This is a genomic window from Streptomyces mangrovisoli (assembly GCF_000974985.2).
In the GTDB taxonomy this organism is placed as follows: domain Bacteria; phylum Actinomycetota; class Actinomycetes; order Streptomycetales; family Streptomycetaceae; genus Streptomyces; species Streptomyces mangrovisoli.
Genome location: NZ_LAVA02000004.1, coordinates 1 through 57,671, shown reverse-complemented (window position 1 = coordinate 57,671; position 57,671 = coordinate 1). Strand labels below are relative to the sequence as shown.

Genomic DNA, 57,671 nt, shown 5'->3' with positions numbered 1-57,671 from the left:
CGGCCGCCTGTCTGCTCGGCGCGCCCCTCGCGGTCGCCGCGGGCTGCCGGCAGGGCGGCCGGGAACGCCGTCGCGGCACCGGGGAGCTGCTGCGCACCGCGGTCCGCCCGCCGCTCGCGCGGTTCCTGGTGTCGGGCCTGCCGGTCGCGCTGTGGGCGGTCGCCGGATACCTGGTGGCGGCGGTGGCGGCGCTGCTGGCGACCTGGCCGTACGCCCAGGGCGACCGTCCGTATCCCGCCTCGCTGCCCGCCGACGCGGTGCTGATCGCGGCCGCGGCGCTGACCGGCCAGGTGCTGGGCCGGCGGGTGGCGTGGTGGCCGGTGGCGCCGCTGGCGGGACTGGCCGCCTACGCCGCGTCGGCCGCCGTCGCCTATCAGGACCCGGGCGCCCTGGGCCGGCTGGCGCCGTCCGCGGACGGGGCGTACGGGACGGTGCCGCTGTGGTGGCAGCCGGTGGCGATGTCGGTGTGGACGGGCTCTCTCGCGCTGACCGCGGTGCTGGCCTGCACGGTCCGCCGCCGCGTCCTGGCCTTCGCGCCGCTCGCCGCGGCGGCGGTCGCGGGGGTGCTGCTGGTGCAGGCCGGGGACAGGCTGTGGCACGAGCGGCCGCTCGCCCACCGGCAGGTGTGCGACACCTCTACCACTCCGCGGATCTGCGTCGACGCCCGGTACGCGGGGCTGCTGCCGCAGGTCGTGCGGGCGCTGTCGGGGGTGACGGACCGGCTGGCGGGCGTACGCGGGCTGCCGGTGCGGTTCGAGGACCGGCCGGGCCGGCCCCGGCGGGACGAGGTCGAGCTGCCGATGCTCACGCCGGTCGGCCGTACGGTCGTGCGCGGCCGGCTGACCGATCCGCGGCAGTACGCCTTCGAGGCCGGGGCGGCGCTGACCGGCCGCCAGGACTGCGCGCGGACGGATCCGCGGGTGAGCGCGGTCGACGACGCCGTACAGCACTATCTGGCGCCGAATCCGGCGGAGGCGTCCTTCGACCGGGCGGCGGCGCGCGGGGACGCCGACGACCGGGCCGCGCTGGCCTCGCGGCGGGCGGCGCGGGCGCGCCTCGCCGCGATGGGCGCGACGGAGCGGCGGCAGTGGCTGTCGGCGTACTTCGCCACGGCCCGCGGCTGCGACCCGGGGGAGGTGCCGTCGCTGTGACCGCCGTCCTGCCGGGGCCGACTTCCTCCGGCGCGCTGTTGTACGCCCGGTCGCGCGCGCTGCCCCACGCGCTGGCCGCGGCGGGCGTGACCGCGGTGCTCGCCGCGGGGGCGGCGCGGCTGCCCGGGGTCCGCGCCGAACCGGACCGCGTGCTGTTCGTCGTGGTGCTGTGGGCGCTGGGCGCCGCGTCGGTGATCGGCGCGAGCCTGCACGCGGAGTGTGCCGAACTGGACGGCACCGCGGCACGGCGGTGGTGGCGGTGGCGGCTGGCGCATCTGCTGGGCCTGACCGGGTCGGCGGCGTGCGCGGCGGCCGTCGCGCTGCCCACGCCCGCCCTCGCGGTGGTGCTCGCGCTGGCCTGTACGGGTGTCACGGCGGCCGCGGCCGCCTTGCTGGGGGCGCGGGTCTGCTGGCTGCCCGCGGTGGTCGTGGCCGGTGTGGCGGGGGTGGCCTCGGGCGGGGACGCGGGCGCGCTGCGGGCCTGGCCGGCCGGTCCCGGCGGCTGGTCGGTCGCGCTCGCCCTGTTCGCGGCCGGCGGCGCGCTCCACGTCGTCCGCGGAGCGCGCCCCGAAGGGCCCCGCGGCGGTTAGCCGCAGGGTGTGCGAAGGCCCGGACCGTCAGGCGGAGATGCCGTCGATCCGGGCCAGGGCGTCGTCCGCGCCGTACGGCTGCAAGTACGGCAGCCAGCGCGGATCCCTATGGCCGGTGCCGATGATGCGCCAGGCCAGACCGGTGGGCGGAGCGGGTTTGTGGCGCAGCCGCCAGCCGATCTCGAAGAGGTGTCGGTCGGCCTTCACGTGGTTGCAGCGGCGGCAGGACGCCACCACGTTGTCCCAGACGTGCTTGCCCCCGCGGCTGCGCGGGATGACGTGGTCGACGCTGGTTGCGACGCCACCGCAGTACATGCACCGGCCCCCGTCGCGGGCGAACAGCGCCCGCCGGGTGAGAGGAACGGGCCCACGGTAGGGAACCCGGACGAATCGCTTGAGCCGGACCACGCTGGGTGCGGGGACTGTGACGGTTGCGCTGTGCATGAAGGCGCCGGATTCCTCCAAGGCGACTGCCTTGTTCTCCAGGACGAGGACGAGCGCGCGGCGGAGCGGTACGACGCCGAGTGGCTCGTACGACGCATTGAGGACCAGGACATGCGGCACGGATGCCTCCTTGTACGCCGGCGGCGCGTGGCTCGCGCCGGGACGATGTGCAGTCAGTCTCCCCTCATGCCTGGTGGAAGCGCCACCATGTCCCGGTAACGGGCTGAGAGTGTTTTCGACCACATCTGATTCATCCCCCGGAGCACGCCCTGTTCAAGCGCTCGTGAGCCCCGTCTCTCCTGCGCCGGGCGGTCGGGGGCACGGGCGCTGCCCCGTTAGTGTGGTGAATCCGCCCGTCCGGTGATCCTTTCGTGACCTGGGCCACCTTGTCCTCTTCACCGGGTGTGGATCCGTCGTACACGGGTCCGTTGCACATGGAGGTACCTGCCGTGTCCTTGTCCGCCGTCCTGTCGGCCGCCGGATCGTCGCCGTCGCCGTCGCCCTCGGGTACGACGACGACCGTGCCCTCGCTCCAGGACGCCCAGGAGAGCGCGACCAACGCCGCGAGCTGGGTGGAGCAGAACTGGTCCACCTGGCTGGCGATCGGCCTTCGCATCCTGCTGATCGTGGTGATCGCGGTGGTGCTGAGAGAGGCCGTACGGCGGGCGATCACCAAGCTGATCGACCGGATGAACCGGACCGTCGAGACGATGGACGGCACGGCGCTCGGCGGTCTGCTGGTCAACGCCGAGCGGCGGCGGCAGCGGGCCGCGGCGATCGGCTCGGTGCTGCGGTCGGTGGCGAGCTTCGTGATCCTCGGCACGGCCGGTCTGATGGTGCTGTCCACCTTCCAGATCGACCTGGCGCCGCTGCTCGCGTCCGCGGGTGTCGCGGGTGTCGCGATCGGTTTCGGCGCCCGCAACCTGGTCACGGACTTCCTCTCCGGTGTCTTCATGATCCTGGAGGACCAGTACGGCGTCGGCGATCAGATCGACGCGGGCGTGGCGACCGGCGAGGTGATCGAGGTCGGCCTGCGCGTCACGAAGCTGCGCGGCGCCAACGGTGAGATCTGGTACGTCCGCAACGGCGAGGTCAAGCGGATCGGGAACCTCTCCCAGGGCTGGGCGACGGCCGGTGTCGACGTGACCGTGAAGGCGTCCGAGGACCTGGACAAGGTCAAGCGGACGCTGAGCGAGGTCGCCGAGCACATGAGCAAGGAGGACCCCTGGAACGAGCTCCTGTGGAGCCCGATCGAGGTGCTCGGCCTGGACAGCGTGCTGCTGGACTCGATGGTCGTGCACGTGTCCGCCCGGACCATGCCGGGCAAGGCGGTCGCCGTGGAGCGCGAGCTGCGCTGGCGGATCAAGCGGGCGTTCACGGTCGCGGACATCCCGATCGTGGGCGGCGCGACGGCGCCCGTGGAGGAGGAGACCGTGGACCCGGCGGCGTCGGTCGCGGCCCCGTCGGCCTTCGCCAACGCCGACTCCCCGCAGTCGGCGGCCACGACCCCGATCGCACCGCAGCGGACGACTCCGCCGGCCAGGTAAGGGCTCGGACCCTGCGAACCAGGTATTGACGCGGGACCGGCGAACGGTTTCAGCACGCTCGTTCGAGTGAACACCAGGGCACCCGGCGCCACACAGGCACCGGGTGCCCCATCGTTCTGCCGGGGCACCCCACTCGGGCTTAGCCTGGCGTCAGACGTGGCAAGGAGAAGCGATGAGCGCCGAACCGATCATGGAGCCGGCCGTGGAACCGAAGCAGGACCCCATCGATCTGCTGATCGCGATCGAGGAGGCGTCGCTGGCGCCGACCCGACCCGAGTACGTCGAGGGGATGGCCATCGTGCCGCCGCAGCCGAACGACAACCACAACGACGGCGCCGGGGAGCTGTACTACCAGTTCCGGGCCGCCGGAATCCGCCTTGCCGGCTTCAACAACGGCTACCGCGCCGCCGACCGGGACGGCAACACCGTCGCCCTGGTCGTACCCGACTTCTACGTGCGCCTCCGCAAGCCCTCCGAACTCGACGAGGCATACCGAAACGCCCACAAGGGCTGGTACCCCATCGGCATGCTCGCCCTCGTCGGTGAGGTCACTTCCACCAACCACGAGACCGACACAGGCCCCAAGCTGCGCGTCTACGCCGCTGCGGGAATCCCTGTCTACGTCCTCATCGACCGCCACTCCAAGACCGCCCACTGCTTCACGGATCCGGTCCTGCCGGGCGCAGAGCCCACCGAGGCGTACTACGCCAACGACGTCAAAGTCGGCCTCGGATCTCCCCTGCCCCTCCCCACGCCGTACCCGGTGCTCGACACCGGCCCGTTCCTCGCGGAGTAGCGCCGCCAGCCTCCCGCCTCACCCGGGATCCCCGACGCGTGAGCCGCCGTACCTGCGACTCCGTCCCCTCTGACCTGCACTGATCAGAGCCGCGGCGGCCATGTGGCCGCCATGGGCCCCACCAGGGACCCCGCACCGGCCCCGCCAGGGACCCCGCACCCGCCACCCCAGCTCTATTGACGCCCCCTCCGTCCTGGGCATACGTTCCTTCCCACCCAATAGGAAAGTTTCCTAACAGTGATCAGCAGTCACCGTCCCCCAGGGCCTCCCGGGTGGACAGTCGTCCCAGGTCACTGGGAAGCTGAGCCGCTGGAAAGGCAGGTGTCGACCTCCATGGCAGGATCCGCCGGTACGCCGGGCACCCCGCGCGTCCTGCGCGCCATGAACGACCGCGCCGCCCTGGACCTCCTCCTGGAGCACGGGCCGCTGTCGCGCACCCGGATCGGCAAGCTCACCGGCCTGTCCAAGCCGACCGCCTCCCAGCTGCTCGCCCGCCTGGAAGCCGCGGGGCTGGTGCTCGCCACGGGCACGAGCGAGGGCCGCCCCGGCCCGAGCGCGCAGCTGTACTCCGTCAACCCTGCCGCCGCGTACGCCGCCGGCATCGACGTCACCCCGGTCCGTATCCGGGCCGCCGTGGCCGACGTCACCGGCCGTACGGTCGGCGAGTTCGAGCTGGCGACCCCCGGCCGGCGCCCCGCCCGCCCCGTGGTCCGCCAGGTCACGGACGCCCTCGACGGCGCCGTGAAGGCGGCCGGGCTGGCCCGGGACGACGTGCGCCGGCTCGTCGTCGCCACCCCCGGCGCCTTCGACCCCACCACCGGCCGCCTGCGCTACGCCTCCCACCTGCCGGGCTGGCACTCCCCCGCCCTGCTCGACGAACTGGCCGCGGCCCTGCCCATGCCGGTCGAGTACGAGAACGACGTCAACCTCGTCGCGATCGCCGAGCAACGCCTCGGCGCCGCCCGCGGCCACGGCGACTTCGTGCTGCTGTGGAACCAGGAGGGCCTCGGCGCCGCCCTGGTGCTCGGCGGCCGGCTGCACCGCGGCTGGACCGGCGGCGCCGGCGAGGTCGGCTTCCTGCCGGTGCCGGGCGCCCCGCTGGTGCGCCAGGTGACCCGCGCCAACAGCGGCGGCTACCAGGAACTCGCCGGTTCCCAGGCGCTGCCCGCGCTCGCCCGCGAACTCGGCGTCGGCGAGGTGCCCGCCGGGCCCTACCCCGAGGTCGCCGCGGATCTCGTGGCCACGGCGGCCGACCATGTGAGCGGCCCCTGGCGGGAGTTGCTCCAGACCTACGCGACCCGGCTGGCCACCGGTCTGGCCTCGCTGGTCTCCGTCCTCGACCCCGAACTCGTCGTCCTCAGCGGCGCCGCCCTCGCCTCCGGCGGCGAGGTGCTGCGCGCCCTGGTCCAGGCCGAGCTGGAGGAGCTGGCCGCGTCCAGGCCCCGGCTCGTCCTCGGCGACGTGACCGAACACCCCGTTCTGCGCGGCGCGTTGGAGAGCGCGCTCGCGACCACCCGCGACGAGGTCTTCGACACCTCACGCTGACCGCTCCCCCCGCCCGCCCGGCCGTCACCCCGGGCACCACGTTCCGCACGGCCCGAACCGGATGTTCTGTACCGGTTTATGTCTTTTTGCTCTCCCCTTCATCGTCTCGCCCCGTCCCAGGGAGATCCAGTCATGCCCCAGCCCACATCCCGTACGGCCCGCAGGGCGGCCCTCGTCCTCGCCGCCTCCGTGGCCCTGCTGACCACCGCCTGCACCGGTCAGTCCGGCTCCGGCGCGAACGACGACGCCTCGAAGGACACGACCATCAACTTCTGGCACGCCTGGAGCGCGCCGAGCGAGGTCGCGGCCGTCAAGGCGCTGGTCGCCTCCTTCGAGAAGGCGCACCCCAACATCCACGTCAACGTGGTCGGCAACATGACCGACGACAAGATCAACCAGGCGCTGCGCACCGGCGGCGACAAGGCCCCCGACGTCATCTCGTCGTTCACCACCAACAACGTCGGCAAGTTCTGTTCGTCGGGCGCGCTGATCGACCTCAACCCCTTCTTCAAGAAGTCGGGCATCGACCCGGAGACGACGTTCCCGAAGGCCATGAACGAGTACACCCAGTACGACGGCGACCGCTGCACGGCGCCGCTGCTGGGCGACGCGTACGGCCTCTACTACAACAAGACGGCGTTCGCGAAGGCCGGCATCAAGAGCCCGCCGAAGACCTGGTCGGAGTTCGAGGCCGACGCCAAGAAACTGACGATCACCAAGGGCGACTCCTACCAGCAGCTCGGCTTCATGCCGGACTACCACGGCTGGGAGACCACCACCGAGCACTACTTCGCGCAGTTCTCCCCGACGTACTTCGACTCCAGCGGGAAGTCCGAGGTCGCCAAGGACCCCGCCTTCAAGGCCGGGTTCACGCTCCAGAAGAAGCTCGTCGACGACCTCGGCGGCTTCGCGAAGCTGGAGAAGTACCGGGCCACCCTCGGCGACGAGTGGGGCGCCAAGCACCCCTTCCACACCGGCCAGGTGGCGATGCAGCTGGACGGCGAGTGGCGGCTCGGCATGGCCCTGGACGCCAAGCCGAAGTTCGACATCGGCGTGGCCCCGCTGCCCGTCCCCGACGACCAGGCCGACCAGTACGGCAAGGGCTACATCACCGGCACCATCACCGGGATCGCCGCCACCAGCCACAAGCAGAACGCCGCCTGGGAGTTCGTCAAGTACATCACCACCGACACCGACGCGGTGGTGAACTTCTCCAACGGCATCCACAACGTGCCCTCCACGCTCGCCGCCCTGAAGTCGCCGAAGCTGAAGTACGACCCGCGCTTCAAGACGTTCCTGGACATCGCCGCGAACCCGGAGTCGACCACCACGCCCGCCTCCATCAACGGCGGCCAGTACCTGGTCACCCTCCAGCAGTTCGGGTACGACTACGAGAGCGGCAAGGCCAAGGACCTCCAGTCGGGCCTCGCGAGCACGGCGAAGCAGATCGACACGGACATCGCGCAGGCCAAGTAGCGATGAGCACGGTCACCTACGCGTCGAAGCGCCGCAGGGCGGCGCTTCGCACCCTCGCGTTCATGTCGCCCTGGCTGATCGGCTTCGCGGTCTTCTTCGCGTACCCGCTGATCTCGACGGTCTACTTCTCGTTCATGCACTACGACGGCTTCAAGGCGCCGACGTGGAGCGGCACGCAGAACTGGGCCTACGTCTTCGAGCACTACCCGCTGTTCTGGCCCGCGCTGCGCAACACCCTGTGGCTGGTCGTGGTGACGGTCTCGCTCAGGGTCGTCTTCGGGCTCGGCGTGGGCCTGCTGATCACCAAGATCAAGACCGGTACGGGCGTCTTCCGCACCCTGTTCTACCTGCCCTACCTGGCGCCCCCGGTGGCCGCGACGATGGCCTTCGCCTTCCTGCTCAACCCCGGTACGGGGCCGGTCAACTCGCTCCTGGAGAAGATCGGGATCGACGCGCCGGGCTGGTTCAACGACCCGTCCTGGTCCAAGCCGGCCCTGACCCTGCTCGCGCTGTGGGGCGTCGGCGACCTGATGGTCATCTTCATGGCCGCGCTGCTGGACGTGCCGAGGGAGCAGTACGAGGCGGCCGAGCTGGACGGCGCGTCGGCCTGGCAGCGGTTCCGCTTCGTCACCCTGCCGAACATCTCCCCCATCGTGATGTTCTCGGTGGTCACCGGCGTGATCCAGGCCATGCAGTACTACACCCAGCCGCTGATCGCGGGGAAGGTCGCCTCGGGCGTCATCCAGGGCGCGGGCACCCAGTTCGAGCCCGGCTACCCGGACAAGTCCACGCTCACCCTGCCCCAGCTCGTCTACAACCTCGGCTTCCAGCGCTTCGACTACGGCTCCGCCTGCGTGGTGGCACTCGTCCTGTTCGCCCTGTCCATGGTGTTCACCGCGTTCCTGATGCGGCGCCGGGGCGGCCTCAACCTGGCAGGTGACTGACCGATGACCCAAGTACTGGACCAGCCCGTCCAGCTCCGCGCCCCGGTCTCCCAGGCCCGGCGCACCGCCCGCCGCAGGGCCGCGCTGGAGTGGATCGCCGTGCACTCGCTCGGCGTCGCGGCCGCCCTGTTCTTCACGCTCCCGTTCGTGTTCGTAGTGCTGACCTCGCTGATGAGCGACAGCCAGGCACTCAGCCGGGACCTGATCCCGCACACGTGGGAGTGGGGCAACTACCGCAAGGTCTTCGACACCCCGGGCTTCCTCACCTGGTGGAAGAACACGCTGCTGTACGCCGGCGCCGGCACCGTCCTCACCGTCGTGTCGTCGATCCCGGTCGCCTACGCCCTCGCCAAGTTCCGCTTCCGGGGCCGGAATCTGTCGCTGATGCTGGTCATCTCGATGATGATGCTGCCGCCGCAGGTGGTCATCATCCCGATGTACCTGTTCTGGGCGAAGCAGCTGGACCTGTCGGGCACGCTGTGGCCGCTGATCATCCCGATGGCGTTCGGCGACGCCTTCTCCATCTTCCTGCTGCGGCAGTTCCTGCTCACGATCCCCAACGAGTACGTCGACGCGGCCAAGGTGGACGGCTGCGGCGAACTGCGCACCCTGCTGCGGGTGGTGCTGCCGATGGCCCGGCCCGGCATCGCCGCCGTGGCCCTGTTCCAGTTCTTCTACGCCTGGAACGACTACTTCGGCCCGCAGATCTATGCCTCGGAGAACCCCGGTGCGTGGACACTGAGTTACGGCCTGGAGTCCTTCAAGGGCGCCCACCACACCGACTGGAACCTCACCATGGCCGCCACCGTGCTGGTCATGGCCCCCGTGATCCTCGTGTTCTTCTTCGCCCAGCGGGCGTTCGTCGAGGGCGTCACGCTCACCGGCGTGAAGGGCTGAACCGCGTGTCCACGAAAGGACTCCGATGAAACTCACCGTGGTCGGCGGAGGGTCGACCTACACCCCCGAACTCGTCGACGGCTTCGCCCGGTTGAGGGACACCCTCGCCATCGAAGAGCTGGTCCTGGTCGACCCGGCGGCCGACCGTCTCGAACTGGTCGGGGGCCTGGCCCGGCGCATCTTCGCCCGGCAGGGCCACGGCGGCCGGATCGTGACGACGTCCGACCTGGACGCGGGCGTCGAGGGCGCCGACGCGGTCCTGCTCCAGCTGCGCGTCGGCGGCCAGGCGGCCCGGCAGCAGGACGAGACCTGGCCGCTGGAGTGCGGCTGCGTCGGCCAGGAGACCACCGGCGCCGGCGGTCTCGCCAAGGCGCTGCGCACGGTCCCGGTCGTCCTCGACATCGCCGAACGCGTCCGCCGCGCCAACCCGGACGCCTGGATCATCGACTTCACCAACCCGGTCGGCATCGTCACCCGCGCCCTGCTCCAGGCGGGACACAAGGCGGTCGGCCTGTGCAACGTGGCGATCGGCTTCCAGCGCCGGTTCGCCGCGCTGCTCGGCGTCGCCCCCGCCGACATCCACCTCGACCACGTCGGGCTCAACCACCTCACCTGGGAGACGGGCGTGCGGCTCGGCGGCCCGGAGGGCGAGGACGTCCTGCCCAAACTGCTGGCGGCGCACGGCGATTCGATCGCCGGCGACCTGCGGCTGCCGCGCCCGCTGCTCGACCGGCTCGGCGTCGTCCCGTCGTACTACCTGCGCTACTACTACGCCCACGACGAGGTCGTCGAGGAGCTGCGTGGCAAGCCCTCCCGGGCCGCCGAAGTGGCGGAGATGGAACGCGAACTGCTCCGGATGTACGCCGACCCGGCGCTCGACGAGAAGCCGGAGCTGCTGGCCCGGCGCGGCGGCGCCTTCTACTCGGAGGCCGCGGTCGACCTCGCCGCGTCCCTGCTCGGCGGGGGCGGCAGCACCTACCAGGTGGTCAACACGCTCAACCGGGGCACCCTGCCGTTCCTGCCCGCCGACGCGGTGATCGAGGTGCAGGCGGCGGTCGGCGCCAAGGGCCCCGCCCCGCTGTCCGTGCCCGCCGTCGACCCGCTGTACGCGGGCCTGATGGCCAACGTGACCGCCTACGAGGACCTGGCGCTCGACGCGGCGCTGCGCGGCGGCCGGGAGCGGGTGTTCCGGGCGCTGCTCGCCCATCCCCTCGTCGGCCAGTACGCGTACGCCGAGACCCTCACCGACCAGCTGATCGCGCACAACCGGGAGCACCTCGCGTGGGCCTGACCGCAAGCGTCCTCGCCGTCGACGCGGGCAACAGCAAGACCGACGTGGCGGTCGTGGCCGCCGACGGCCGGATCCTCGCCACCGCCCGCGGCGGCGGGTTCCGCCCGCCCGCCGTGGGCGTGACCGCCGCCGTCGACACCCTCGCCGAGGCGGTGGCCCGCGCCTTCGACGGCGCGGGCGTGAGCGGCGTCGAGCATGTCTCGGCGTGCCTGGCCAACGCCGACCTGCCGGTGGAGGAGGAACAGCTCGCGGCCGCGCTGCACGCGCGCGGATGGGCCGCGAGCGTGGACGTCCGCAACGACACCTTCGCGATCCTGCGCGCGGGGGTCGCCGAGCCGCGCGGGGTGGCCGTGGTGTGCGGCGCGGGCATCAACTGCGTCGGGATGCGCCCCGACGGGCGGACCGCGCGCTTCCCGGCGCTCGGCCGCATCTCCGGTGACTGGGGCGGCGGCTGGGGCCTGGCGGAGGAGGCACTGTGGCACGCCGCCCGCGCGCACGACGGCCGCGGCGAGCCGACCGAACTGGCCCGCACGCTGCCCGCCCACTTCGGGCTCGCCTCGATGGACGCACTCATCGAGGCGCTGCACCTCGAACACCTCGCGCCCGAGCGGCGGTACGAGCTGACCCCGGTACTGTTCGCGACCGCGGCGGCCGGCGACCCGGTGGCGCGGGCGGTCGTGGACCGGCTGGCCGACGAGGTGGTGGTGATGGCGGTGGTCGCGCTGACCCGGCTCGAACTGCTCGACGAGGAGGCGCCGGTGCTGCTCGGCGGCGGCGTACTGGCGGCCCGGCACCCTCAACTGACCGACCGTATAGGCGTGTTGCTCGCGGAGCGCGCGCCGAAGGCCGTGGCGCGCGTGGTGACGGCGAGCCCGGTGCTGGGCGCGGCCCTGCTGGGCCTGGACCGGGTGGGCGCCGCGGCGGAGGTCCACGCACGGGTGCGGGCGCGCTTCGAGCCGTCGTGACGCCCGCCGCCCCGCGGCTCCCCGGCCCCTCGAACACCAGGGAACCGAACTGATTCCCCCGGCGTATTCATCAGCGAGGGGTGGTGCGAGACTCTGCGCCAGGCCGTCGGGCGCCCACCGGGCGGTGCCCGTACCGCGCGATCCGATCAAGATCGTGTGAAGGCCGGTGCGCAATGCCGGGCCCGGCGGCGATACTTGCGGGGACGGAAGACCATGGGGGAGGTCGCAGTGACACACCCGCCGAAGAGCAGTGCGGCGCCACCGGGTTCGCCGCCGCCGACGATGCCGGCCGTACCGCCGCAGCCCGACCGCGGCGGTGCGCGCACGCCCGCGCCCGCGCCGGCCCCCGCGCCCGTCGCGCCCCCGGACCGCCGTTCGGCGTTCGCCGAGGGCGCGGACCGGCTGCGCTCCGCCGCGACCACCGAGCCGGGGCGGCTGCGCGTGATCGGCGCCCTGCTCGCGCTGCTCGTCGTCGCGTTCGGCGCGGTCACCGCCTGGCAGACCGACAGCCGCGCGAGCGCCGCGGACGACGTCCTGAACAGCAGTCAGCCGCTCAGCTCCGACGCGGCCGACATCTACCGGTCGCTCGCCGACGCCAACACCATGGCCGCCAGCGGCTATCTGGCCGGCATCCAGGAGACCAAGGCGACCCGCGACCAGTACGACGCGGACATCCGCACCGCCGCCGCCAAGCTGGTCACCGCGGCCGCCAGCGCCGACCGGGGCTCCGCGTCCGCGAAGACCATCGCGCAGCTCAACGAACTCCTGCCGCGCTACCAGAACCTGATCGCGTCCGCCCGCGCCAACAACCGCGAGGGCTACCCGGTGGGCGGCGCCTATCTGCGGCTCGCCAACGCCACGATGCAGGACAAGATGCTGCCGAAGGCGCAGGCCCTCTACACGAGCGAGAACCAGCGGCTGAACGCCGACTACGGCGACGCGACGCCGTACCCCTGGGCGGCGATCGGGCTCGGCGTCGTCGCGCTCGGCGCGCTGGCCTGGGTGCAGCGCCGGACCTTCCTGCACACCAACCGGGTGCTGAACCACGGCCTGGTGGCCGCGAGCGGCGCCACCGCCGTCGTCCTGCTGTGGGTGGTGGTCGGGCACACCGTCGCCCGCGCGGGTCTGAACGAGTCCTACGACCACGGCGTACGCTCGCTGAACGTGCTGCACGACGCGCAGATCGCGTCCCTGACGGCGCGCAGCGACGAGAACCTCACTCTGGTCAGCCGCGGCGCGGAGACCAAGGCACTCGCCGACGGCACGTCCACGGACCTGTACAACTGGGGCTACGACCAGGAGATCAAGCAGCTCGCCGCGCAGCTGGACAAGGCGGGCGCGCTCGCCGACGACGCGGCGGGCCGCAAGCCCGTACAGGTGGCGAACGAGTCGATGGTGGCGTGGAAGAAGCGCGCCCTGACGGCCCGCGGATACAACGAGCTGGGCCAGTACCAGCAGGCCCGCGAGCGGGTCATCGGCACCGACAAGGACATCTCGACGAGCGTGTGCTTCGCCAACGTCGACTCGTCCCTGACGCAGGCGCTGGCGCACGAGCGCGAGGAGTTCAGGTCCGCCGCGAGCGACGGCCTGGACGCGATGACCGGCCTGACCGTCGGCTCGGCGGTGCTCGCCGTGCTCGGCGCGGCGGCCGCGGTCGTCGGCATCGGCCGCAGGCTGTCGGAGTACCGGTGAGAGGGGGCGTGACGATGCGAGCACGCGAACTGTCCGCCCGCCCTCGGGACGCCGTGGGCGGCGCCCCGCGGCGGAGCCTTACGGCCGGTCTCCGCGGCTGGGGCGGCGTGGGCGCGATGGCGGTGCTGTGCGCCCTGGCGCTGTCGCTGGTGCTGCTGCTGCCGCTGACCCAGCCGCACACCGCCGGCACGCCCGTGGGCATCGGCGGGCAGCGTGCCGTCAAGGGCACCCAGGCCAAGGCTTCCGACTGCAAGGAGGACACGGCGCAGAACCGCAGCCTGTCCCCGTCGGGCGCGTCCGGCGCGACGATCGACGCCATCAAGAAGCGCGGCTACCTGATCGTCGGCGTCGACCAGAACAGCTACCGCTGGGGCTATCTCGACCCCAACGACCCGGCCGGCGAGCCGGAAGGTTTCGACATCGACATCGTCCACGCGATAGCCCGCGACATCTTCGGCTCGGACGACGCGCAGTACATCCAGTACCGCTCCATCCCCACCGACCAGCGCATCCCGGCCGTCACCGGTCACCGCGTCGACATGGTGGTGCGCACCATGACGATCACCTGCGCCCGCCTGGACGACGTCACGTTCTCCGCGCCCTACTTCGAGACGGGCCAGCAGGTGCTCGCCCCGGTCAACTCGACGATCAAGGGCTACGACAAGACCCTGGCGGGCAAGAAGGTCTGCTCGGCCGCCACGTCCACCGCCCTGCAGCACCTGAACGACGACAAGAAGTCCGGGAAGATCCCCGCCAGCACGGACATCAGCACCGTCGTCCCCAGCCAGCTGGACTGCCTGGTGCGGCTCCAGCTCGGCGAGGTGGACGCGGTGGTGACGGACGGCGCGCTCGCCGCGAGCCAGGCCGCCCAGGACCACACGGTCGAACTGAAGGGCCCCGCCTTCACCACCGAGTACTACGGCGTGGCGATGAACAAGAGCGCGAAGGATCTGGTACGCCGGGTCAACCGGGTGCTGGAGAACTACCGCAGCAGCGGCGCGTGGAAGAACTCCTACGACACGTGGCTGGCCCAGACGCTGGGTAAGGACTCGAAGTCGGCCGTCCCGCCGACAGCGCACTACCAGGGCTGACGCGGGGCGCCGGCGAGGGCGACAAGGGAAGCGGAAGAACACACACAGCAGCGAGAGGTGATCGATGGGCGGCGTCGCGGGGTCCCCCGGGCCGGTGATGGACCGGGACGAGGTGGACCGTGCGCTGGCGCGGCTCGGCGCGGAGCACGAGGCGATCGAGACGTCGCTGCTGGCCCTCCAGGACCACGCCGGACGCAGGCTGCTCGAGGGCGCCGAACTCACCGGCGTCACCAAGGAGCGCTGGACGTCTACGGAGGCGTCGATCACGCTGCTGTGGACGTACTTCGACGCGTACGCCGGGGCGCTGCGCAGCGCCCGCGAGGTGCGCGCCCGGCGCCGCTGGTCCAGCCGCGAGGACCTGGTGGAGCTGACCGAGCTGCTGCGCGGCGAGTCCGTGACGGTCGCGGGCAGCCACGGCGCGGGCGGCGCGACGCTGCTGGAGGGGCCGGGCAGGCTCAGCCGCCAGTTCTCGCTGACGGCCCTGGTGGACCGGATGAACGACCTGTACGCGACCTCGCTGGACATGGTCGTCACCGCGGACGCGGTGTGGTCCGCGCTGCCGGCACGGATCGATTTACTGGCCGCGGAGCTCCAGCGCACCCGCCGGCTCGCGCACTCCGTCGGCGTCCGCCCGGGCGAGCACCCGGCCGGTGACGACCTGGAGCGGATCACGCGCACGCTGACCGCGCTGCGCGAGCAGGTGGTCTCCGACCCGCTCGCCTTCTGGGTGCCCGCGCAGGGCAGTTCGGCGCCCGGCGGCGGCCGCCCGGACACCACGGTCTACGACCGCGAGGCGCGCGCCCTGGAGGACGTGCGCCGCGAGATCGACGCCGTGCTCACCGTCCGGCAGGACGCCGAGGCGCGCCTGGTGCGGCTGCGGGACGTGCTCTCGCGCGCCGACCGCACCCTCGCCGAGGCCCGTACCGCGCGCGGCGAGGTCCTCGCGAAGATCGCCGCCACCGAGGTGCCGGTGGTCAGCGGGCCGCCGATCGTGCTCCAGGAGCAGCTGTCGACGGCCGCCGAGTACCGCAGGCAGGCCCAGTGGCACCGGCTGTCGCCGCTGCTGGAGTCGCTGGAGCAGAAGGCGGAGGACGAACTGCTGCGCGCCCGTGAGTCGTTGACGGCGGTCACCGCGCCGCTGGCGGTCCGCGCGGAGCTGCGCGGCCGGCTCGACGCGTACAAGGCGAAGGTGGCCCGGCACGGGCTCGCGGAGGACCCGCTGCTGATCGAGCGGTACGACGCGGCGCGCCGCATGCTGTGGAGCGCGCCGTGCGATCTGCGGGTCGCCGAACAGGCCGTGCTGCGCTACCAGCACGCGGCGGCGGAACTGCTCGCCGCGCCCCGGCCGCCGGAGCGGCCCACGCCGCAGGTGCCGGGTCAGCGCGCGCCCGAGGACCGCATCGACCGGGGCGACCGCGGGCAGCGCGGGGGTTTCGAGGGGGAGTCGTCATGAGTCAGGCCCAGCAGGCGTGCCACCGGCCGGGGTGCGAGGGCAGTTACGAGGACGTCGGCGGCGGCGAGCTGTACTGCGACACGTGCGGTCTCGCCCCGGTGGTGGGCGCGCGCGGCACGGCGGGCTCCGAGTCCGGGTCCGGCGGGTCCGGGTCCGCCGGGTCCGAGGCGGGCGGCAGGTCCTCCGACAGCGGTGACAGCGGCGGCGGTTCGCCCGCCAGCGGCCGCAGCGCGCGGACCTCGTCGCAGTCGTCGAAGTCGCGGCGCTCGGTGTCGGGGCGCCTGTCGCGCTCGCTGTCGGGGCGGACCAGCGGCCGCTCGGTGTCGGTGCGCAGCTCGGGCTCGTCGACCGGGAGTTCCGCGCGGGGCCGGCTGGGCGCGGGCCTGGTGCAGGTGCCGGACGTGCCGCGGCCCGATCCGCGCGAGATGGTGCTCGACAACCCCGAGGTGCCCGAGCGCAAGCGGTTCTGCTCGCGCTCCGACTGCGGTGCGCCGGTGGGCCGTTCACGCGGTGAGAAGCAGGGGCGCACCGAGGGCTTCTGCACCAAGTGCGGCCACCCGTACTCGTTCGTGCCGAAACTGCGCGGCGGTGACGTGGTGCACGGGCAGTACGAGGTCGTCGGCTGCCTCGCGCACGGCGGCCTCGGCTGGATCTACCTGGCCGTGGACCGCGCGGTCTCGGACCGCTGGGTGGTCCTCAAGGGCCTGCTGGACACCGGCGACCAGGACGCGATGGCCGCGGCCATCTCCGAGCGGCGCTTCCTCGCGGAGATCGAGCACGCCAACATCGTGCGCATCTACAACTTCGTCGAGCACCTCGACCAGCGCACCGGCTCCCTCGACGGCTACATCGTGATGGAGTACGTCGGCGGCAAGTCGCTCAAGGAGATCGCCAACTCCCGCCGCACACCGGACGGCAAGCGCGATCCGCTGCCGGTGGAGCAGGCCTGCGCCTACGGCATCGAGGCGCTGGAGGCGCTCGGTCATCTGCACAACCGCAACCTGCTGTACTGCGACTTCAAGGTCGACAACGCGATCCAGACCGAGGACCAGCTCAAGCTGATCGACATGGGCGCGGTGCGCCGCATGGACGACGAGGAGTCGGCCATCTACGGCACGGTCGGCTACCAGGCGCCCGAGGTCGCCGAGGTGGGCCCGTCGGTGGCGTCCGACCTGTACACGGTGGGCCGTACGCTCGCCGTCCTGACGTTCGACTTCCAGGGCTACACGAACGTGTTCGTGGACTCCCTGCCGGACCCGGACCACATCGAGGTCTTCCGCCGCTACGAGTCGTTCTACCGGCTGCTGGTGCGCTCCACCGACCCCGACCCGGCCCGCCGGTTCGCGTCGGCGCAGGAGATGGCCGAGCAGCTGACGGGTGTGCTGCGGGAGGTGGTGTCGCTCCAGACGGGCCGCGCCCGGCCCGCGCTGTCCACCCTGTTCGGGCCCGAGATCCGGGTCACGGACACCGAGTTGTTCCCCCGGCTGGACGGCGACGTCTCGCGGCTCGGGGCGCGCGCGGCGCGTCCGCGCAAGGGCGACCGGCCGCTGCCACGGGCGCTGCCCGCGCCCACCGCGCGACTGGTCAGAGAGGTCGACACCCGCACCGCCGCGCTGGCGCTGCCGGTGCCGCGGGTGGACCCGGCCGACCCCAACGCGGGTTTCCTCGCGGGTCTGCTGGCCTCGGCTCCGGCCGAGCTGCTCGGCGCGCTGTCCGGGGTGCCCTCGCCCTCGGTGGAGACCCGGCTGCGGCAGGTCCGCGCCCTGCTGGAGCACGGCGACTTCGACACGGCGCTGGGTTCGCTGACCGCCCTGGAGGAGGAACGGCCGGACGACTGGCGGGTGGTGTGGTACCGGGGCGTGGCCGCGCTGGCCACCGGCGACCACGAGAGCGCCGCGCTCGCCTTCGACGCGATCTACGACGCCTTTCCCGGCGAACCGGCGCCCAAGCTGGCGCTCGGGGTGTGCGCGGAGGTCCTCGGGCAGCTGGACAACGCCGCGGAGTACTACCGGCTGGTCTGGTCGACCGACCCGAGCCATATGAGCGCGGCGTTCGGGCTGGCCCGGGTGCAGCTCGCGGGCGGCGACCGGCGCGAGGCCGTACGGACGCTGGAGTCGGTGCCGGAGTCGTCCATCCACTACACGGCCGCCCGGGTGGCGGCGGTGCGGGCGCGGCTGCGTCAGCGCACCGCCACGGCCGGCGACCCCGTGTTCCTGGAGGACCTGACGGCCGCCGCGGCGCAGGTCGAGGCGTTGCAGGCGTACGGCCTCGACCCGGCGCGACGCGAGCAGTTGGCGGCGGAGGTGCTCGGCTCCGCGCTGGACTGGGTACTCTCCGGTACCAATGGTTCCGCTCCCGCCGGTGCGGGAGGGCGGGAGCTGCTCGGCAGCGGACTGGACGAGCGGGGCCTCAGGTTCGGCCTGGAGCGCTCGTACCGGATGCTGGCGCGGCTGGCGACCGGCGGCGAGGAGAGGATCGACCTGGTGGAACGTGCCAATCGCTACCGCCCCCGGACGTGGGTGTAGTCGATGTCGCAGATGCCCCAGCTGTCCGCGTGCCCGAGCTGCGAGGAGCCCCTCGAATCGGGTGACCGTTTCTGCGGTGCGTGCGGATACGACCTGTCCGGCGGCCTTCCGGCGTCCTCGGACGACACCCTGATGCTGAACGTCGACGCCGCGGCGGGCGCCGCGCGGCCGGCCGATCCCGGCCCGGTCCCGGGTTCCGGTTCCGCCGCCGTGCCGTCCGCCGGTTCCGTCGGCGTCCCGTCCGCCGGTTCCGGTTCGGTCGGCGTCCCGTCCGCCGGTTCCTCCTCCTCCGCCGTCTCTTCCGCCGGATCCGCCGCCACCGTGCATCTGACGCTGGGCGCGCCGGGTGCCGCCGCGGGCGGTGCGCCGCTCCAGGCGCCTCCCGGCGCGGTGGGCGCCGTACCGCCGCAGCCCTCCGGCTCGCCGGTCTCGCCCGCCTCGGGAGTCCGCTTCGACCGACCGCCGGAGCCCGAGGAGTACCCGCTCCAGGCGCCGGACCCGCGGGTCGCGGCCGACGCCCAGGCCGCCACGGAGGAACAGAAGATGTGCGTGGCGTGCCGGGCGGGCCGGGTCGACGGCGACGGGTACTGCGAGAACTGCGGGCACGCCCAGCCGCGCGAGCGCGACCACATGGAGCAGGAGGCGGGGCCCGTCGCCGCCGTCAGCGACCGCGGGCTGCGCCACCACCGCAACGAGGACGCGTTCAGCGTGGGCAACAGCGTCCTGCCCGACGGCACCCCGGCGGCCGTGGCGATCGTCTGCGACGGCGTGTCCTCCGCGACCCGCCCCGACGACGCCTCGCTCGCCGCCTCCCGGGCCGCGGGCGAGACACTGCTCGCCGCGCTGCCCCGCGGCACGCATCCGCAGATCGCGATGCACGAGGCGATCGTCGCGGCCTCGCACGCGGTGAACGCGCTGGCCGAGGAGCCGGCCACGGCCCGCGAGCACGCCCCGCACCAGAACGCCCCGGCCTGCACGATCGTCGGCGCGGTGGTCACCCCCGGCCTGCTGGTGGTCGGCTGGGTCGGCGACAGCCGCGTCTACTGGGTGCCGGTGGACCGCTCCGCGCCGCCCGCCCGGCTCACCGAGGACGACTCCTGGGCCGCGCAGATGGTCGCCGCGGGCCTGATGAACGAGGCGGAGGCCTACGCCGACGAGCGGGCCCACGCCATCACGGGCTGGCTCGGCGCGGACGCCTACGAACTGGAGCCGCACACGGCGTCGTTCAAGCCGGACCGGCCGGGCGTGGTGGTGGTGTGCACCGACGGCCTGTGGAACTACGCCGAGACGGCCGAGGAGATGGCCGAGGCCGTGCCGCCGGACGCCGCCGTACGCCCGCTGCACGGCGCGCGGGTCCTGGTCGGTCACGCGCTCGACGGCGGGGGCCACGACAACGTAACAGTGGCGCTGCTGCCGTTCCCGCCTCCGTCCCAGGGGGCAGGATCCGCCTGAGGCGTGTGTCACGGGGAAGTCTCGGCGGGCCGGAGGGGACCGGTCCGCACAGTCGTCACCCGCGGTGAACCCGCGGGTTCGTGAGGGGGAGCGAAGCAGGCATGGCCAATTTCTCGAAGTCGAACGTGCCGGCGTTCTCGATGGACGTGTACCAGAACGAGTACCTGCCCGAGGGCGGCCGCGAGGTGAACGCGATCGTCACGGTCAGCGCCACGGGCGGGGGGACGGTCGGGAGCGCGGTGGCCGCGCCGCACCTGTTCACGCCGGGCCAGGGGCCGTCCGCGGCGGTCGCGATCATGGTCGACTGCTCGGGTTCGATGGACTACCCGCCGACCAAGATGCGCAACGCCCGCGACGCCACGGCCGCCGCGATCGACACGCTGCGCGACGGCGTGCACTTCGCGGTGATCGGCGGCACCCACGTCGCCAAGGAGGTCTACCCGGGCGGCGGCCGGCTCGCCGTCGCGGACGCGGCCAGCCGCGCCCAGGCCAAGGACGCGCTGCGCCGCCTGAGCGCGGGCGGCGGCACCGCCATCGGCACCTGGCTGCGGCTCGCGGAGCGGCTGCTGTCCCCGGCGGACGTGGCGATCCGGCACGGCATCGTGCTCACCGACGGACGCAACGAGCACGAGGCGCCGGAGGACCTGAAGGCGACGCTGGAGGCGTGTGCGGGAAAGTTCACCTGTGACGCCCGCGGCGTGGGCACCGACTGGGAAGTGAAAGAAGTCACAGGGATCGCCTCCGCCCTGCTCGGCACCGCCGACATCGTCGCCGATCCGCAGGGCCTGGCCGCGGACTTCACGCAGATGATGGAGACCGCGATGGGCAAGGAGGTCGCGGACGTCGCCCTCAGGGTGTGGACGCCGGTCGGCACGACCATCAAGTTCGTCAAGCAAGTGGCGCCCACGGTCGAGGAGTTGACCGAACGCCGCACCGAGGCCGGACCGCGCGCCGGGGACTACCCCACCGGCTCCTGGGGGGACGAGTCCCGGGACTACCACCTGTGCGTGGAGGTCCCCGCCGCGGGCGTCGGCCAGGAGATGCTGGCCGCCCGGGTCTCCCTGGTCATCCCCCAATCCGACGGCGGCGTGCAGAACTTGGGCGCGCAGGGCCTGGTGAGGGCGGTGTGGACGGACGACATGACCGCCTCCACGTCGATCAATCCGCAGGTCGCGCACTACACCGGACAGGCCGAACTGGCCCAGGCCATCCAGCAGGGACTCGATCTCCGTAAAGCGGGCGATTTCGACGGGGCGACGGCCAAACTGGGGCGCGCCGTCCAGCTCGCCAGCGCCTCGGGGAATGCCGATACGGCCAAACTCCTTGCGAAGGTGGTGGACGTCGTCGATGCCGCGACGGGTACTGTGCGACTGAAGGCGAAGGTCGCGGAAGCGGACGAGATGACTCTCGAAACGCGGTCCACAAAGACTGTTCGTGTAAAGAAGTGACGTACGACCACGCGTAGGACAGTGAAGGAGAGGGGGAAGCGCCGACATGCCGACCTGCCCGAACGGACACCAGTCGGGTTCCGACGACTGGTGCGAGGTGTGCGGTCACCGCATGGCCGGTGCCGTGCCTCCGCCTCCCCCGCCGCCCCCGGCCGGGGGCTACGGCTTCCCGCCGCCCCAGGGCGGCCGCGGCGGCGGGCGCGGCGTGCCCGCCGCCGAGCCGGAGCTCTGCCCGCAGTGCCGCACGCCCCGTGAGGGCGGCGCGCCGTTCTGCGAGGAGTGCCGGTGGAACTTCCTCACCAACACGGCGACCTCCTACACCCCGGCCGCGCCGCGCAACGCGGCGCCGAGCCCGGCGTCCCGCTTCCAGCAGCCGCCCGGCCCGACGTACGGCGGCGACCCGTACGAGTACCAGGGCTCGCGGCCCTCGCAGATGAACCGTCCCGCGGAGCCGCTGCCCCCGTTCACCAGCGAGCCGTCGGGTCCGACGCCGTTCGGCGGCGGGCAGCAGCAGGGTCCGGGGGGCCACCAGGGTCAGGGTCCGGGGGGCCACCAGGGCCCCGGCCAGCAGGGCATGGGCGGCGGTCAGCAGGGCATGGGCGGCGGCCGTCCGGGCATGGGCGGCCAGCAGGGCATGGGCGGACCGCAGGGTCCTGGCGGCTACCCCGGCCAGGGCGGCCCCGGGGGCCAGGGCGGGCCGTCCAACTTCGGTCCCGACCCCTCCCGGCCGGTTCCGCCGCCGCCCGGTCCCACGCCGAACGCCGGCCCGAACGGCCCGCAGGCCTTCCAGCCCGGCCCGCAGGCGCCGCCCGCGTTCCCGCAGGAGACCGGCAGGCCGCCGCGGCAGGGCGGTCCGTCCTTCGGCGGCGGTGAGGACGACTGGGTGATCTCCCCGCCCGGCGGCCCCGGTGGCCAGGGCGGTCCCGGTCAGGGCGGTCCGGTTCAGGGCGGTGGCTACAGCTACCCGCCGGCCGGCGGCACCCAGGCCCCGCCCACCCAGGGCTACGCGCAGGCGCCCCGGCCCCCGGCGGGCTGGACGGCGACGATCGGCCCGGACCGCGACTACTTCCTGGCGATGATGCAGCGCTCGGGTCCCGAGGCCACGGGCCTCAACCTGCCCGCGTACTCGCCGGAGCAGCAGCGCACCCTCAGCGGCAACCAGATCACCATCGGCCGCCGCCGGCACTCCACCGGCGACACCCCCGACATCGATCTGTCGGTGCCGCCGGAGGACCCGGGCGTCTCGCACCAGCACGCGGTGCTGGTGCAGCAGCCGGACGGCAACTGGGCGGTCGTCGACCAGAACTCGACCAACGGCACCACGGTCAACGGCTCCGAGGAACCGATCCAGCCGTTCGTACCGGTCCCCCTCCAGGACGGCGACCGGGTCCACGTGGGCGCCTGGACGACGATCACGATCCGCCGCGGCTGACGGCTGCGCCGGGCTCTGCGGGTGTGGGGCTGATCATCGGTCCCCACGCCCCTGAGACGCGCCACCCTGTGCCCCGCAAGGGGCGCGGGGAACCGCGCGACAGGCCACGACGCACCCGCACCGGGGGCACCAGGCGCACCGTCCGGCCGCGGGCCGGTGGGGGGCTGTTCGCGCAGTTCCCCGCGCCCCTGAGGCACGCAGCCCTGCCCCCCTGAGGGGTGCGGGGAACTGCGCGAACAACCACGACGCGCCCGCGGGGGATACCCGGCGGATCGGAGCGGCCGCGGCCCCGTGGGGCCGAGCGCGCCGTTCCCCGCGCCCCCTTACGGGGCGGAGCCCCCCGCCAGGGGCCACGCGTAGGGCCCCTCCGGGGCGTCCAGCCAGGCCCACGCGTGCTCACCGCTCACGGTGACCCCGTAGCGCTCCCGCGTCGGCCGCCCCTCGCGGTCCCACAGCGCGTACGCCTCCCGCGGCTCCAGCCGGGCGCGGGTCAGCGCCAGCAGGAACCGGAACAGCTCGTCCTCCCTGGCCGCCGTCGGCACCCCGCCGAGCGGAGCCGGCTCCGGCGGCGGCCCGCCGCCGCGCAGCGGCACGAAGTAGGCGGGCGTGGACAGGAAGCGCCCCTCCGCGTGCCGGGCGTCCCGGACGTCCAGAACCACCACCCCGGTGCCGAACGGCGTCAGGATGCGCCCGCCCGGACGGCACTGGGCGAGCCACGGTCGCGGCAGCACGCTCAGCCCGCAGGTCGCGATGATCCGGTCGAACGGGGCCCGTTCGGGCACCCCGCGGGCCCCGTCGCCGGTCACCACGGACACCGCGTACCCGGCGGCGGCCAGATGACGGCGGGCCGCCTCCGTGATGTCCGGCTCCAGGTCGACGCTGGTGACCAGGGAGCCGTCGCCGAGCCGGTGGGCGAGCAGCGCCGCGTTGTAGCCGGTGCCGGCGCCGATCTCCAGGACCCGGTCGCCGTCCCGCACGCCGAGCTCCGCCAGCATCAGCGCCATCAGCGAGGGCTGGCTGCTGGAGGAGAGCAGTTCGCCGTTGCGCAGCCGCGTGGCCAGGGGCGTGTCCGCGTACGCGCCGCGCGCCCAGCGCTCCCGCGCGGCCGGGTCCGCGCTCTCGCCCCACCGGCGCTCGTAGCCCCCCGCGACGCCGACGAAGTAGTACGGCACGAAGAGGTGGCGCGGCACCTCGGCGAACGCGTCGCGCCACACGGGGTCGGCGTTCCACGCGCCGCTCAGCTCGATCTCCCGCACGAGCGCCGCCCGCGCCTGACCGGCGACCTCCTCGACGTCCCGCCCGGGAGCCTGCGCACCCATGTCTCCACAGTACGGGCGCCACACCCGCCGGGCCGCTCGCGCATGGTCGGAGAGGTCCTGGGGCCCGGGTCCTCGGTCACCCCGTCTGAGACCATGGACGGGTGAAAGAGATTCGGCGTGGCACGCTTCAGGAGCAGACCTTCTACGAGCAGGTCGGCGGGGAGGACACCTTCCGCCGGCTCGTCCACCACTTCTACCGGGGCGTCGCCGAGGACCCGCTGCTGCGGCCCATGTACCCCGAGGAGGACCTGGGCCCGGCCGAGGAGCGCCTCACGCTGTTCCTGATCCAGTACTGGGGCGGCCCGACGACGTACAGCGACAACCGGGGCCACCCGCGGCTGCGGATGCGGCACGCGCCGTTCGCCGTCGACCGTGCCGCGCACGACGCGTGGCTGCGGCACATGCGGGCCGCCGTCGACGAACTCGGCCTCTCCGCGGAGCACGAGGAGACGCTGTGGCGCTATCTGACGTACGCGGCGGCGTCGATGGTGAACACCCCGGACCCGGAGTGACACGAGCCGCCCCGACGCCGGGCGGCCGAGGAGCGGGCGGCCCGGGGGCCCGAGGACGGACGGCCTGACGCCGGGTCGGCCCGACGGGCTCGAGGACGGGCGGCCCGAGGACAGGAGCTCCGAGGGCCCGAGGACGGACGGCCTGACACCAGGGCGGCCCGACGGGCCCGACACGGGCCGGCTCGACGGGCTCGACGCGGGCTGGCCTGAAGCGGGCGGCCTCGAAACGGGCGGCCTCGAAGCGGATGCGCCTCAGCGGACGCTGACGCCCAACGCCCCGAGTCCCGCCCGCCGTACGGCGATCGAGCCGTAGGGCGTGCGCAGCCGCAGCCACGGCCCGGAGGACAGCAGTGCCACCGGCTCCCCCGGCCTGAGGAAGCGCAGCGACTGCGCCGCGTGCGCGGCCCGCACCGGCAGGGGCGTCTGCCCGACCGTGCGGGACCAGATCTCCCGGCCGATCCTGTCGAGTTCGGCGCGGGTCCGCAGCTCCGGCGCCAACTCGGCCGTACGGCCCCGGAATTCGGCGACCGCCGCGCCGACCTCGGCGCGCAGCGCGTCCGGCCGGGGCAGGCCGGGTTCGGCCCGCCAGCCGGACCGCGGCGGCAGCACCCCGGCCCACGGCGGGCCGGTGACCGCGCCGGGCACGGCGGCCGTGGCCGCCGACTCGTCGACGGACTCCAGGAGTTCACCCGCGGACACGGTCACGTCGAGGGTGACGGCGAGCCCGTCCTCGTAGGGCTTGGCGAGCCGCACCGCGCGGATCGCCAGCACCTCGAAGGACGGCGGCCGCCCGAAGACGGCGAGCGCGGTGCCCGCCGCCTGGAGGCGCACCGCCGCCGAACGGTCGTAGTGCAGCAGCCGGGAGAGGAAGGCCGCGAGATCCGCCGCCTCCCCCTCGTCGGCGAGATGGAGCACCGTCATGCGGCGACGGCCTCCTCCTCCGCGTCGTCCTCGTCCTCGGCGTCGTCCGTGTACTCCTGGAGGAACTCCCGCTCCTCCGCGGTGATCCGGCGGGGCCGCTGCGCCTCGAAGTCGAACGGCACGATCACCGTCGAGGCCCGCACGTAGACCAGGTCGTCGTCCTTCACCTCGTAGGTGACGGTGAAGGACGCGGCCCTTATCTGCGTGACCCACAGCTCGATGTCCACCGGACGGTGCCGGTGCACGAGCTGCCGCTTGTAATCGATCTCGTGGCGCGCCACGACCGATCCCTGCCGGAAGTCCTTGTCCGGGCGGAACAGGAAGTCGATACGGGCTTCCTCGAGATAGCGGAGGAAGACCACGTTGTTGACGTGGCCGTACGCGTCCATGTCCGCCCAGCGCAGCGGGCAGCGGTAGATGTGGCGCAAGACCGATCAGCCCCGGGTCAGCTTCTTGTAGGTGGCGCGGTGCGGACGCGCGGCGTCGGCGCCCAGACGCTCGATCTTGTTCTTCTCGTACGACTCGAAGTTGCCCTCGAACCAGAACCACTTGGACTCACCCTCGTACGCGAGGATGTGGGTCGCGACCCGGTCCAGGAACCAGCGGTCGTGGGAGACGACCACGGCCGCGCCCGGGAACTCCAGCAGCGCGTTCTCCAGCGAGGACAGCGTCTCGACGTCGAGGTCGTTGGTGGGCTCGTCGAGGAGCAGCAGGTTGCCGCCCTGCTTGAGGGTGAGCGCGAGGTTCAGGCGGTTGCGCTCGCCACCGGAGAGGACGCCGGCCGGCTTCTGCTGGTCGGGGCCCTTGAAACCGAACGCGGAGACGTAGGCGCGGGAGGGCATCTCGACCTGGCCGACGTTGATGTAGTCGAGCTCGTCGGAGACGACCGCCCACAGCGTCTTCTTCGGGTCGATGTTCTCGCGGCTCTGGTCGACGTACGAGATCTTGACGGTCTCGCCGACCTTGATGATGCCGGAGTCCGGGGTCTCCAGACCCTGGATCATCTTGAACAGCGTGGTCTTGCCCGCGCCGTTCGGACCGATCACGCCGACGATGCCGTTGCGCGGCAGCGTGAAGGAGAGGTCGTCGATCAGGACCTTGTCGCCGAAAGCCTTGGAGAGGTTGCTGACCTCGACGACGATGGAGCCCAGACGCGGGCCCGGCGGGATCTGGATCTCCTCGAAGTCCAGCTTCCGCATCTTGTCGGCCTCGGCCGCCATCTCCTCGTAGCGCGCCAGACGCGCCTTGGACTTGGCCTGACGCCCCTTGGCGTTGGACCGCACCCACTCCAGCTCTTCCTTGAGCCGCTTGGCGCGCTTGGCGTCCTTCTGGCCCTCGATCTTCAGGCGGGAGGCCTTGTTGTCGAGGTACGTGGAGTAGTTGCCCTCGTACGGAATGGCGCGGCCGCGGTCGAGCTCCAGGATCCACTGCGCGACGTTGTCGAGGAAGTACCGGTCGTGGGTGACGGCGACGACGGTGCCGGGGTACTTCGCGAGGTGCTGCTCCAGCCACTGCACGGACTCGGCGTCCAGGTGGTTGGTGGGCTCGTCGAGCAGCAGCAGGTCGGGCGCCTCGAGCAGCAGCTTGCACAGCGCGACGCGGCGGCGCTCACCACCGGAGAGGTTGGTGACCGGCCAGTCGCCGGGCGGGCAGCCGAGCGCGTCCATGGCCTGCTCCAGCTGGGTGTCCAGGTCCCACGCGTTGGCGTGGTCCAGGTCCTCCTGGAGCTTGCCCATCTCGTCCATCAGGGCGTCGGAGTAGTCGGTCGCCATCAGCTCGGCGACCTCGTTGAACCGGTTCAGCTTGCCCATGATCTCGGCGGCGCCGTCCTGCACGTTCTGCAGAACCGTCTTGGACTCGTCGAGCGGGGGCTCCTGGAGGAGCATGCCGACGCTGTAGCCCGGCGAGAGGAACGCGTCACCGTTGGAGGGATGCTCCAGGCCGGCCATGATCTTGAGAACGGTGGACTTGCCGGCGCCGTTCGGGCCGACCACACCGATCTTGGCGCCCGGCAGGAAGCTCAGGGTGACGTCGTCGAGGATCACCTTGTCGCCGTGCGCCTTGCGCGTCTTGCGCATGGTGTAAATGAACTCAGCCAAGAGAAACCGTCCGGACGCTTGAAATCGGCAGTGGGCAGATACACCCCATCTTGCCGTACGTCCATCCCTTGGCGGAAACGTGTACGGCCGGGGGGCTGTGAGCAGGGCTTTCGCCGGGGGGCGGGAGCCTGGGGTACTCAGGCGGGTCTGAGTACGTTCACTCGTGCGGGTGCCGGGCGCGGGCGGAACCCTGGGGACATGAGCCGACCATCACCGCACCCCTTGGCGCGACTGCTGTCCTTCCCGCTGTCCTTCGCGGTCTCCGTCCTGCTGCCCGCCCTCGTGGCGGCCGCGCTGTGGGCCGCCTGGCTGGGCTGGGACCAGCACCGCGACGTCCATCCGGACGGCACGACCACCGGGCCGTACGAGGTCTGGCAGGTGGCCGGGCTGGTGCTGACCCTGCTGGTACCGGTGAGCTGGGCGGCGTACCGGCGCCATGTCACGGGCGCCGTCCTCGGCACCACCGCCGGTCTGGCGGTCGCGGCCTGGTGGGACTGGTCGGACGACGCCAGCGGCCTCTTCGTGATCGGCGTGGCGCTGGTCACCCTGGGCAGCCTCGCGGCGACCACGGTGGTGACGGCCGTGGTGCGCCAGGTCCAGCAGGCGGGGTGACCCCGCCCGGCGCTCCTGCCGCGTGGGGTGCCCCCCGGCGGCCTCGGCTAGGCGCCCCACGACCGGCCTCAGTCCTGACGAGGTGCCCCGCGACCGGCCTCGGTCCTGACGGGGCGCCCCACGACCGGCCTCAGTCCTGGACCCCGGTCTCCTTCTTGCGGACCAGGACCAGGGCCGCGCCGCCGACCAGCACCAGCCCGATCGCCACGCCCGCGATCAGCGGGGTCGTCGCGGAGCCGCCGGTCTCGGCGAGGTCGGTGCCGCCCGAGGTGCCGCCCACGGAGGCCGGGCTCGGCTCGCTCAGGGTCGAGATGTTCTCGGTCCCCTCACTGCTCTGGGTCTTGCAGTCCAGGACGCCGGTGAACCGCTCCGCGAGGCCGTCGGGGCCGTCGATGGAGAAGTCGTAGGGCTGGTCCTCCTGGAGCGGGATGGTCACCGTCCGTGAGGTACCGGCGGGCGTGCTGTACGTCGTCCCCATGAGCTCGAAGGTGAACTCCACGTCGCCCTGGTTGACCGCCGTGATGTCGACGCCGCCCTTCGCGCAGTCCTTGCGCGCCGACAGGGCGGGGACGGCACCCTTCGCGGCCCAGGTGGCGCTCGCGGTCGCGGAGACCGTCGACTCGCTGGACCCGGCGAGGATCTGCGTCTGGCTGCGGCTCTCGGAGGTGAAGGCGCGGCCCACGGGGACCGTGGTGGACGCCTCCAGGGTCAGGTCGGCGGTGCCGTCCGCCGCGTCCTTCGGCACGTCGAAGTACAGCTTGCTGCCGTCGGCGGCCGACGTGACGGCCTTGCCGTTCCGGTCGACGATCCGCACCCCGCTGCCGACCGCGCCCGTCGGGGCCCCGACGGTCACGCTGCCCGCGTCGGTGTGCACGGTCACCGGGCCGATCCGGGTGCCGGGGCGGCCCGAGACCGCGGGCGGGTCGAGCGTCAGCGAGGCGCTCGGCTCGGCCAGGCCGCGCGCGGCCTTCTCCAGGTAGTCGGCGAGCTTCTCGGCCCGCGGGTTCACGGCGTCGACGTCCGCGCCGTCCGAGTAGCGCCAGATGGCCACCTGGGTGCCGGCCGCCGCGTCCTGCTCGGTGAGACCGCCGGCCCCCGCCTTCGCGGCGAGCGCGGCGAGGTCGTTGACCTGCGGGTAGGAGTTCTGGAGGATCCAGCGGATCTTGCCCGCGTCCTTGTTGGAGGCGAGCGAGGTGCCGCTCCAGGACGTCTCGTGGTACTGCGCGTCCCGCTGGGTCGGGTTGTGGATGTCGACGCAGTACGTCTGGAGCGTGCCCCCGCCCTCCACGGACATCTCGAAGAGGCCCGCGGACACCTGCTCGTCGCCGCCGTCCTCGTGGATCACCGCGTCGCCGTAGGTCTTCAGGCCGCCGATGGTGGCCGTCGCCCCGCCCGGAGTCTGCGGCGTCTCGGCCGCGGCCGCCCCGCCGGCGGCACCCAGCACACCGGCCGCGACGAACCCCGAGACCACCACGAACCGAGACAACGCAGCAAGCACAGAACTCCCCTTCGAGCAGGACCCGTGTCGTGGGGGGTGTGGTCCCACCAGCAGCATCAACAGCCTCTCGGGCTACGACCGGCATCCTAGGGAAGCGCCGCACCCCCTCCCCCGGTGATGGCGTCCGATGGCCGATCCGAATCGGAATCGTTATCGCTCGCACAGCCTGCGAACAGGGCTTATCGGCGAATTCACAGGTCCGTTCACGACCGATCGGCCGATGAGCTGCGCGCCTCGCTCGCTGACGTCGTGTCATGGCGGACCGTGACACCGGGGCCTGCCGCCGCGTCAGCCGGCGGGCACGGGCTCCCGGCGTTTGCGCTGTGCGGGCTTTGCGGATGCGTCCGCCGAAGGCTCCGGCGGCCCCTCGGCGGAAACCTCCGGAGGCGGTGCCGTGGACGCCTCCGAGGAACCCTCGGCGGGGATCTCCCAGTTGGGCTCCGGGCTGATCTCCGCCCCAGCCTCAGCCCCGGTCCCGGCCCCCGCCCCCGTGCCCGGCTCCGGCCTGCTCGCGCGCCGGAAGGCCGAGGTGCCGCGGGCGAGGTCGTGGCCGATCGCCACCGCGTCGATGTCCGCCGACGTCCAGGTCTGCTGCCCCTCGCGCAGCTCCGAGCGCACCTTCAGCCGCCCCTGGACGATGACCGGATCGCCGACCGACAGCGAGGCCGACACGTTCGCCGCCAGCCGGCGGCCCGCCCACACCGTGTAGAAGCTGGTGTGGCCGTCCACCCACACGCTCTTCTCGCGGTCCCAGTGGCGCGCCGTCACCGCGATCCGGAACCGCGCCGACGGCCCGGTCACCGCCTCGCGGAACACCGGCTGCGTGGCCACGTTGCCCACCGCGCACACCATCGTCTCGTTCATCGTGCACACCCCTCCCTCGCCCGGCACTCGCGCCGGACGGAGTCCCGTACGGGGCCGTCCCGTACCGACGCAGACAGAGTGCATCCGCATCCCCCTGTCCCGCCGAGGGCTGTGGACGGCGGACCCGGCTGTGGACAACTCGCCCACCCGGACGAGTGACCTGCGACGACGTTCGACGCGACGGGTCGACGGGTCGACGGGGCCGAGGCGACGCACGCCGACCCGCCCGCCCCGCGAGGCGACGGCGGACTGTGGGTTGTGGGTTGTGGGTTGTGGGTTGTGGGTTGTGGGTTGTGGGTTGTGGGTTGTGGGCGGGCGAGGCCCTCACCCCACCCCCGCCCGGCTGCGCGCCACCCTCCCGTACTGCTCCCGGACCTCCCGGTACCGCAGGAGCTCGGCCGCCAGCGGATCGAGCACCCTCGCCCGTCCGCAGCCCGCCGCCGCCTCCCGCAGCCTGCGTTCCGCCTCTTGGCCGTAGCGCCGCGCGGGTCCCCGGGCCGCCATACGGCAGCTCCACTCGACGATCGGGCCGCCGACGATCCCGGCGATCATCAGCAGCACCGGCACGCCCAGGTTCGGCGCCACGACCCGGGCGATCTGGCCCACCAGCCACAGCCCGCCCACGACCTGAAGCAGCGTCATCGAGGCCTGGGCGAGGACCGCGACCGGCCACCACCCGGGCCGCGGCGGCCGCCCCGGGGGCAGCCCGGCCTTCGCCGACAGCTCGTCCAGCGCCTCCGGCAGCCCCTGCGCCCCCCGTACGGCCGCCTCGCGCACCGCCAGCGCCCACGGCGCGGGCAGCCCCGCGGAGGCGCGCTCCGCCACCGTGCGCACGGCCTGCTCCACCCGCTGGCGGGCGGTCGCCTCCTCGTCCGCCTGGGTGCGCAGCGGCAGCCGCCCCGTGGCGGACTCGCCGCGGTCGTTGAACCAGCGCCACAGCCGCAACCAGGGGGTGCCGCAGGCCTTGTTGGCGTTGCGCAGCCAGGCCCGTTCGGCCGCCTCGCCCGCCGCGGTGGCGCCCACGGCGTCGGCGAGCCGGGCGGCGAACTCCTCCCGCGCCTCCTCGCTGAGGCCGGTGCGCCGCCCGGTGACGTAGACCGGCCGGAGACCGTCCGCGGCGGAGTCGACGTCGGCGGCGACCCGCCGGGCCGCGGCACCCCGCTCGGTCACGAACTGGCCGAGGCACTCGCGCAGTTCGGGCATGCCGTCGCCGCTGAGCGCGGACACCGCGAGGACGGTCGCGCCGGGTTCGCCGTACTCGCCGAGGGCGATGCCGTCCTCGTCGAGCAGCCGGCGCAGATCGTCGAGGACCTGGTCGGCGGCCTCGCCGGGCAGCCGGTCGATCTGGTTGAGGACGACGAACATGATCTCCGCGTGGCCGGCCATCGGGCGCAGATAGCGCTCGTGGAGGACGGCGTCCGCGTACTTCTCCGGGTCGACCACCCAGATGACCGCGTCGACGAGCTTGAGGATGCGGTCCACCTGCTCGCGGTGGACCACCGCCGCCGAGTCGTGGTCGGGCAGGTCGACGAGGATCAGCCCGCGCAGCTGCGCCTCGGCCTCCGGCGACTGCAACGGGCGCCTGCGCAGCCGGCTGGGGATGCCGAGCCGGTCGATGAGGGGGGTGGCGCCGTCGCTCCAGTTGCAGGCGATGGGCGCGGCGGTGGTGGGCCGCCGTACACCGGTCTCCGAGATCGCGACCCCGGCGAGCGCGTTGAACAGCTGGGACTTGCCGCTGCCGGTGGCGCCCGCGATGGCGACGACGGTGTGCTGCCCGGACAGCCTGCGCCGCGCGGCCGCCTCGTCGAGCACCCGCCCGGCCTCGGCGAGCGTGCGGCTGTCGAGCCGGGTGCGGGAGAGACCGACCAGTTCGCGCAGCGCGTCGAGGCGGGAACGGAGCATGCCGTCGTACGCCAGCGGGGCGGCGTCCGGCGACACGGAGCCCCGCACCTCGACGACGGCCGGCCCCTCGCCGTTCTCGTTCACCCGCCGCGCGATGAGCCCGTCGTCCCAGGCCCCACCGTCCTCGCCGGGGTCCTTGCGGGCGGAGGGCTGGGGGCGGACGGGAGACTCACCACGGCTGCCGGCCGCGGAGCGATGACCGGATTCCGTACGGCTGCCGGGCTCCGGTCGGCTGCCGGGCTCCGTACGTCCGCGGGATTCCGTACGTCCGCTGGATTCCGTACGTCCGCTGCGGGATTCCGTACGGCCGGAGGGGCTGTCGTCCGACCGGGACGGACGGTCGACCAGCCGGCAGTGACCGTCACCCGACGGCGAGGGACCGTCACCGGACGGGGAGGGACGGGCACCCGACGGCAAGGGAAGGTCACCGGACGGCGAGTCCCCCGCGGCCTCGGGGGCGCGGCCCCCGTTCACGCTCCCCTCCGCGCTCCCGTTCTCGTTCCCGCTACCGCTCCCGCTCCCACTCTCGCTCCCGCTCCCGTTCTCGTTTCCGCTCCCGTTCTCGTTCCCGCTCCCGTTCTCGTTTCCGCTCCCGCCCGGGTCTCCGTCGGCGTGCTCGGTGTGGTCCTGGTCAGTGACGGCGGTCACCGGTCACCTCTCCTTCTGGAGTACGGACAGCGCGGCGATGAGTTCGGCCTGGGGTTCCGCGTGGACCTCCAGGGCGTCGAGCGGGGCGAGTCGGCGCTCCCGCTCGGTGTGCATGACCCGGTCCACGTGCTCGGTGAGCAGCCGCCCGCCGCGGTCGCGCAGCCGGAGCGCGCCGTGGGCGCCGATCCGCTCCGCGAGCCCCTCGCCCGCGGAGCGCGCGCGGCGGCCGCCTAGCAGGGCGGTGGCGACGAGGGCGGCGACGGCCTCGGCGTCGGGCGCGGTGCCGCGGTCGAGCTCGCGGATCTCGTCCTCGGCGTACTCCTCCAGCTCGCGCCGCCAGCGCCGTACGGCCATCCCGATGCGGTGCTCGGCGGTGTCGCCGGACGGGTCGGGGCCGCCGAGGCCGGGCGCGCCGGAGGCGGGCTCGCGGCGCCAGGAGTCGTCGACGCGCTCGTCGGCGGCGGTGACCGCGCAGAGCAGGAGCGCGGCGAGGCTCTCGGCGAGCGCGTCGAGCAGTTCGGGGGCCGTGCAGTCGAGGGGGAAGGCGCGCCAGCGTTTGAGGGCGTCCCCGGCGAGCACGGCGCCGGAGTTCAACCGTCCGCGTACGCGCGCGTGCTCGCTGTCGTACGCCCCCTCCACGGCGGCCGTGAGCCGGAGCGCGGCCGCGTACTGCTGGGCGGCGGCGCTGGCCAGCTCGGGCATCCGGGCCTTGAGGGAGTCGAGGACGCCGTGGGCGGTGCGGGCGAGGGTGTGGTGCCGGGAGGCGGGTTCCTGGGCCTGCTGGACGAGCCAGGTGCGCAGGGGGGCGACGGCGGTGGCGGGCAGGAGTCCGCCGCCCCAGGCGGACTCGGGCAGCTCGGGCACGGTGAACCGGGGCACGTGGCCGAGGCCGGCCTTGGTGAGCAGGGCGGCGTACTGCCGGGAGACCTCGGCGACGACCTGGTGGGGCACGCGGTCGAGGACGGTGACGAGGGCGGCGTCGTACTCCTTGGCGGTGCGCAGCAGGTGCCAGGGGACGGCGTCGGCGTAGCGGGCGGCCGTGGTGACCATGACCCAGATGTCGGCGGCGCAGAGGAGTTCGGCGGCGAGGACGCGGTTGTCCGCGAGGAGGGAGTCGATGTCGGGTGCGTCGAGGAGGGCGAGGCCGGGCGGGAGGGTGTCGGCGGTCTCGATGCGCAGGACGCGCGCGGGGTTCTCGCCGGGCAGCAGCAGCTCCTCCGGGGACTCCTGGTGGGGCACCCAGACACGGGTGAGGTCGGGCAGCACTCTCATCCCGCTGAACCAGTGATGATCCTCCGGATGGCAGACGAGCACCGGGGTGCGGGTGGTCGGCCGCAGGACGCCCGCCTCGCTGACCCGTCTGCCCACCAGGGAGTTGACGAGGGTCGACTTGCCGGCCCCGGTGGAGCCGCCCACGACGGCCAGCAAGGGCGCTTCAGGTTCCCTCAGGCGGGGCACCAAGTAGTCGTCGAGCTGGGCGAGCAGTTCGTCGCGGTTGGCACGCGCGCGTGGGGCCCCCGCCAGGGGCAGCGGAAAGCGTGCGGCAGCGACACGGTCGCGCAGGGCGGAGAGTGCGTCGAGCAGCTGAGGCCGTACGTCCAAGGTCACCACATGCGAAGAATGCCCGCTTTTAGGGGAATTCTGAAGCATATGGACACGCCTGCGCGCCGACTGGACACAAGGGACGGAAGGGATGACTGGGACGAGGGCACAGTCCAGGCATAACGAGTGCACAACACCCGGTGCGCCAGACGTCAAAGGTGATGCACTATTCGTACCTGCCTGCGATTATCAGGACCGCTTCACCGAACCTCCACATTGAGCCACGGAGGCGAAGCAACAGGGACAAGGATCCGGGAGCCCTATCCTTGTCCCCGGCAACGTCACGGACCGGCCCACTCCCGGGCAGCACGTACGAGGCCACCACATCGGCCCCCGTAGCTCAGTGGATAGAGCAGGCGCCTTCTAAGCGCTTGGCCGCAGGTTCGAGTCCTGCCGGGGGCGCACCGTCTCCGCCCTCCCTCTGGGAGGGCTTTTTGCTGGTCAGACCCGCTTCCTTGCCGCACGGCGAGGCCCCGGGCACTCCTCACCGATCGCGGGAGCACTCCGGGGCCGTCGGCGGTTTCGTGTTGGGTCAGTTGTTGAGGGTCGCGCCGTAGTGCGGGGTGCCCGTTGTGGAGACTCCGGTGGTCGAAGGGCCGAAGGAGAGTGCTCCGGTCGTCGCCGGTCCGGTGGAGGCGCCGCGCAGGGACCAGACCGCGCCGTCGCCCGCGTTCTCGCCCGGGGCGGCCACGGTCAGCTCCGCGCGGTGGTCGCCGGAGTGGTCGGCGAGCAGGACCCGGGCACCGAAGCGGTCGCCCTTCTCGGACGTGCCGGGCACGCCCGCCGTGCTCTGGGTGTACGACGCCGCGCCCTTGGTCGTCAGCCCGGAGGCGGTGCCCCGCAGAACGGTGACCGATCCGGTGCCGGAGTTCTCGCCGGGCGCGCCGATCGCCAGGTCCGCGAACCCGTCCCCGTCCACGTCGCCCAGGAAGACGCTGCTGCCGAAGGCGTCGCCCGACTCGGCCGCGCCCGGCACGCCCGGCGTGTCCTGGCCGAGGACCAGCGGGCCGCGGGAGGTGTCCTTGCCGTCCGGTCCGCCGTAGACGACGGTGACCTTGCCGCCCTTGCCCCCTGCCGGGTCGGCGGAGGTCTCGGCCGGATTGCCGACGGCGATGTCGGCGTACCCGTCCTTGTCGATGTCGCCGATCGCGGACACCGTGCCGACGGGCAGCGCCTGCAACCAGTCGGTGTAGTTGCCGATGGACGTGTCCGTGACCAGCTGGGTGACGGCGGTACCGGTGCCGGACTGGCGGCCGTGCACCACCAGGCTGGTGGGCCAGGCCGGGGAGATCCGCCCGGCGGTCACCGAGGTGACGCCGTAGGACGTGGAGTAGGGGGCGGGGAAGCGCGCGCCCGAAGCGCCCTGGAAGGAACCGGACCGCGTGACGGGGCCGTTGATGAAGTTCAGGTCGGTGGAGCCGGTGGAACCGATCACGATGTCGAGGTCGCCGTCACCGTCCAGGTCGCCCACGGCCAGGGACTGCCCGTAGCGGTCCGTCTGATCCGGCCAGTAGTCGACGACCGTGCGAGCCCCGGAGAGACCTGACGGGGAGCCCCAGACGGCGACCACCGTGCCGCCGTTGGTGTCGCCGTCGACGTCCTCGCCGGGCGCGCCCACCAGGAGGTCGGCGTAGCCGTCCGTGTTCAGGTCGGCGGAGGCGACGGCGCTGCCGAACGCGTCGCCCGCCTCGGCGGTACCGGGCACGCCGGCCGAGTTCTGGGTGATCAGGGTGCGGGTGGCCGTCTTCAGCCCGGTGGAGCTGCCGTAGACGACCGAGACGGCACCCGCCCCGGCGCGGCCGCCGACCGTCGCGTCGGGGGCGCCGATCGCGAGGTCGGCGCGGCCGTCGCCGTTGAAGTCGTACGGGGCGGCGGCCGCGGTCGCGTGAGCGGCGGGGGCGGTCAGGACGAGCGGGGTCAGCGCGCCGGCGACGACGGCGGCGAGAACGCGGGTACGCATGGGGTTTCCTCGGGGTGGCTCGGGGCGGGGGCGTGTCACTGGGCGATGTCCCAGGCGAAGTTGCCCATGCCCTGCACGGAGACGTCGCGGGCGCCGATGAACTTGGCGGAGACGGTGGTCAGGCCGGAGGCGGTGGCGCGCAGGATCGTGACGGCTCCGTAGCCGTTCTCGCCGGCGGCGCCCGTCACCAGGTCGGCCTTGCCGTTCTTGTCGATGTCGATCAGCCGCACCGACTCGCCGAACCAGTCATAGGCCTCGGAGCTGCCGGGGACGCCCTTCGTGTCCTGCGTCCAGCTCTGCACGCCCTTGGTGGTCAGGCCCGAGGCGGAGCCGAACAGGACGGTCACCGCGCCGGCCGCACTGACCGTGCCCACGTCCTCGCCGGGCGCGCCGACCGCGACGTCGGCGTAGCCGTCACCATTGATGTCGCCGGTGCTGATCGACGAGCCGAACAAGTCATCGGCCTCACCGGCCCCGGGCACCCCCGCGGTGTCCTGGTGGATCACCGTCGGGGTCTGGGCGGGGTCGGGTCCGGCCGGGCCGCCGTACCAGACGGAGATCTGGCCGCCCTTGTGGCCGGTCTTCTTGGACGCGCCGGGGTCCGTGGGGTCGCCGAGGACCACGTCGCCGTAGCCGTCGCCGTTGATGTCGGCGATCGAGCCGTACTGACCGTCGGCGTTCGGCAGGTTCTTCATGACGTGCTTGTAGCCGGTCCAGGTGAAGTACCTGATGTCGCCGCCCTCGTCGCCGTCGACGAGGAACGGGTAGATGCGCTCGGCGGCGTGGTCGCCGTTCAGGTCGCCCGCGAACACGTTGGTGGTGGTGCCCAGTTCGCCGACGCGGAGGTTGTTCACCGGGGTGCCCGTGCGGGTGAAGGGGCCCTTGTAGACGCGGGTCTGGGTCCGCCCGGTCAGGGTGAGGTCGTTCTTCCCGTCCCCGTCGAAGTCGGCGACCGCGATGCCGGTGGCGAAGTTGTCCCACTCGTCCAGGGTGGACGGCTGGGGCACCAGAGCGCCTCCGGACAGGCCGGACTTGCCGCCCCAGAGGATGGTGGCGCTGCCCACGGCGTCCCGGTCGCCGATGGTCTCGCTCGGGGCGCCCACCACGAGGTCGGAGTAGCCGTCGCCGTCGAGGTCACCCGCGGCCAGGCTCTCGCCGAAGAGGTCCCCCGCTTCGGCGGTGCCCGGCACACCGGCGGAGTTCTGCGTGATGACGCTGCGCCGGGCGGCCGAGACGCCCGAGGACGAGCCGTAGAGCACGACGACCGCACCGGCCTGCTCCGCCTTGCCGACCTGGTGGCCGGCGGCGCTCAGGGCGATGTCCAGGTAGCCGTCGCCGTTGAAGTCGCCGGCCAGACGGGAGGGCGCGGCGACGGCGGGGGTCAGGGGCAGGGCGGTGAGCAGGCCACCCGTCAGCGCGGCGATGGTGGCCGTCGCGAGGGCGAGTCGGCGGTGCTTGTGCATGCAGTTTCTCCTGCGGCATGCGGGGGCTGCCTCGGCGGGCATCCTCGGTCGATGGGCGGCGGCTCTCTCGCGTTCGACGTGAGTTGTCCCGTGGTTCACAGGAGAGCGACAGTCAGGAGACCGGAGCCGGAGGGTAAAGGTTGTACATGAGTTCGGTGGTTTTTTCGTGGCTGATGTGACCACCGGTGTATGAGGTCCCCCTCGTGGGGGTCCGACCGCCCCGGCAGACCCCCGTGCGGAGATCCGACCGCCCCGGCAGACCCCCGCGAGGGGCTCCGCCCGCCGCGTCAGCGCGTGCTCAGGGGCCGGGTGGTCGGTCGGATAGCGTGAGCGGTGGCCGTAGGTGGGTTCGGCCAGGGAGCCTTGGAGGAGACGCCGTGCCGCTGCGTTGTGCCGTTCTCGACGACTTTCAAGGGGTCGCCGGGGAGTTCGGGGACTGGGGGGCGGTCGCGGAGGACGTCGAAGTCGTCTCGTTCGGGGCGCATTTCGCGGACGAGGACTCGCTGGCCGCCGCGCTGGGCGACTTCGACATCGTCGTCACGCTGCGTGAACGGGTCGCCTTTCCCGGGTCGTTGCTCGGGCGGCTTCCCCGGCTGCGGCTGCTCGTCGCCTCGGGCATGCGCAACAGCGTCATCGACTACGCCGCCGCCGAGGCGCACGGCATCACCGTGTGCGGTACGGCCAGTTCGTCCACGCCGCCCGTCGAGCTGACCTGGGCGCTGCTGCTCGGGCTGGCCCGCGGGATCGTCGACGAGGCCAACTCGCTGCGCTCGGGCGGTCCTTGGCAGAGCGGTGTCGGGGCCGATCTGCACGGGCGGCGGCTCGGGCTGCTCGGGCTCGGGAAGATCGGCAGCCGGGTGGCGCAGGTCGGGCTCGCCTTCGGCATGGACGTCTGCGCGTGGAGCAGCAACCTCACCGAGAAGCGCGCCGCCGAGGTCGGCGTCCGTCTCGCCCCGAGCCTGGAAGAACTCCTCGCGGGCAGCGACTTCGTGTCCGTGCACCTCGCCCTCGGCGACCGCACCCGCGGACTGCTCGGCGCCGCCGAACTCGCCCTGCTCAAGCCGACCGCCTACCTCGTCAACACCTCCCGGGCCGCCGTCGTCGACCAGGACGCGCTGCTCGACGTCCTGCGCGAGGGCCGTATCGCCGGAGCCGCTGTCGACGTGTTCGACGTCGAACCGCTGCCCGCCGGCCACCCGATGCGCACCGCCCCGCGCCTGCTCGCCACGCCCCACCTCGGCTACGTCTCGCGCGCCAACTACGCGACGTACTACGGGCAGGCCGTCGAGGCGGTGCGGGCCTGGCTCGCCGGTGCCCCGGTGCGCCGTCTGCCCTGAGCCACCCGCCCCGCACCGCGGGGGCGTGCCGGTCCGGCCCGCTCCGGGTGGTGCTCCGGCGTGCGAAGGGTGATCCGCGCCGGTACGGCGTGACCCGCCCGCGCTCCTCGCGTTGAACGGGACGTGCGACGGCACCTCCCGCCGCCGCGCTCCCCGAGTCAGTGAGGAGAACGACATGTCTCGCATCGCGAAGGCAGCCGCCGTCGCCGTGGGCACCGGCGCTGTGGTGCTCAGTGGGGCCGGTCTGGCCCTGGCGGACGCCGGCGCCCAGGGCGAGGCCGTCGGGTCGCCGGGCGTGCTGTCCGGCAACGTCGTGCAGGTTCCGGTCAACATCCCGGTCAACGTCTGCGGGAACACCATCAACGTCGTCGGTCTGCTGAACCCCGCCTTCGGCAACACCTGCGTCAACGGCGGCGGCCACGACAAGTCCGGCCACCCCGGCCACCCGGGCCAGAACGGCCCCGGCGGCTACGACAAGGGCAACGGCTACGGTCACTGATCGCCCCCGCGTCACACGGAAAGGGCCCCGGCACCTCGAGCGCCGGGGCTCTTCCCGTTCTCACCGTCGGCCTCGGGGCCTCACGCGTAGCGGTAGACGCGGCTCATGTCCTCCAGCTGCGCCGGGGTCACGTCCCACGGCGGCAGCTTCTCGTCGCGCGCCACGATCCGGCCGTGCTGCGCGTCCCCTCGGCCCGGTGCCTTCGCCGGCAGGTAGCGGCCGCCGCGGTGCCGCTGCTGCCAGCGGGACCACTGGAGGTCGATGAAGGCGTGGTGCAGCCAGAAGACCGGGTCGTTGACGGACGCGCCGCCGAGCATCGCGCCGCCGACCCAGCGGTGCACCCGGTTGTGGGTGTGCCATGAGGCGCTGCCCGAGCCGGTGCCCCAGCCCTCCAGCCGGTTGCGGAAGCCCTTGGTGACGGTGGAGTCCCAGGGTGAGACGTCGTAGACCGGGTCCGCCAGCGCCCTCGACAGCTCGGCGGCCGTGGGCAGTTCGAGGGGGGCGCTTGCCCGGCCGAGGTCCCGGGTGAGGAACTTCCCGTCGGTGACGCCCTCCGTGATGATCCAGTCGCCCTCGGCATAGGCGAACGGCCCCGTCGTCACCTGGTGGTCGGAGCGTCGCCCGTTGCCGCCGAGCAGGTCCGCCGTCCACGGCACGGACGTCTTGCCGCGCTCGCGCGTCCAGTCCCAGTACGGCACCGTCACCGACCCGTCGACCCTGCGCAGCGCCGACTCCAGCTCCAGCAGGAACTTGCGGTGCCAGGGCAGGAACGAGGGCGCCATGTGGGCCGTACGCAGGCCCTTCTCGCCGTCCGCGGTGTAGTACTCGAGATGTGTCCGCACGAACTCGTCGTACTCGCCGGTCCGTTTGATCTCCAGCAGCGCCTTCACCAAGCGCTGCTTCTCGGCCCGGGTCAGGGTGCTGACGTCCTTACGCGTGTACGCCATGGTCATGGCCCTCGCCGCCTCCCGTCCTCGCCGTCCTCGCCATGTCCGCCGTCGTCGCCGTGTCCGCCGTACTCGCCGTGTCCGCCGTACTGTCCGCCGTACTCGCCGTGCCCGTCATGTCCGCCATGCCCGCACGGTGTCCCGTGTGGCTCGTCCGGCCCGGGGGCAGGGCGCGCAGGCGTTCCCTCGGGCCCAGCTCGTCGACCGCGCCGCGGGCCGCCGCCAGCGGGGTCGGGTACGAGCGGTAGTGGTCGACCATGCTCAGCCAGCTGCCGTCCGCCCGGCGCATCAGGTGCAGCGGGCGGCCGTCCACGCTGACCTGCCACTCGCCGTCGCCGGGGTGCGCGTGCGCGGCGCCCGCCGGGCGCGCGCCGGGGGCGCGGACTCCCTTGATGCGGCGGCCGCGGTACGTCTCGTCGAAGCCGGAGTCCGCGAGCCCGCCCGGCTGCGCCGGCCCACCCGTCTCCGCAAGGCCGCCCGTCCGCGCGGGTGCGGCCTGCGCGGGTACGGCCTCCGGGTGGGCGGACGCCCGCTGGGCCGGCCGGGACGCGGCCACCGCGGGTGCGAACGCCAGCGCGGTGGCGGAGGCGAGCAGCGCCCGCGCGACATCACGCCGGGGCCGGACCGCGGGTCCCGACGACCCGGGTGACCCAGATGGCCCGGGTGACCCGGGTGACCCGAGTGACCTGGGTGACCCAGGTGGCCCGGCTGACCCAGGTGACGTGACTGACGCGGCTGCCCCAGGCGGCCCGGCCGACCCGGACACCCCGGCCGCCCCAGGCGGACCCGCTGACCCCGCTGACCCCGACGACCCCGGTGGTCCCGCCGCTTCCCCCGGGTCCCCCGGGTCCCCCGGCGATCGCCCCGGTTCCCTGCCCGCCACGGACACGCCGCCCGCGTCGACGACCATCGTGCGCTCCTCGTCCGGATGTTCCGTCCGGCTCGGCTCGGTTCGGTGTTCCGTAGCCGTAACCGCCGAACGGGCCGTACGGTCACCGCCGGACGGCCGATGCGGTGATCACCACGCCCCAGCGCTCACTACCTCCCCGGCCCCGCCACCAGGTCCGCCCCCGGCACCGTCCGCAGGACCGGGGCGAGCACCCCCGCCTGCGGCAGCCTGAGGTCGGGCAGGCCGAAGTGGTCGGGGTTCGGCTGGGTGAGCGGCGCGTCCACCGCGAGGCCGGGCGTGAGCGCGCTGAGGTCGGCGGCGGGCGCGGAGACGCCGGCGTGGTCGAAGCCGGGGCCGAGCACATGCGGCAGGGGCGCTCGCGCGTCGAGGCCGGGAAGCCCGCCCGTGAGCGGCAGTTGGGGCAGCGCCCGGTCCGGCAGGAGCCGCCCCTCGGTGTACCGGGGCCCTTCGGGCGCGCCCGGGAGGGGCAGCGGCAGTTCCCCGCCGACCTCGGGGAGTTCGACGCCGAGCGACTTCTCGGCGCCGTCGAGCGGAACGGGGATCGGCACCGACCCGACCGCCGCCGCGGGGGCCGCGGCGGCTCCCACGGCGGCCGCGGCTGCGGCGACACCCGTGACGACGGCGGCAATGGTCCTTCGGACAGTCGGCTTCATGTCAGGTTCGGTCCCTTCCGGGGATCGGGGAATCGGCGTCCGAGTCGCTAACGAGCCAAGCCACGCGGCCAGCTCACCATTCCCCCGGGTGCAGCAATCGTCAGCTCGTCCTTCAGCTCGTCCAGACGTCCCGTCACCGGGCTCAACTCGTCCAGAAGTCCCACCAGCGGGTCAGGATCAGCATCCCGATCACCCCGATGTGCAGGACCGGCAGCACCCAGGTGAACTCGTCCAGGAAGGTCTTCACCGGGCGCGGGGCGGGCAGGAAGTCGTTGCGCACGGTGAACGAGGTGACGTACCAGAACAGCAGGATCGTCGCGGCCCACGCGAGACAGCACCACAGGCACAGCGCACCGATCCGGTACAGCGACTGGAACTGGAGCCAGGTGACGAACCCGATGCCGAACAGGCAGCCGGCGTCGAACACCAGCCAGTACCAGCCGGGGAAGGCGGCGCCCGCGAGCAGGCTGACGCCGACGCAGATCACGATGCCGTACGCCACCAGGCCCAGCATCGGGTTGGGGAAGCCGAAGGCCGACGCCTGCGCGCTCTTCATGACGCTGCCGCAGGAGACCACCGGGTTCAGGCTGCACCCGGGCACGAAGTGCGGGTTCTCCAGCAGCTTGAACTTGTCGAGGGTGATGACCCAGGAGGCCAGCAGCCCGGCCGCGCCGCAGACCACCAGCAGCACGGCGAACGCCCGGCGGGCGCCGGCCACCCTGGCCATGGTCAGCCGCGCAGGCTGCGCGCCGGGAGGACCACGTGCGCCGCGGCCAGGAGCGTCTCGGGGTCCCCGGCGAAGGCGGCCAGCGTCTCGGCCTCGATCGCGCGGCCGGGTGCCCCGTCGGGCCAGGCGCGGGTGGTGAACACCAGGTAGGCGTAGCCGCGTTCGGTCACGGCGGCGAGCCACTCCGGGGGCGCGACGCACTGGGCGCTGAGGTTCGGCATGCTCAGGACGGCCGAACCGGCCTCGACGAGCAGGCCGACCGGGAGGCTGGGCCGGGAGGTGCCGTCGACGACGTCGCCGCCGACGGGCAGGCCGTGGCCGGTGAGCATCTCCCGCACCGCGGCGGACGTCGTCCGCGCGCCGCCCTCGGCGTCGCCGAGGGAGTAGGCGAGCAGGTAGGGCATGTCGCTGCCGTCGGGGGCCTCGCCGCTCCACGCCAGGACGACGAGGGTGCCCAGGTCGGCGGGGCGGACGGGGCGGGTGGCGCTTGGGGTTGAGGTCACCGCGCGACCTTATCGACGGGCCGGGCGGTGGGCGGGCGCCCACTCACCCGACCGGCGGACACCGCGGGGGGCCGCCACACGAACGAGGGACGCCGGATCGGCGTCCCTCGAACACGGCCGCGGGGGACGGCCGTTCCGCTCCGGTGCGGCCGCGCGCGGGCCCGGGCCCGGCTGTGCGGCTCCGGCCTCGCTCCGGTCCCGGGCGTGCGTCTCAGCTCTGCAGCGGCAGTCCGCCGAGCAGCGGGTTGTGCTGGTTGAGCGCGCCGGTCGCACCCTTGACCGTGTTGAGCACCGAGTCCTTGTTCTCGGTGTCGAGCGCGTCCGACTGGTGCTGGAGCGGCATCACGTCGACGGGGCCCTTGGTGAGCGAGTTCACGGCGCCGTTGAGGCTGGTGGGCGTGAGGTCGGCCGTGTTGTAGGCGAACGCGGGGGCCGCGGCCCCGGCGATGACCAGGGACCCGGCGACGACGGCGGCAGCCTTCAGGGACTTCATCGTGTTCCTTTCCTCGGCGACCCAGGTCACCTCAGGGAAATCTGACGCCGTGCCTAACGACCTCCGTCCGGGGCGGAAACCCCGAGCGCAGAAAATTTCTGCGACCCACTCGAACGACGGCACCGTGAGGGGCTCAGCGGATCACGACGCCGGTGCCGGGTCCGCCGACAGCTCGGCCGGCAGCGTGACCACGTCGTCGTCCTCGTCGGGAACGGTGACGGTGGCGTCGTCGTCCGGGTCGGTGACGGTGGCGGCCGGGTCGGTGACCGTCGCGGTGCCCGCGGGAAGCATCGCCGACAGGTCGGGCATCATCGCGGACAGGTTCGGGATCATCGTGGACATGTCCGGCACCATCGTGGAGAGGTGCGGCAGCGACACACCCGGAACACTCGGCAGGCCCACCACGCTCGCACTCGACGTGTTCGACGTGCTCGGCAGACTCGGGGTGCTCGGCAGACCCGACGGACTCGGCAGACTCGGCGCCGTCAGGCTGCCGCCGAGCAGCCCGGTGACCACGCCGACGACCCCGCTCACCGTGGCGGTGACCGCGGGGATCAGCTGACCCAGGTCGCCCGAGGTGACCGCCTTCACCAGCGCGTCGAGCGAGCTCTGGAGCGAGGCGAGCGCGTCGTCCTGCGGGTCGGCGGCCCGGTGCTGCTTCCGGCCGGCGGCCGGCTTCACCTCGGCGACGGCGTGCTCGGCCGCGGTCACGAGGCGGTGCGCCTCGCGGGCGGGGAGGCGGCCGTGGCGGTCGGCCAGCACGGTGGTCAGCAGGTCGGTGACGGGGGTGAGCACGCCGCCGTACCGGCCGAGGGTTCCGACCTGCGCGCGCAGCGCGTCCGTGGTGGGGTCGGACGGGCGGGTCGTCACCCGCGTGCGCCCTCCGCCGGTGTCGGCCGCCGACGCGGCGGGGCCGGTGATCCCGACCAGGAGGGCGGCGCAGAGCGCGGAGGACGCGGCGCGCCGGACGGGCAGAGCACGCATGGGTGTTCCCTTCGGTGTTGCGTACGATCTCGCACTCACCGTCGGATCGGCCCGGACCCCCTGCAACCGGACACACGTCCGGTGGACCGGCCGTAGAGCCCCCATGTCCACGTCACGCCTGGTCAGGAACGCGTCAGGAATACGTCGGGCCGGCGCGACCGCCCCGCGCCCGCACGGCCGTTCGGCTCAACGCACGTTCGTACGCGACCGTACGGCCCGCCTGTCCGCCCCCGGCCACCCGAAAACGCCGGACGGCCACCCGAAACCGCCGGACGACCACCCGAAGCCGCCGCAGGCCACCCGAGACCGCCGGACGGCCGCCCCAAAACGCCAGACGGCCGCCCACCCGCGGCAGATGCGCGGAGGGGCGGCCGGCCGAAGGGGCGCGTCGACGTCAGCCGTTGACGCAGGTGTTGCCGAACGCGGGGTTCAGCAGGCCGATCACGTCGATCGTGTTGCCGCAGACGTTGACCGGGATGTGGACCGGAACCTGGACGACGTTGCCCGACAGGACGCCGGGGGAGTGGGCGGCCGCGCCCTGCGCCCCGCTGTCGGCGGAGGCGATGCCGGCGCCGCCGGCGACGGCCGCGGCGGCGGCGGTGGTCAGGACCAGGCCCTTCGCGATACGCGACATGGGAAGGTGCTCCTTGGGATTCGACACAAACATCCGGGCGGGATGCCCAGCGCTGTGTCAACGCGTGGCAGGGCCAGGGGTTGTGCCGCCGATGGAGTGAACCGCGAGGACCGGGATCGACGGTTCCGACACACATGCCCGGTTTCATCTGGTTCGTACCGGTAGCGGCTAGAGTTGCGGTCCTTCCCGACTCGTTGTACGCCCGCTCTTGCGACGTCACCGAAAGGGCACCGCCGGTATGTGCGAACGCCCGGGTCCGCTGCCGCCCGGTGGTGACCAGCCGGGCTTCCGGCTCGTTCCCCAACGGGACGCGGCGTGGGCCGGTGCGCTCGATGCCTCCGGCGCGCACGGCGCGTTCCCGCCGCCGTGACGAGCGCCCCCGTGAGCGAGGAAACCGCGCATGCATCTGTCAGCAACCGGCCCCGGGCCCCGGGTCCTCCACGTGACCCAGCCGGTGGACGGCGGAGTCGCCCGTGTCGTGACGGACCTGGCACGGGCCCAGCTCGCGGACGGTTGGCAGGTCTCGGTGGCCTGCCCGCGGGGCCCGCTCGCGGCCGGACTGCGGCGGCTCGGCGCGGACGTACGGCACTGGGACGCGAGCCGGTCGCCGGGTGCCGGGCTGGCCGACGAGGTGCGGCGGCTGGCCCGGCTCACCGCGGACGTACGGCCCGAACTGGTGCACGCGCACAGCGCGAAGGCCGGACTGGCCGGGCGGCTCGCGGTGCGCGGGCGGATCCCGACCGTGTTCCAGCCGCACGCCTGGTCGTTCGAGGCGGTGGACGGCACCACCGCCCGCCTCGCGCTGCGCTGGGAACGCTGGGGCGCGCGCTGGGCCACCCGGGTGGTCTGCGTCAGCGAGGCGGAGCGCGCGCGGGGCGTGCGCGCCGGTGTGGCCGGGCGCTGGCGGGTGATCCCGAACGGCGTCGAGACGCAGCGGTTCCGTCCGGCCGCCGTGGACTCCGTGCGCGCCGGGCTGCTGCCCGGCACCGATCCGCGCGCGCCGCTCGTGGTCTGTGTGGGGCGGCTGTGCCGGCAGAAGGGACAGGACGTGCTGCTGGCGGCCTGGGAGACGGTCGCCCGCCGGGTGCCCGGGGCGCGGCTGGTGTTCGTGGGCGACGGGCCGGACCGGGAGCGGCTCGCGCGGAGCGCGCCCCCGTCCGTCCTGTTCGCGGGCGCGGTCGCCGACACGGTGCCCTGGTACCAGGCGGCCGACCTCGTCGTGCTGCCCTCGCGCTGGGAGGGCATGGCGCTGGCGCCGCTGGAGGCGATGGCGTGCGGGCGGCCCGTGGTGGTCACCGACGTCGGCGGCGCCCGGGAGAGCCTGCCGTCCGCGCTCGCCTCGCGCTGCCTGGTCCCGCCGGACCACCCGGGCGTGCTGGCCGCCGCCGTGACGGGGCTGCTGGTCGATCCGCCGCTGCGCGCGTCGCTCGGGCACCAGGGCCGCGGCCATGTGCTGGACACGCACGACGTGCGGCACACCGCCCGCGCGGTCACCGGCCTCTACCGCGAACTCCTCGGCCATCGCACCGCGGTGTCGTCCACCGAGTACAGGGAGTCCATCCACTCGTGACTGCGGAAAGCACTGTGCCCTCGCCCGGCGGGCAGCCACGGGACCGCCGGCTCTCGTCCGTCTCCGTCCTCCCGCGCGCCACCGGCTTCCGGTTTCCGGTACGGCGTCCACCGCTGCGGCCCGCCTCGCCGCTGCCGCTGCTGGCTGCGGACCTCGCGGCCGCCCTGCTCGGCGCGTCGGCGTTCGCCGACGGACCGCACCGCCCGGTCCTGACCGCCCTGCTGCCGGCCGGGGCGCTGCTGCTGCGCCCGCGGCCGGCCCGCCCGGCGCCCGGGATGCTCGACGAACTGCCCGCCGTCTGCGGCCGGATCGCCGTCGTCTGGCTGGGGCTCGCGGCGCTGGTGGCGGCGTACGCGCCGGAGCACGCGCTGTCCTGGCGCACCCTGCTGGTCGGCTTCGCGGTGCACGCGGCGGCGGCCTGCGTGGGCCGTGGCCTGGTGCACACCCTGCGGCAGGCGGCGCTGCTGCGCCGGCCGCGCGCGGCCCTGGTGGTCGGCCCGGCGTGCACCGCGCAGCGGGTCGCCGCGGCCGTGCTGCGCCATCCGCGGTGCGGGGTGCGGCCGGTGGGCATCGTCGACGACCGGTCCGCCGACGGCGCCGCGGGGCTGCCGGTGCTGACCACCGGCGAGGAGGTGCAGCGGGCGCTCATCCAGAACGGGGTGCGCGCGGTGCTCACCGTCGATCCGGCGGTGCGCGCCGAACGCGGGCCGCTGCTGCGGGCGCTCGCCGAGTCGGGCTGTGTGGTGTGGGAGGTCGACGCGGACTCGCCGGCCTACGAGATGCGCGAGCAACTGGCCGGATTCTCCTGCCGCCGCCTGGAGATGGGCTCGCGGCGGCGCGGCAGCGCGGGCAAGCGGGCACTGGACGTGCTGGTGTCGGGGGCGCTGCTGCTCCTGGTCTGCCCGGTGCTGCTGGTGTGCGCGCTGGTGCTGCGGGCCACCGACGGACCCGGGGTGGTCTTCCGCCAGGAGCGCATCGGCAAGGACGGAGCGCCGTTCACGCTGCTGAAGTTCCGCACCCACCGCCCGGTCGACGCGCACGAGGCGGCGACCCGGTGGAGCGTGGCGGGCGAGGTGCGGATGAGACCCTTCTGCCGTTTCCTGCGGCAGACCTCGCTGGACGAGCTGCTCCAGCTGTGGAACGTCTTCCGGGGCGACATGAGCCTCGTCGGCCCGCGCCCCGAACGCCCCTACTTCGTGGCCCAGTTCAGCCAGACCCATCCTGGCTACGCGGCCCGGCACCGGATGCAGACCGGCATCACCGGGCTGGCCCAGATCCACGGGCTGCGCGGCGACACCTCGATCGAGGACCGGGCCCGCTTCGACAACGCCTACATCGACAACTGGTCGCTGTGGCAGGACGTCTGCATCCTGCTGCGCACCGCGGCGGCGCTCGTGCGCTCGACGGGGAGCTGATCCGATGAGCCAGGCACGAGTGGCCGAGCCGCTCCGCCCCGCACGGGAAGCCGCGCCCGCGGTCAGGGAGTTGGCGCGGCTGCGGCGGCGCGCCGGGGCGTTCGCGCCGGTCCTTCCGGTGGTCTCGGTGCTCGCCCTGGTGGCGCTGCCGTTCGGCCCGAGCGGCGAGGGCGGGGCGGGACCGGCCGACGCGGTGTCCGGCCTGGTGGTGCTGTACTGCGCGATCCGGCTGCTGCGCGACCGGCGGCGCCCGCTGTCGGGCACGGCCGCCGTGGTGCTGGGGATGCCGGTGGTGGGGCTCGCGCTCGCCGCGATGGACGCGGGCTCGCCGGGCGCCGGGCTGACCGGCCTCGGCCGCTATCTCCAGATCTTCGTGCTGGTCCCGGCGGCCGTGCTGCTGCTGGTCCGCGACCGGGCCGACTTCCGGCTGCTGGCCTGGTCGTTCGTGACGCTGGCGGGGTGGCAGGGGGCGGTCGGCGTGCACCAGTACACGACCGGCACCGGGGCGTCGTACCAGGGCGAGGACATCCGCGCGGTGGGCACGTTCGGCGCGGAGGACGTGATGGGCATGGCGACCGTCGTCAGCTTCGGGCTGGTGTGCGCGGTCGGCCTGGCGCTCGGCCGTACGCCGCTGCGGCAGCGGGCGCTCGCCGCGGGCTGCGCGATGGCGCTGCTGGTGCCGCTCGCGCTCTCCTTCAGCCGGGGCGCGTGGATCGCCACGGCCGTGGCCTGCGGGGCTCAGCTGGCGCTGGCCGGGCCCCGGCGGGCGCTGCGGACGGCCGCCGTCGCGGTGGCGGCGGGCGTGGTCCTGGTGGGCGGGTTCGGCGTCGGTACGGCGATGCTCCAGGAGCGCATCGACAGCATCACCAAGGTCACCGACGCCCCCGACCAGTCCGTCACCGACCGCTACACCATGTGGGCGGCGGCCACCGGCATGTGGCGCGAACACCCGCTGACCGGTGTGGGGTTGAAGGGCTTCCCGGACCACCGCGACGGGCACGCCTCGCTCGCGCTGTCGTCGGGCAGCGACACCGGGGGCGCGGGCGCGGCCTACCGCAAGCAGCCGCTGCTCTCCCCGCACAACATGTATCTGCTGGTGCTCAGCGAGCAGGGGCTGATCGGTCTGGTCGGGCTCGCGGGGAGCTGGCTGGCGCTGCTGGTGTGCGCGTTCCGGGGGCTGCGGCGGGCCCACGGCCCCGCCCCCGACCGCGGCCTCGACTGCGCGCTCGTCGCCTGCGGGCTGCTGGTCTGGCAGTTGACGGACTTCGTGTACGCCGACATCGGCGGCACCTCGACCGTGCTCACCGCCGTGTGCTTCGGACTGGCCGCGTGGTGGGCGCTCACGGACGCCGGTGCGGACGCCGGTACGGCCGCGGGCGACCGGTGCGCGGGCGCGCGGGCCGCCGGGGAGGCCGCGCTCCGATGACGGTGACCCCCGCCCGGCCGCCGGGAGCCGACGCCCGGCCGACCGTACCGCGGGCCCGGACCTCCGAGGAGGACACCGCACGCGCGCCCGCGCCCAAGGGGTTCCTCGCCCGCGCCGCGTTCGTCACCGTCGCGCTCTCCCTCGCGGGCGCGGTGCTGGGGCTGCTGCGCGACCAGGCGCTGGCCCGGCTGTTCGGGGCGGGCAGCGAGACCGACGCGTTCCTGGTGGCGTGGACGGTGCCGGAGTTCGCGGCGACCCTGCTCATCGAGGACGGGCTGGCGTTCGCGCTGGTCCCGGCGTTCAGCAGGGCGCTGGCCCGGCGGGCGCAGGGCGTGCCGGGCGACCCGGTGCGCGCGCTCGTGCGGGTCACGCTGCCGCGGCTGACGCTCGCGTTCGTCGCGGTGGCGGCGCTGCTCATCGCGGCGGCGCCGTGGCTGGTGCGGGCGCTCGCGCCGGGGCTGCCGCACCCCGCCCTGGCCGTGTCCTGCACCCGGCTGACCGCGACCTGCGTCGTCAGCTTCGGGCTGGCCGGGTACTGCAGCGCGGCCCTGCGCGCCCACCGGCGCTTCCTGGCCCCGGCGGCGATCTACGTCGCCTACAACGCGGGGATCATCACGGGGATGTTCGCGCTGGGCGGCCGCTGGGGCGTGCGGGCGGCTGCCGCCGGGGTGGCGGTCGGGGGGCTGCTCATGGTGGCCACCCAGCTGCCGTCCCTGTGGCGCCGGTTGCGCACCCGCGGGCCGGTGGGGGCCGATCGCGCAGTTCCCCGCGCCCCTTTCGGGGCACGGCTGCGAGGAGCCCCCGATAGGGGCGCGGGGAACTGCGCGAACGAGCCCCACCGGCCCGCAGGTGTCCAGGAGACCGTCCAGGAACCCGTGCCGCCCGCAGGGAGAGACCGCTCCATCGATCTCGCCCTCATCGGCACCGTCCTGCTCTTCGCCCTGTGCCGCCAGTCCCAGGTCCTCATCGAGCGGTTCCTCGCCTCCCGGCTCCCGTCCGGCGCCATCTCGCATCTCAACTACGCGCAGAAGGTCGCCCAGATGCCGATGGCGCTGTCGCTGATGCTGTGCACGGTCACCTTCCCGGTGGTGGCCCGCGCGCTCGCCGACGGAGACACCGAGCGGGCCCGCACGCGCGTGGAACGCGATCTGGCGCTCGTCGCCACGCTGGTGCTGCTGGGCACGGCCGTCGTCGTCGCCTGCGCGCCGCAGATCATCGACGTCCTCTTCCAGCGCGGCGCGTTCACCGCGCGGGACACCGCGGCGACGGCCGGCGTCATGCGGGTGTACGCGCTCGGGCTGCTCGGCCAGACGCTGACCGGCGCCCTGGTCCGCTCGTACTTCTCGGCGGGCCGCGCCACCTGGTACCCGGTCGCGTCGATGACCGCCGGGATCGTCGTCACCGCCTGGATCGGCGCGCTGGCCGTGGGCCCCTGGGGCGTGCTCGGGATCGCCGCCGCCAACGCGACCGGGATCACCGTCACCGCCGTACTGCTGCTGGCCGGGATGGGCACGGCGCGGGCCGCCCGGCACGGCGCGCCGCGGGGCATCCCGATCCGCACCCGGAGCGTGCTGCGCGAGCTGGGCAAACCGGTGCGGGCGGCACTGGTGGCGACGGCCGCCGGGGCGTTCGCGGCGAGCCGCACCGGCACGCCGGTCGCCGGACTCGCCGTCGGCACGCTCACCGTGACCGTGGTGTTCGTCCTGCTCGCCCGCGCCCTGGACGCCCAGGGCGTGGCGCCGGCCCTCCGTACCGTCCGCACCGTCACGCAAAGGCTCGCGCATGGCCTCTTCCGTTGAAGTCGGCTCCGCCGTCCCCCGCGCCGCCGCGCGGCGCGCCCCGGTCCCCTGGGTGGCGATGTACCACTCGGTCGGTGACTGCTCGGACGACCCCTACCGCGTGACGGTCACCCCCGAACGGCTGGAGCGGCAGCTGCGGTGGCTGCGCGGACGCGGCCTGCGCGGGGTCTCCATGGCCGAACTGCTCGCCGCCCGCGCCCGCGGCGGTGCGCGCGGGCTGATCGGGCTGACCTTCGACGACGGCTACGCCGACTTCGCCACCGGCGCGCTGCCGCTGCTGCGGCGCTGGCAGTGCAACGCCACGCTGTTCGTGCTGCCCGGCCGGCTGGGCGGCGAGAACGCGTGGGACCCGCTGGGCCCGCGCAAGCGGCTGCTGGACGCCGACGGCATCCGGCGGCTGGCCGCGCAGGGCGTGGAGATCGGCTCGCACGGCCTCGCGCACATCGACCTGACCGGAGCCGACGACGCCACGCTGCACGCGGAGGTGGCCCGCAGCCGGGCCCTGCTGAAGGAGCTGACCGGCACGCCGCCGGCCGGGTTCTGCTATCCGTACGGCGCCCTCGACACCCGGGCCGTGACCGCCGTGCGCACGGCCGGGTACCAGTACGCCTGCGCGATCGACCCGGGCCCGCTCACCGGCCCGCACGCGCTGCCCCGGCTGCACATCGGGCAGAACGACACGGCCCTGCGCCTGTATCTGAAGTACCGGCTGCACCGGCTGCGCCGCCGGCCGGTGGAGGGCGGCTGAGATGAGAACCCTGCATGTCATCACGGGGCTCGGCGTCGGCGGCGCCGAGCAGCAGCTGCGGCTGCTGCTGCGGCATCTGCCGGTCGACTCCGAGGTGGTCACCCTCACCAACCCGGGCGCGGTCGCCGACGGTCTCGCGGCCGACGGGGTGCCGGTGCACCACCTGGCCATGAGCGGCAACCGCGACCTGGCCGCGCTCCCCCGCCTGGTCCGGCTCATCCGCTCCGGCGGCTACGACCTGGTCCACACCCACCTCTACCGGGCCTGTGTCTACGGCCGTCTCGCCGCCCGGCTCGCGGGGGTGCGGGCGGTGGTCGCGACCGAGCACTCCCTGGGCGACACCCAGATGGAGGGCCGCCGGCTCGGCGCGGGCGTGCGGGCGCTGTATCTGGCGACCGAGCGGCTGGGCCGCGCCACGGTCGCGGTCTCGCCGACAGTCGCCGAGCGGCTGCGCCGCTGGGGCGTGCCGGAACCGCGGATCGAGGTGGTGCCCAACGGCATCGACGTGGACCGCTTCCGCTTCGACCCGGTGCGCCGCCACCGCACCCGGCAGCGGCTCGGGCTGCCCGAGGACGCGTACGTCGTCGGCGGGATCGGGCGGCTCGCCGCGGGCAAGCGGTTCGACGTCGCCGTACGGGCGCTGGCGCTGGCGCCGCCGGACCACTGGCTGCTGCTGGTCGGCGGCGGGCCCGAGGAGAGCATCCTGCGGCGGGCCGCGCACGACGCGGGCGTGGCGGACCGGGTGCTGTTCGCCGGGGAGCGGCCGTATCTGCCGGACGGCTCCCCCGGGCCCGATCTGCCCTCGCTCGCCTCGGCGATGGACCTGCTGGTCTCCCCGTCGCCGGAGGAGGCGTTCGGGCTGGCGATCGTGGAGGCGCTGGCGGCCGGGCTGCCGGTGCTCTACGCCTCCTGCCCGGCCATCGAGGACCTGCCCGCGGAGGCGGCCGCCGGGGCCCTCCGGGTCCGCGGCGGGCCCGAGGAGTTCGCCCGTGCCCTGGCCGCGGTCCGCGCGGCCGGCCCGGTGAGCCGGACGGCCCCGCGCGCCGCCCACCACTACTGCATCACCCGCAGCGCCGCCCAGCTGATGGACGTCTACGCGGCAGCCGTCGCCGGCCCGGCCGGACCGGCCTCCTCTTCCCCGTCACCCCAGGGAGTCAGTTCGCCATGACCGAGAACCCGACCGGACACCACCGTCCGACCCGCCCGCCGTCCCGGCGGTGGCTGCCGCCCTGGGCCCTGATCGCGGCCGGCACGCTGGCCGGGGGGCTGCTCGGCGGCGCGTACGGCGTGCTGAAGCCGCCGCAGTACACGGCGACCAGCTATGTCGTCGCCGTGCCGACCGCGCAGTCCGACCCGGCGTCCGCACTCGGCTTCGCACAGGCCTACGGCCGGGTCGCCACGCAGATCGCGGTGCTCGGGGACGCGCAGGTGTGGGCGGGGGTGCCGGTGAACACGCTGAAGGACAGCGTGCAGACGGCGACCTCGCCGGACGCGCCGATGGTCGCCGTCTCGGCCACCTCCACGCGGGCGGATCTCGCGGCGGACATGGCGAACGCGGTGGCCCGCTCGCTGACCCAGCACGCCAACGCCGACAAGGCGCAGACCCATGTCGGGCTGATCCAGTTCTCCCGCGCGGTCAAGCCCACCGCGCCGTCGTCGGCGTCGCCGGTGGTGACCGGGCTGGTGGGCGCGAGCGCGGGCGGGCTGCTCGGCGGGCTGGCGCTGCTGGTCCGGCCGCGGCGCCCGCGCGAGGAGGACACCGGGCGGCCCGCCTCCGTGCCGGGCCCGGCCGTCGCCGCCGACGCGCACGGCCGGCTGTGACCCCGCGGTACGCCGCCGACGTCGTCACGGACGAGCGCGCCTTCGCCGGACTCGGACCGCAGTGGGCCCGGCTCTACGGGCGGTGCGGCACGGCGACCCCGTTCCAGAGCCATGCCTGGCTGCACTCGTGGTGGCTCTCGTACGGCATCCGGGGGCGGCTGCGGCTCGTGGTGGTCCGGCACGGCGGTGAACTCGTCGCGGCCGCGCCGCTGCTGCGGGTGCACCGCCCGGTCCCCGCGCTGGTGCCGCTCGGCGGCGCGATCTCCGACTACGGCGACGTCCTCGTCGACGACGAGCACGCCGAGGCGGCCACGCGGGCGCTGGCCGAGCGGCTCTTCGCCGCCGCGCGCACCGCGCTGATCGACTTCCGTGAGGTACGTCCGGGCGGGGCGGCGGAGCGGGTCCACGACCAGTGGAGCGGCCCGCGCCGCCGGGTGACGGACTCGCTCTGCCTGGAGCTGCCCGCGGTGCCGATGGCCGACCTGGTCGCCAGGCTGCCGTCGGGCAAGGCGCAGCGGGTGCGGGCCAAGCTGCGCAAGCTGTCCGCGCTCGGCGTCGAGCGGCGGGTGGTCCCGCCGGACGGGGTGGACGGGGCGCTGCGCCGGCTGCTGGAGCTGCACCGGTTGCAGTGGCAGGGGCGGAAGGTGACCACGGAGCACCTCCAGGACCGGTTCTGCGAGCACCTGGTGCGCTCGGTCGGGCCGATGGTGCGCTCGGGCGACGCGGTGGTCACCGAGTTCCGGCTCGGGCAGGACGTGATGGCGGTGGACCTGACGCTGGTGTCGCGGCGGCTGGCGGGCGGCTATCTGTACGGCGCCCATCCGGGGCTCAGGGAGCGCAAGGCGGACGTGGCGGTGATGCTGCTCGACGCGTGCGCCGAGCGGGCCGGCGCCGACGGGCCGGCCACGCTGAGCCTGCTGCGCGGCGACGAGTCGTACAAGCACCACTGGCGTCCCGAACCCGTCGTCAACCAGCGGCTGTTGCTGGCGCGGCGGCGGACCGCGCCCCTCATGTCGGCGGTGCTGTGCGAGGCGGCCGCGCGCCGGTACGGCAGGGAACTGCGGGACCGGCGGCGGGAGTCGGCGGACCGCGGGGCCGGCGGCGGAGCGGGCTGAGCCGGTCCGCCGCCACCCGCCGACCGCCACCCGTCACCCGGTGCCGGACGCGGCCTTCGACCACCAGTCGAGGCGGACGCAGACCTTTCCGCCGATCCAGTACTCGACCCAGTCGCCGAGGTCCAGCGGGACACAGCTGCCGGGGGGCGGGTCGGCGGGCGCCGTGGTCGCCGCCGGATCGGGGGCCGTCGGAGTGGGGGTCGTCGGAGTGGGGGTCGTCGAGGCGGGGGTCGTCGGGGCCGGGGCGGTCGGGGCCGGGTCGGTGTGGCCGGAGAGGGCGGACCGGTAGACGGCGGACGCCTCGGGGTTGTCCCCGCACTGCCACACGCCGTGCGGGCAGTAGTCGGTCACCGTGTTGTAGAGCGGCTTGTGCTCGCCCATCCAGGCGAGCATCCGCCGCATGTAGTCGGCGTCGTCGCCGTTGCGGAAGAGGCCCCATTCCGGGTACGAGATGGGCTTGTCGTGGGCCTTGGCGAAGTCGACCTGCGCCTGGAGGCCGTACGGTTCGCTGATCTGCTGGTCGAAGGTGCGGCCGGCCGGCTGGTCGTAGGAGTCCATGCCGACGATGTCCACCGTGCCGTCTCCCGGGTAGCACTCCGTCCACGGCACGGCGTCCAGGCCCCGGCTGGGCGTGAAGTCGAAGCGGAAGTGCTGCCCCGGCACCGAGCGCATGGTGGTGACGATCCGGTTCCAGTACGTCTTCCAGCTCGCAGGGTCCGGGCCGCACCGGTGGCTGTACGTCGTGCCGTTCATCTCCCAGCCGAGCACGATCACGGTGTCCGGCACCTTCCGCGCCACCAGCCGCTCGGCGAGCGTGCGGAAGTGCGCGTCGTAGAACCCGGCGGCGCCGCGGCGCAGCTTCGCGCGCACCACGGCGTCGGACAGACCGTCCTCGTTGCGGTTCAGCATGGGCACGTTGAGCACGAGCATCCGGTCGGCCTTCGCGGTGCGCCAGGCGGCCCACGGGTCCAGGATGTCGGGCGATCCCTCGATCTCGGACCAGCGGTCGCCCCGCAGATAGGTGTGGCCGACGCGTGGTTCGGCGCCGCCCAGCCAGCTGCCGAGCCGCTCCGTGAGGGAGACGCCGAGGGCCCCGGAGCCGAGGAAGGCGCCGAAGGCCGGGGCGGGGGTCGAGGCCGGGGCCGGAGTCGAGGCCGGGGCCGGCACCGGGGTCGGCGGGGGCGTGGCGCCGGGGACCGCGGCGTACACCGGACCGGACGCCATGGCTGTCGCGGCCGCGACCGTGACCGCGAGGAACGCCGGTCGCCGGGACCGTGCGTGTCGCTGCTGCGGGGTCATGCCTGCTCCTTCCTCCGCTCTCGTGCTTCCTCGCGGTGCCGCCGAAGTGGGGCTGCTTCTCGGCTTTCTGACACGGCGATTACTGACACCCAGTCATATCGATATGACTTTTGCCAGCGCAGGTAGGGCTTTCGGGTGGGCCGAGCGCCCGCACGGGTGAACGGAGGACCAGGCTCGTCAGACAGGCTCTGGGGCCACGCTGATCAGCGCCCGAGGGTGGCGCACGGCCGACGGACCGTGCGCGGGCACGACTCGGGCCCCGGCCGCACAGGAGATCGGCCGGGGCCCGAGAACGCGCTCAGCGACGGGACGCGGCGCGGCCGCGCCGGTACAGGATCGCTCCGCCCGCGATCAGCGCCGCGCTGACACCGGAGGCCGCCAGCATGGCCTGGCTACCGGTGTGGGCGAGGGTGGGCGGGTGCTCGTGGTGCCCACCGCCGCCACCACCGCTCGGCGGGGTCGGGGTGTGCTCGCCGCCGCCGTAGGGAGGAGGCGTGTGGTCGCCGCCGTGCGGGGGCGGGGTGTGCTCGCCACCGCCGTACGGAGGAGGCGTGTGGTGACCGCCACCGTGCGGAGGGGGCGTGTGCTCGCCACCGCCGTAGGGAGGAGGCGTGTGGTGACCGCCACCGTGCGGCGGAGGCGTGTGGTCGCC

General features: G+C 73.7%; 50 protein-coding genes and 1 tRNA gene (1 of these 51 running past the window's edge). 30 read left to right on the top strand and 21 right to left on the bottom strand.

What is annotated here, in order from left to right:
* On the top strand, positions 1-1,151 hold the 3' portion of the coding sequence (locus WN71_RS02550; protein WP_240529540.1) for a hypothetical protein. The gene continues 217 nt to the left of window position 1, outside the view; 1,151 of the gene's 1,368 nt are visible here — the last part of the coding sequence; its start codon lies beyond the left edge, outside the window; it ends in the stop codon at positions 1,149-1,151.
* Positions 1,148-1,741, top strand: coding sequence for a hypothetical protein (locus WN71_RS02545; RefSeq protein ID WP_052743071.1), 594 nt, complete (start codon positions 1,148-1,150; stop codon positions 1,739-1,741). The genes WN71_RS02550 and WN71_RS02545 overlap by 4 nt, the downstream gene beginning before the upstream one ends.
* A gap of 27 nt (positions 1,742-1,768) precedes the next feature.
* Here WN71_RS02545 and WN71_RS02540 read toward each other — a convergent pair whose 3' ends face one another.
* Positions 1,769-2,305, bottom strand: coding sequence for an HNH endonuclease (locus tag WN71_RS02540; RefSeq protein WP_046586845.1), 537 nt, complete (start codon positions 2,303-2,305; stop codon positions 1,769-1,771).
* Between the two features lie 314 nt (positions 2,306-2,619).
* Here WN71_RS02540 and WN71_RS02535 point away from each other — a divergent pair, with 314 nt between their 5' ends.
* The 15 genes from WN71_RS02535 (at position 2,620) to WN71_RS02460 (ending at position 22,739) form a co-directional block, all read left to right on the top strand.
* On the top strand, positions 2,620-3,732 hold the full coding sequence (locus WN71_RS02535) for a mechanosensitive ion channel family protein (RefSeq protein ID WP_046586848.1): 1,113 nt from the start codon (positions 2,620-2,622) through the stop codon (positions 3,730-3,732).
* 172 nt (positions 3,733-3,904) lie between these two features.
* Complete coding sequence (locus WN71_RS02530) at positions 3,905-4,528, top strand: Uma2 family endonuclease (RefSeq protein WP_046586851.1); 624 nt, start codon at positions 3,905-3,907, stop codon at positions 4,526-4,528.
* Between the two features lie 333 nt (positions 4,529-4,861).
* Positions 4,862-6,073, top strand: a complete 1,212-nt coding sequence (locus tag WN71_RS02525) for an ROK family transcriptional regulator (protein WP_046587006.1) — start codon at positions 4,862-4,864, stop codon at positions 6,071-6,073.
* 132 nt (positions 6,074-6,205) lie between these two features.
* Positions 6,206-7,549: an ABC transporter substrate-binding protein gene (locus WN71_RS02520; protein WP_046586853.1), complete on the top strand. Its 1,344-nt coding sequence runs from the start codon at positions 6,206-6,208 to the stop codon at positions 7,547-7,549.
* 2 nt (positions 7,550-7,551) lie between these two features.
* Positions 7,552-8,493: a carbohydrate ABC transporter permease gene (locus WN71_RS02515; protein ID WP_046586855.1), complete on the top strand. Its 942-nt coding sequence runs from the start codon at positions 7,552-7,554 to the stop codon at positions 8,491-8,493.
* Positions 8,494-8,496: 3 nt separating this feature from the next.
* The gene (locus tag WN71_RS02510) at positions 8,497-9,390 is read left to right on the top strand and encodes a carbohydrate ABC transporter permease (RefSeq protein WP_046586856.1); all 894 of its coding nucleotides are present in this window, start codon (positions 8,497-8,499) and stop codon (positions 9,388-9,390) included.
* Between the two features lie 25 nt (positions 9,391-9,415).
* A complete protein-coding gene (locus tag WN71_RS02505; protein ID WP_046586857.1) occupies positions 9,416-10,681 on the top strand; it encodes a 6-phospho-beta-glucosidase in 1,266 nt (421 codons plus the stop codon).
* A complete protein-coding gene (locus WN71_RS02500; RefSeq protein ID WP_046586859.1) occupies positions 10,672-11,646 on the top strand; it encodes an N-acetylglucosamine kinase in 975 nt (324 codons plus the stop codon). The genes WN71_RS02505 and WN71_RS02500 overlap by 10 nt, the downstream gene beginning before the upstream one ends.
* Positions 11,647-11,874: 228 nt before the next feature.
* The gene (locus tag WN71_RS02495; RefSeq protein ID WP_046586861.1) at positions 11,875-13,338 is read left to right on the top strand and encodes a hypothetical protein; all 1,464 of its coding nucleotides are present in this window, start codon (positions 11,875-11,877) and stop codon (positions 13,336-13,338) included.
* A gap of 14 nt (positions 13,339-13,352) precedes the next feature.
* Positions 13,353-14,429 (top strand): glutamate ABC transporter substrate-binding protein, encoded by a 1,077-nt coding sequence (locus WN71_RS02490; RefSeq protein ID WP_079177609.1) that lies wholly within the window; start codon positions 13,353-13,355, stop codon positions 14,427-14,429.
* Positions 14,430-14,493: 64 nt separating this feature from the next.
* Positions 14,494-15,882 carry a coiled-coil domain-containing protein gene (locus WN71_RS02485; RefSeq protein WP_046586863.1) on the top strand — a complete coding sequence of 463 codons (1,389 nt, stop codon included), beginning with the start codon at positions 14,494-14,496 and terminating at the stop codon, positions 15,880-15,882.
* Positions 15,879-18,407, top strand: coding sequence for a serine/threonine-protein kinase (locus tag WN71_RS02475; RefSeq protein ID WP_079177601.1), 2,529 nt, complete (start codon positions 15,879-15,881; stop codon positions 18,405-18,407). Before WN71_RS02485 ends, WN71_RS02475 begins: the two co-directional genes overlap by 4 nt.
* 3 nt (positions 18,408-18,410) lie before the next feature.
* Positions 18,411-19,859 (top strand): PP2C family protein-serine/threonine phosphatase, encoded by a 1,449-nt coding sequence (locus tag WN71_RS02470; protein WP_046586865.1) that lies wholly within the window; start codon positions 18,411-18,413, stop codon positions 19,857-19,859.
* A 101-nt stretch (positions 19,860-19,960) separates the two neighbouring features.
* Positions 19,961-21,307, top strand: coding sequence for a vWA domain-containing protein (locus WN71_RS02465; protein ID WP_046586867.1), 1,347 nt, complete (start codon positions 19,961-19,963; stop codon positions 21,305-21,307).
* Between the two features lie 46 nt (positions 21,308-21,353).
* Positions 21,354-22,739 (top strand): FHA domain-containing protein, encoded by a 1,386-nt coding sequence (locus WN71_RS02460; protein WP_046586869.1) that lies wholly within the window; start codon positions 21,354-21,356, stop codon positions 22,737-22,739.
* Between the two features lie 323 nt (positions 22,740-23,062).
* Here WN71_RS02460 and WN71_RS02455 read toward each other — a convergent pair whose 3' ends face one another.
* Positions 23,063-24,058: a methyltransferase domain-containing protein gene (locus WN71_RS02455; RefSeq protein ID WP_046586871.1), complete on the bottom strand. Its 996-nt coding sequence runs from the start codon at positions 24,056-24,058 to the stop codon at positions 23,063-23,065.
* 101 nt (positions 24,059-24,159) lie between these two features.
* On the opposite strand from WN71_RS02455, the gene WN71_RS02450 reads away from it, so the two are divergent.
* Positions 24,160-24,570, top strand: a complete 411-nt coding sequence (locus tag WN71_RS02450) for a globin (protein WP_046586873.1) — start codon at positions 24,160-24,162, stop codon at positions 24,568-24,570.
* Positions 24,571-24,822: 252 nt separating this feature from the next.
* Here the strand turns inward: WN71_RS02450 and WN71_RS02445 are convergent, their stop codons facing one another.
* The 3 genes from WN71_RS02445 to ettA are packed head-to-tail and all read right to left on the bottom strand — an operon-like array spanning position 24,823 to position 27,590.
* Positions 24,823-25,491, bottom strand: coding sequence for a DUF8010 domain-containing protein (locus WN71_RS02445; protein WP_046586875.1), 669 nt, complete (start codon positions 25,489-25,491; stop codon positions 24,823-24,825).
* Positions 25,488-25,919: an acyl-CoA thioesterase gene (locus WN71_RS02440; RefSeq protein WP_046586878.1), complete on the bottom strand. Its 432-nt coding sequence runs from the start codon at positions 25,917-25,919 to the stop codon at positions 25,488-25,490. Before WN71_RS02440 ends, WN71_RS02445 begins: the two co-directional genes overlap by 4 nt.
* 6 nt (positions 25,920-25,925) lie before the next feature.
* Positions 25,926-27,590 carry an energy-dependent translational throttle protein EttA gene (gene ettA, locus WN71_RS02435; protein WP_079177600.1) on the bottom strand — a complete coding sequence of 555 codons (1,665 nt, stop codon included), beginning with the start codon at positions 27,588-27,590 and terminating at the stop codon, positions 25,926-25,928.
* 198 nt (positions 27,591-27,788) lie between these two features.
* Here ettA and WN71_RS02430 point away from each other — a divergent pair, with 198 nt between their 5' ends.
* Positions 27,789-28,202, top strand: a complete 414-nt coding sequence (locus tag WN71_RS02430; protein WP_240529539.1) for a hypothetical protein — start codon at positions 27,789-27,791, stop codon at positions 28,200-28,202.
* A gap of 130 nt (positions 28,203-28,332) precedes the next feature.
* Here the strand turns inward: WN71_RS02430 and WN71_RS02425 are convergent, their stop codons facing one another.
* The 4 genes from WN71_RS02425 to WN71_RS02410 all read right to left on the bottom strand — a co-directional run bounded on the left by WN71_RS02425 (position 28,333) and on the right by WN71_RS02410 (position 34,725).
* Complete coding sequence (locus WN71_RS02425) at positions 28,333-29,688, bottom strand: Cys-Gln thioester bond-forming surface protein (protein WP_046586887.1); 1,356 nt, start codon at positions 29,686-29,688, stop codon at positions 28,333-28,335.
* 300 nt (positions 29,689-29,988) lie between these two features.
* The gene (locus WN71_RS02420; protein WP_046586890.1) at positions 29,989-30,564 is read right to left on the bottom strand and encodes a single-stranded DNA-binding protein; all 576 of its coding nucleotides are present in this window, start codon (positions 30,562-30,564) and stop codon (positions 29,989-29,991) included.
* A gap of 324 nt (positions 30,565-30,888) precedes the next feature.
* Positions 30,889-32,550, bottom strand: coding sequence for a YfjP family GTPase (locus WN71_RS02415; RefSeq protein ID WP_476756010.1), 1,662 nt, complete (start codon positions 32,548-32,550; stop codon positions 30,889-30,891).
* Between the two features lie 567 nt (positions 32,551-33,117).
* Positions 33,118-34,725 (bottom strand): dynamin family protein, encoded by a 1,608-nt coding sequence (locus tag WN71_RS02410; protein ID WP_046586895.1) that lies wholly within the window; start codon positions 34,723-34,725, stop codon positions 33,118-33,120.
* 320 nt (positions 34,726-35,045) lie between these two features.
* Between WN71_RS02410 and WN71_RS02405 the strand changes: the two genes are divergently transcribed.
* Positions 35,046-35,118 (top strand) — tRNA-Arg (locus WN71_RS02405).
* Between the two features lie 130 nt (positions 35,119-35,248).
* Here the strand turns inward: WN71_RS02405 and WN71_RS02400 are convergent.
* On the bottom strand, positions 35,249-36,676 hold the full coding sequence (locus WN71_RS02400) for an FG-GAP-like repeat-containing protein (RefSeq protein ID WP_240529538.1): 1,428 nt from the start codon (positions 36,674-36,676) through the stop codon (positions 35,249-35,251).
* A gap of 35 nt (positions 36,677-36,711) precedes the next feature.
* Positions 36,712-38,139 carry an FG-GAP-like repeat-containing protein gene (locus WN71_RS02395; protein WP_046586899.1) on the bottom strand — a complete coding sequence of 476 codons (1,428 nt, stop codon included), beginning with the start codon at positions 38,137-38,139 and terminating at the stop codon, positions 36,712-36,714.
* A gap of 377 nt (positions 38,140-38,516) precedes the next feature.
* Here WN71_RS02395 and WN71_RS02390 point away from each other — a divergent pair, with 377 nt between their 5' ends.
* The gene (locus WN71_RS02390) at positions 38,517-39,476 is read left to right on the top strand and encodes a D-2-hydroxyacid dehydrogenase family protein (RefSeq protein ID WP_046586902.1); all 960 of its coding nucleotides are present in this window, start codon (positions 38,517-38,519) and stop codon (positions 39,474-39,476) included.
* A gap of 175 nt (positions 39,477-39,651) precedes the next feature.
* Entirely contained in the window at positions 39,652-39,975 is a 324-nt protein-coding gene (locus WN71_RS02385) for a chaplin (RefSeq protein WP_046586904.1), read from the top strand.
* Positions 39,976-40,055: 80 nt separating this feature from the next.
* Here the strand turns inward: WN71_RS02385 and WN71_RS02380 are convergent, their stop codons facing one another.
* The 8 genes from WN71_RS02380 to chpG form a co-directional block, all read right to left on the bottom strand.
* Positions 40,056-40,922, bottom strand: coding sequence for a tyrosinase family protein (locus tag WN71_RS02380; RefSeq protein ID WP_046586905.1), 867 nt, complete (start codon positions 40,920-40,922; stop codon positions 40,056-40,058).
* Entirely contained in the window at positions 40,906-41,478 is a 573-nt protein-coding gene (locus tag WN71_RS42500; protein WP_420856442.1) for a tyrosinase family oxidase copper chaperone, read from the bottom strand. Before WN71_RS42500 ends, WN71_RS02380 begins: the two co-directional genes overlap by 17 nt.
* A gap of 482 nt (positions 41,479-41,960) precedes the next feature.
* Positions 41,961-42,485, bottom strand: coding sequence for a hypothetical protein (locus WN71_RS02370; protein WP_046586907.1), 525 nt, complete (start codon positions 42,483-42,485; stop codon positions 41,961-41,963).
* Between the two features lie 142 nt (positions 42,486-42,627).
* Positions 42,628-43,212, bottom strand: a complete 585-nt coding sequence (locus WN71_RS02365; RefSeq protein WP_046586909.1) for a vitamin K epoxide reductase family protein — start codon at positions 43,210-43,212, stop codon at positions 42,628-42,630.
* Between the two features lie 2 nt (positions 43,213-43,214).
* A complete protein-coding gene (locus WN71_RS02360; protein ID WP_046586912.1) occupies positions 43,215-43,715 on the bottom strand; it encodes a DUF5949 family protein in 501 nt (166 codons plus the stop codon).
* Between the two features lie 211 nt (positions 43,716-43,926).
* Entirely contained in the window at positions 43,927-44,208 is a 282-nt protein-coding gene (locus WN71_RS02355) for a hypothetical protein (RefSeq protein WP_046586914.1), read from the bottom strand.
* Between the two features lie 141 nt (positions 44,209-44,349).
* Positions 44,350-45,192, bottom strand: a complete 843-nt coding sequence (locus WN71_RS02350; protein WP_052743072.1) for a hypothetical protein — start codon at positions 45,190-45,192, stop codon at positions 44,350-44,352.
* Between the two features lie 394 nt (positions 45,193-45,586).
* The gene (gene chpG, locus WN71_RS02345) at positions 45,587-45,826 is read right to left on the bottom strand and encodes a chaplin ChpG (RefSeq protein WP_046586915.1); all 240 of its coding nucleotides are present in this window, start codon (positions 45,824-45,826) and stop codon (positions 45,587-45,589) included.
* Between the two features lie 400 nt (positions 45,827-46,226).
* On the opposite strand from chpG, the gene WN71_RS02340 reads away from it, so the two are divergent.
* The 8 genes from WN71_RS02340 to WN71_RS02300 are packed head-to-tail and all read left to right on the top strand — an operon-like array spanning position 46,227 to position 55,720.
* Positions 46,227-47,396 (top strand): glycosyltransferase, encoded by a 1,170-nt coding sequence (locus WN71_RS02340; protein ID WP_046586917.1) that lies wholly within the window; start codon positions 46,227-46,229, stop codon positions 47,394-47,396.
* Positions 47,393-48,811, top strand: a complete 1,419-nt coding sequence (locus tag WN71_RS02335; protein ID WP_046586919.1) for an exopolysaccharide biosynthesis polyprenyl glycosylphosphotransferase — start codon at positions 47,393-47,395, stop codon at positions 48,809-48,811. The genes WN71_RS02340 and WN71_RS02335 overlap by 4 nt, the downstream gene beginning before the upstream one ends.
* 4 nt (positions 48,812-48,815) lie before the next feature.
* On the top strand, positions 48,816-50,237 hold the full coding sequence (locus WN71_RS02330; protein WP_079177597.1) for an O-antigen ligase family protein: 1,422 nt from the start codon (positions 48,816-48,818) through the stop codon (positions 50,235-50,237).
* Positions 50,234-52,036 (top strand): murein biosynthesis integral membrane protein MurJ, encoded by a 1,803-nt coding sequence (murJ, locus tag WN71_RS39450; RefSeq protein WP_046587021.1) that lies wholly within the window; start codon positions 50,234-50,236, stop codon positions 52,034-52,036. The genes WN71_RS02330 and murJ overlap by 4 nt, the downstream gene beginning before the upstream one ends.
* Complete coding sequence (locus tag WN71_RS02315; RefSeq protein ID WP_071369794.1) at positions 52,020-52,784, top strand: polysaccharide deacetylase family protein; 765 nt, start codon at positions 52,020-52,022, stop codon at positions 52,782-52,784. The genes murJ and WN71_RS02315 overlap by 17 nt, the downstream gene beginning before the upstream one ends.
* 1 nt (position 52,785) lies before the next feature.
* Positions 52,786-53,952 carry a glycosyltransferase gene (locus tag WN71_RS02310; RefSeq protein WP_046586923.1) on the top strand — a complete coding sequence of 389 codons (1,167 nt, stop codon included), beginning with the start codon at positions 52,786-52,788 and terminating at the stop codon, positions 53,950-53,952.
* Positions 53,949-54,605: a YveK family protein gene (locus WN71_RS02305; RefSeq protein WP_046586925.1), complete on the top strand. Its 657-nt coding sequence runs from the start codon at positions 53,949-53,951 to the stop codon at positions 54,603-54,605. Before WN71_RS02310 ends, WN71_RS02305 begins: the two co-directional genes overlap by 4 nt.
* Positions 54,602-55,720 (top strand): GNAT family N-acetyltransferase, encoded by a 1,119-nt coding sequence (locus WN71_RS02300; RefSeq protein WP_071369793.1) that lies wholly within the window; start codon positions 54,602-54,604, stop codon positions 55,718-55,720. Before WN71_RS02305 ends, WN71_RS02300 begins: the two co-directional genes overlap by 4 nt.
* 33 nt (positions 55,721-55,753) lie before the next feature.
* Here the strand turns inward: WN71_RS02300 and WN71_RS02295 are convergent, their stop codons facing one another.
* Both WN71_RS02295 and WN71_RS42495 read right to left on the bottom strand, forming a co-directional pair.
* Entirely contained in the window at positions 55,754-57,019 is a 1,266-nt protein-coding gene (locus tag WN71_RS02295; RefSeq protein ID WP_046586930.1) for a glycoside hydrolase family 26 protein, read from the bottom strand.
* Positions 57,020-57,317: 298 nt separating this feature from the next.
* The coding region (locus tag WN71_RS42495; RefSeq protein ID WP_143074792.1) for an LPXTG cell wall anchor domain-containing protein at positions 57,318-57,671 on the bottom strand (354 nt) is incomplete at its 5' end.

Bases quoted from the DNA above. Each gene is read 5' to 3' on its own strand.
- WN71_RS02535 (WP_046586848.1), top strand. From the start codon at position 2,620: ATGGAGGTACCTGCCGTGTCCTTGTCCGCCGTCCTGTCGGCCGCCGGA.
- WN71_RS02530 (WP_046586851.1), top strand. From the start codon at position 3,905: ATGAGCGCCGAACCGATCATGGAGCCGGCCGTGGAACCGAAGCAGGAC.
- WN71_RS02525 (WP_046587006.1), top strand. From the start codon at position 4,862: ATGGCAGGATCCGCCGGTACGCCGGGCACCCCGCGCGTCCTGCGCGCC.
- WN71_RS02520 (WP_046586853.1), top strand. From the start codon at position 6,206: ATGCCCCAGCCCACATCCCGTACGGCCCGCAGGGCGGCCCTCGTCCTC.
- WN71_RS02515 (WP_046586855.1), top strand. From the start codon at position 7,552: ATGAGCACGGTCACCTACGCGTCGAAGCGCCGCAGGGCGGCGCTTCGC.
- WN71_RS02510 (WP_046586856.1), top strand. From the start codon at position 8,497: ATGACCCAAGTACTGGACCAGCCCGTCCAGCTCCGCGCCCCGGTCTCC.
- WN71_RS02505 (WP_046586857.1), top strand. From the start codon at position 9,416: ATGAAACTCACCGTGGTCGGCGGAGGGTCGACCTACACCCCCGAACTC.
- WN71_RS02490 (WP_079177609.1), top strand. From the start codon at position 13,353: ATGCGAGCACGCGAACTGTCCGCCCGCCCTCGGGACGCCGTGGGCGGC.
- WN71_RS02485 (WP_046586863.1), top strand. From the start codon at position 14,494: ATGGGCGGCGTCGCGGGGTCCCCCGGGCCGGTGATGGACCGGGACGAG.
- WN71_RS02475 (WP_079177601.1), top strand. From the start codon at position 15,879: ATGAGTCAGGCCCAGCAGGCGTGCCACCGGCCGGGGTGCGAGGGCAGT.
- WN71_RS02470 (WP_046586865.1), top strand. From the start codon at position 18,411: ATGTCGCAGATGCCCCAGCTGTCCGCGTGCCCGAGCTGCGAGGAGCCC.
- WN71_RS02465 (WP_046586867.1), top strand. From the start codon at position 19,961: ATGGCCAATTTCTCGAAGTCGAACGTGCCGGCGTTCTCGATGGACGTG.
- WN71_RS02460 (WP_046586869.1), top strand. From the start codon at position 21,354: ATGCCGACCTGCCCGAACGGACACCAGTCGGGTTCCGACGACTGGTGC.
- WN71_RS02455 (WP_046586871.1), bottom strand. From the start codon at position 24,058: ATGGGTGCGCAGGCTCCCGGGCGGGACGTCGAGGAGGTCGCCGGTCAG.
- WN71_RS02445 (WP_046586875.1), bottom strand. From the start codon at position 25,491: ATGACGGTGCTCCATCTCGCCGACGAGGGGGAGGCGGCGGATCTCGCG.
- WN71_RS02430 (WP_240529539.1), top strand. From the start codon at position 27,789: ATGAGCCGACCATCACCGCACCCCTTGGCGCGACTGCTGTCCTTCCCG.
- WN71_RS02420 (WP_046586890.1), bottom strand. From the start codon at position 30,564: ATGAACGAGACGATGGTGTGCGCGGTGGGCAACGTGGCCACGCAGCCG.
- WN71_RS02400 (WP_240529538.1), bottom strand. From the start codon at position 36,676: ATGCGTACCCGCGTTCTCGCCGCCGTCGTCGCCGGCGCGCTGACCCCG.
- WN71_RS02395 (WP_046586899.1), bottom strand. From the start codon at position 38,139: ATGCACAAGCACCGCCGACTCGCCCTCGCGACGGCCACCATCGCCGCG.
- WN71_RS02385 (WP_046586904.1), top strand. From the start codon at position 39,652: ATGTCTCGCATCGCGAAGGCAGCCGCCGTCGCCGTGGGCACCGGCGCT.
- WN71_RS02380 (WP_046586905.1), bottom strand. From the start codon at position 40,922: ATGGCGTACACGCGTAAGGACGTCAGCACCCTGACCCGGGCCGAGAAG.
- WN71_RS02370 (WP_046586907.1), bottom strand. From the start codon at position 42,485: ATGAAGCCGACTGTCCGAAGGACCATTGCCGCCGTCGTCACGGGTGTC.
- WN71_RS02365 (WP_046586909.1), bottom strand. From the start codon at position 43,212: ATGGCCAGGGTGGCCGGCGCCCGCCGGGCGTTCGCCGTGCTGCTGGTG.
- WN71_RS02355 (WP_046586914.1), bottom strand. From the start codon at position 44,208: ATGAAGTCCCTGAAGGCTGCCGCCGTCGTCGCCGGGTCCCTGGTCATC.
- WN71_RS02350 (WP_052743072.1), bottom strand. From the start codon at position 45,192: ATGCGTGCTCTGCCCGTCCGGCGCGCCGCGTCCTCCGCGCTCTGCGCC.
- chpG (WP_046586915.1), bottom strand. From the start codon at position 45,826: ATGTCGCGTATCGCGAAGGGCCTGGTCCTGACCACCGCCGCCGCCGCG.
- WN71_RS02340 (WP_046586917.1), top strand. From the start codon at position 46,227: ATGCATCTGTCAGCAACCGGCCCCGGGCCCCGGGTCCTCCACGTGACC.
- WN71_RS02330 (WP_079177597.1), top strand. From the start codon at position 48,816: ATGAGCCAGGCACGAGTGGCCGAGCCGCTCCGCCCCGCACGGGAAGCC.
- murJ (WP_046587021.1), top strand. From the start codon at position 50,234: ATGACGGTGACCCCCGCCCGGCCGCCGGGAGCCGACGCCCGGCCGACC.
- WN71_RS02315 (WP_071369794.1), top strand. From the start codon at position 52,020: ATGGCCTCTTCCGTTGAAGTCGGCTCCGCCGTCCCCCGCGCCGCCGCG.
- WN71_RS02310 (WP_046586923.1), top strand. From the start codon at position 52,786: ATGAGAACCCTGCATGTCATCACGGGGCTCGGCGTCGGCGGCGCCGAG.
- WN71_RS02305 (WP_046586925.1), top strand. From the start codon at position 53,949: ATGACCGAGAACCCGACCGGACACCACCGTCCGACCCGCCCGCCGTCC.
- WN71_RS02295 (WP_046586930.1), bottom strand. From the start codon at position 57,019: ATGACCCCGCAGCAGCGACACGCACGGTCCCGGCGACCGGCGTTCCTC.